The sequence below is a fragment of the Nocardia sp. NPDC058519 genome, assembly GCF_042719755.1.
Classification (GTDB): domain Bacteria; phylum Actinomycetota; class Actinomycetes; order Mycobacteriales; family Mycobacteriaceae; genus Nocardia.
On the sequence record NZ_JBHXNK010000034.1, the window covers coordinates 1 to 57,671 of the forward strand.

At 66.1% G+C, this 57,671-nt stretch carries 46 protein-coding genes (1 of these 46 running past the window's edge); 23 read left to right on the plus strand and 23 right to left on the minus strand.

Annotated features, from left to right (window positions below; translation table 11 throughout):
• Nucleotides 1-140: 140 nt before the first annotated feature.
• On the minus strand, nucleotides 141-1,238 hold the full coding sequence (locus tag ACFWPK_RS28735; RefSeq protein ID WP_378921000.1) for a branched-chain amino acid aminotransferase: 1,098 nt from the start codon (nucleotides 1,236-1,238) through the stop codon (nucleotides 141-143).
• A 54-nt stretch (nucleotides 1,239-1,292) separates the two neighbouring features.
• A complete protein-coding gene (gcvT, locus tag ACFWPK_RS28740; RefSeq protein WP_378921002.1) occupies nucleotides 1,293-2,393 on the minus strand; it encodes a glycine cleavage system aminomethyltransferase GcvT in 1,101 nt (366 codons plus the stop codon).
• 115 nt (nucleotides 2,394-2,508) lie between these two features.
• Here gcvT and ACFWPK_RS28745 point away from each other — a divergent pair, with 115 nt between their 5' ends.
• Both ACFWPK_RS28745 and ACFWPK_RS28750 read left to right on the plus strand, forming a co-directional pair.
• Nucleotides 2,509-4,134 (plus strand): phosphatase PAP2 family protein, encoded by a 1,626-nt coding sequence (locus ACFWPK_RS28745; protein WP_378921004.1) that lies wholly within the window; start codon nucleotides 2,509-2,511, stop codon nucleotides 4,132-4,134.
• An 83-nt stretch (nucleotides 4,135-4,217) separates the two neighbouring features.
• Complete coding sequence (locus tag ACFWPK_RS28750; RefSeq protein ID WP_378921006.1) at nucleotides 4,218-4,874, plus strand: nucleotidyltransferase domain-containing protein; 657 nt, start codon at nucleotides 4,218-4,220, stop codon at nucleotides 4,872-4,874.
• Between the two features lie 21 nt (nucleotides 4,875-4,895).
• Here ACFWPK_RS28750 and ACFWPK_RS28755 read toward each other — a convergent pair whose 3' ends face one another.
• Nucleotides 4,896-5,933: a hypothetical protein gene (locus ACFWPK_RS28755; RefSeq protein ID WP_378921008.1), complete on the minus strand. Its 1,038-nt coding sequence runs from the start codon at nucleotides 5,931-5,933 to the stop codon at nucleotides 4,896-4,898.
• 112 nt (nucleotides 5,934-6,045) lie between these two features.
• Here ACFWPK_RS28755 and ACFWPK_RS28760 point away from each other — a divergent pair, with 112 nt between their 5' ends.
• Nucleotides 6,046-6,294 carry a hypothetical protein gene (locus ACFWPK_RS28760; RefSeq protein WP_378921010.1) on the plus strand — a complete coding sequence of 83 codons (249 nt, stop codon included), beginning with the start codon at nucleotides 6,046-6,048 and terminating at the stop codon, nucleotides 6,292-6,294.
• 55 nt (nucleotides 6,295-6,349) lie between these two features.
• Here ACFWPK_RS28760 and ACFWPK_RS28765 read toward each other — a convergent pair whose 3' ends face one another.
• Both ACFWPK_RS28765 and msrA read right to left on the minus strand, forming a co-directional pair.
• Nucleotides 6,350-7,372 (minus strand): hypothetical protein, encoded by a 1,023-nt coding sequence (locus tag ACFWPK_RS28765; RefSeq protein WP_378921012.1) that lies wholly within the window; start codon nucleotides 7,370-7,372, stop codon nucleotides 6,350-6,352.
• Between the two features lie 108 nt (nucleotides 7,373-7,480).
• The gene (gene msrA / locus ACFWPK_RS28770; RefSeq protein WP_378921014.1) at nucleotides 7,481-7,996 is read right to left on the minus strand and encodes a peptide-methionine (S)-S-oxide reductase MsrA; all 516 of its coding nucleotides are present in this window, start codon (nucleotides 7,994-7,996) and stop codon (nucleotides 7,481-7,483) included.
• A 209-nt stretch (nucleotides 7,997-8,205) separates the two neighbouring features.
• Here msrA and ACFWPK_RS28775 point away from each other — a divergent pair, with 209 nt between their 5' ends.
• The 4 genes from ACFWPK_RS28775 to ACFWPK_RS28790 all read left to right on the plus strand — a co-directional run bounded on the left by ACFWPK_RS28775 (nucleotide 8,206) and on the right by ACFWPK_RS28790 (nucleotide 12,853).
• Entirely contained in the window at nucleotides 8,206-8,631 is a 426-nt protein-coding gene (locus tag ACFWPK_RS28775; protein WP_378921015.1) for a hypothetical protein, read from the plus strand.
• A 112-nt stretch (nucleotides 8,632-8,743) separates the two neighbouring features.
• A complete protein-coding gene (locus ACFWPK_RS28780; RefSeq protein WP_378921017.1) occupies nucleotides 8,744-10,699 on the plus strand; it encodes a GMC family oxidoreductase in 1,956 nt (651 codons plus the stop codon).
• A gap of 89 nt (nucleotides 10,700-10,788) precedes the next feature.
• Nucleotides 10,789-11,256 (plus strand): MarR family winged helix-turn-helix transcriptional regulator, encoded by a 468-nt coding sequence (locus ACFWPK_RS28785; protein ID WP_378921019.1) that lies wholly within the window; start codon nucleotides 10,789-10,791, stop codon nucleotides 11,254-11,256.
• 133 nt (nucleotides 11,257-11,389) lie between these two features.
• Nucleotides 11,390-12,853: an MFS transporter gene (locus ACFWPK_RS28790; RefSeq protein ID WP_378921021.1), complete on the plus strand. Its 1,464-nt coding sequence runs from the start codon at nucleotides 11,390-11,392 to the stop codon at nucleotides 12,851-12,853.
• Nucleotides 12,854-12,869: 16 nt separating this feature from the next.
• On the opposite strand, the gene ACFWPK_RS28795 is transcribed toward ACFWPK_RS28790, so the two are convergent.
• From ACFWPK_RS28795 to ACFWPK_RS28820, 6 genes are all read right to left on the minus strand, one after another.
• On the minus strand, nucleotides 12,870-13,244 hold the full coding sequence (locus tag ACFWPK_RS28795; protein WP_378921023.1) for a DUF742 domain-containing protein: 375 nt from the start codon (nucleotides 13,242-13,244) through the stop codon (nucleotides 12,870-12,872).
• Nucleotides 13,241-15,220: a nitrate- and nitrite sensing domain-containing protein gene (locus ACFWPK_RS28800; protein ID WP_378921025.1), complete on the minus strand. Its 1,980-nt coding sequence runs from the start codon at nucleotides 15,218-15,220 to the stop codon at nucleotides 13,241-13,243. Before ACFWPK_RS28800 ends, ACFWPK_RS28795 begins: the two co-directional genes overlap by 4 nt.
• Before the next feature lie 194 nt (nucleotides 15,221-15,414).
• Nucleotides 15,415-16,719 (minus strand): AAA domain-containing protein, encoded by a 1,305-nt coding sequence (locus ACFWPK_RS28805; protein WP_378921027.1) that lies wholly within the window; start codon nucleotides 16,717-16,719, stop codon nucleotides 15,415-15,417.
• The gene (locus tag ACFWPK_RS28810; protein ID WP_378921028.1) at nucleotides 16,716-18,197 is read right to left on the minus strand and encodes a hypothetical protein; all 1,482 of its coding nucleotides are present in this window, start codon (nucleotides 18,195-18,197) and stop codon (nucleotides 16,716-16,718) included. Before ACFWPK_RS28810 ends, ACFWPK_RS28805 begins: the two co-directional genes overlap by 4 nt.
• Nucleotides 18,194-19,279, minus strand: a complete 1,086-nt coding sequence (locus ACFWPK_RS28815; RefSeq protein WP_378921030.1) for a hypothetical protein — start codon at nucleotides 19,277-19,279, stop codon at nucleotides 18,194-18,196. The genes ACFWPK_RS28810 and ACFWPK_RS28815 overlap by 4 nt, the downstream gene beginning before the upstream one ends.
• Nucleotides 19,276-20,061 carry a hypothetical protein gene (locus tag ACFWPK_RS28820; protein ID WP_378921032.1) on the minus strand — a complete coding sequence of 262 codons (786 nt, stop codon included), beginning with the start codon at nucleotides 20,059-20,061 and terminating at the stop codon, nucleotides 19,276-19,278. The genes ACFWPK_RS28815 and ACFWPK_RS28820 overlap by 4 nt, the downstream gene beginning before the upstream one ends.
• Nucleotides 20,062-20,198: 137 nt before the next feature.
• Between ACFWPK_RS28820 and ACFWPK_RS28825 the strand changes: the two genes are divergently transcribed.
• Nucleotides 20,199-21,707 (plus strand): leucyl aminopeptidase, encoded by a 1,509-nt coding sequence (locus ACFWPK_RS28825; RefSeq protein ID WP_378921034.1) that lies wholly within the window; start codon nucleotides 20,199-20,201, stop codon nucleotides 21,705-21,707.
• On the opposite strand, the gene ACFWPK_RS28830 is transcribed toward ACFWPK_RS28825, so the two are convergent.
• Entirely contained in the window at nucleotides 21,708-22,058 is a 351-nt protein-coding gene (locus tag ACFWPK_RS28830; protein ID WP_378921036.1) for an oxidoreductase, read from the minus strand.
• 232 nt (nucleotides 22,059-22,290) lie between these two features.
• Here ACFWPK_RS28830 and sucB point away from each other — a divergent pair, with 232 nt between their 5' ends.
• From sucB to ACFWPK_RS28860, 6 genes are read left to right on the plus strand one after another with little or no spacing between them, the layout of a single operon-like run.
• Entirely contained in the window at nucleotides 22,291-24,039 is a 1,749-nt protein-coding gene (gene sucB, locus ACFWPK_RS28835) for a 2-oxoglutarate dehydrogenase, E2 component, dihydrolipoamide succinyltransferase (protein WP_378921038.1), read from the plus strand.
• Nucleotides 24,040-24,051: 12 nt separating this feature from the next.
• Nucleotides 24,052-24,945: a TIGR01777 family oxidoreductase gene (locus ACFWPK_RS28840; RefSeq protein ID WP_378921039.1), complete on the plus strand. Its 894-nt coding sequence runs from the start codon at nucleotides 24,052-24,054 to the stop codon at nucleotides 24,943-24,945.
• A 4-nt stretch (nucleotides 24,946-24,949) separates the two neighbouring features.
• A complete protein-coding gene (locus ACFWPK_RS28845; RefSeq protein WP_378921041.1) occupies nucleotides 24,950-25,453 on the plus strand; it encodes a GNAT family N-acetyltransferase in 504 nt (167 codons plus the stop codon).
• A 42-nt stretch (nucleotides 25,454-25,495) separates the two neighbouring features.
• Nucleotides 25,496-26,248 (plus strand): lipoyl(octanoyl) transferase LipB, encoded by a 753-nt coding sequence (gene lipB, locus ACFWPK_RS28850; RefSeq protein ID WP_378921043.1) that lies wholly within the window; start codon nucleotides 25,496-25,498, stop codon nucleotides 26,246-26,248.
• On the plus strand, nucleotides 26,245-27,267 hold the full coding sequence (gene lipA, locus ACFWPK_RS28855; protein WP_378921045.1) for a lipoyl synthase: 1,023 nt from the start codon (nucleotides 26,245-26,247) through the stop codon (nucleotides 27,265-27,267). Before lipB ends, lipA begins: the two co-directional genes overlap by 4 nt.
• A 38-nt stretch (nucleotides 27,268-27,305) precedes the next feature.
• Nucleotides 27,306-27,617, plus strand: a complete 312-nt coding sequence (locus ACFWPK_RS28860) for a pyrimidine/purine nucleoside phosphorylase (RefSeq protein WP_378921047.1) — start codon at nucleotides 27,306-27,308, stop codon at nucleotides 27,615-27,617.
• Between the two features lie 46 nt (nucleotides 27,618-27,663).
• On the opposite strand, the gene ACFWPK_RS28865 is transcribed toward ACFWPK_RS28860, so the two are convergent.
• The 3 genes from ACFWPK_RS28865 to ACFWPK_RS28875 form a co-directional block, all read right to left on the minus strand.
• A complete protein-coding gene (locus ACFWPK_RS28865; protein WP_378921048.1) occupies nucleotides 27,664-28,197 on the minus strand; it encodes a hypothetical protein in 534 nt (177 codons plus the stop codon).
• Nucleotides 28,198-28,276: 79 nt separating this feature from the next.
• Nucleotides 28,277-29,017: a glucose 1-dehydrogenase gene (locus ACFWPK_RS28870; protein WP_378921050.1), complete on the minus strand. Its 741-nt coding sequence runs from the start codon at nucleotides 29,015-29,017 to the stop codon at nucleotides 28,277-28,279.
• A gap of 129 nt (nucleotides 29,018-29,146) precedes the next feature.
• Nucleotides 29,147-29,680 (minus strand): hypothetical protein, encoded by a 534-nt coding sequence (locus tag ACFWPK_RS28875; protein ID WP_378921108.1) that lies wholly within the window; start codon nucleotides 29,678-29,680, stop codon nucleotides 29,147-29,149.
• Between the two features lie 422 nt (nucleotides 29,681-30,102).
• Here ACFWPK_RS28875 and ACFWPK_RS28880 point away from each other — a divergent pair, with 422 nt between their 5' ends.
• Nucleotides 30,103-31,521: a WGR domain-containing protein gene (locus ACFWPK_RS28880; RefSeq protein ID WP_378921052.1), complete on the plus strand. Its 1,419-nt coding sequence runs from the start codon at nucleotides 30,103-30,105 to the stop codon at nucleotides 31,519-31,521.
• A 59-nt stretch (nucleotides 31,522-31,580) separates the two neighbouring features.
• Here the strand turns inward: ACFWPK_RS28880 and ACFWPK_RS28885 are convergent, their stop codons facing one another.
• Complete coding sequence (locus tag ACFWPK_RS28885; RefSeq protein WP_378921054.1) at nucleotides 31,581-32,222, minus strand: TetR/AcrR family transcriptional regulator; 642 nt, start codon at nucleotides 32,220-32,222, stop codon at nucleotides 31,581-31,583.
• 180 nt (nucleotides 32,223-32,402) lie between these two features.
• Between ACFWPK_RS28885 and ACFWPK_RS28890 the strand changes: the two genes are divergently transcribed.
• Together ACFWPK_RS28890 and ACFWPK_RS28895 are read left to right on the plus strand one after the other, a co-directional pair.
• Nucleotides 32,403-32,618, plus strand: a complete 216-nt coding sequence (locus ACFWPK_RS28890; RefSeq protein ID WP_378921055.1) for a hypothetical protein — start codon at nucleotides 32,403-32,405, stop codon at nucleotides 32,616-32,618.
• Nucleotides 32,615-34,126, plus strand: coding sequence for a hypothetical protein (locus ACFWPK_RS28895; RefSeq protein WP_378921057.1), 1,512 nt, complete (start codon nucleotides 32,615-32,617; stop codon nucleotides 34,124-34,126). Before ACFWPK_RS28890 ends, ACFWPK_RS28895 begins: the two co-directional genes overlap by 4 nt.
• Before the next feature lie 262 nt (nucleotides 34,127-34,388).
• Here the strand turns inward: ACFWPK_RS28895 and ACFWPK_RS28900 are convergent, their stop codons facing one another.
• Genes ACFWPK_RS28900 through ACFWPK_RS28910 form a run of 3 tightly spaced genes read right to left on the minus strand, consistent with a single transcriptional unit; the run spans nucleotide 34,389 to nucleotide 37,770 of the window.
• Nucleotides 34,389-35,570: an LppA family lipoprotein gene (locus ACFWPK_RS28900; protein ID WP_378921059.1), complete on the minus strand. Its 1,182-nt coding sequence runs from the start codon at nucleotides 35,568-35,570 to the stop codon at nucleotides 34,389-34,391.
• A 17-nt stretch (nucleotides 35,571-35,587) separates the two neighbouring features.
• Nucleotides 35,588-37,453, minus strand: coding sequence for an alpha/beta hydrolase (locus ACFWPK_RS28905; protein ID WP_378921061.1), 1,866 nt, complete (start codon nucleotides 37,451-37,453; stop codon nucleotides 35,588-35,590).
• Nucleotides 37,450-37,770, minus strand: a complete 321-nt coding sequence (locus ACFWPK_RS28910) for a hypothetical protein (RefSeq protein ID WP_378921063.1) — start codon at nucleotides 37,768-37,770, stop codon at nucleotides 37,450-37,452. The genes ACFWPK_RS28905 and ACFWPK_RS28910 overlap by 4 nt, the downstream gene beginning before the upstream one ends.
• Nucleotides 37,771-37,880: 110 nt before the next feature.
• Between ACFWPK_RS28910 and ACFWPK_RS28915 the strand changes: the two genes are divergently transcribed.
• Nucleotides 37,881-38,426, plus strand: a complete 546-nt coding sequence (locus tag ACFWPK_RS28915; RefSeq protein ID WP_378921065.1) for a hypothetical protein — start codon at nucleotides 37,881-37,883, stop codon at nucleotides 38,424-38,426.
• 57 nt (nucleotides 38,427-38,483) lie between these two features.
• Here ACFWPK_RS28915 and ACFWPK_RS28920 read toward each other — a convergent pair whose 3' ends face one another.
• The 4 genes from ACFWPK_RS28920 to ACFWPK_RS28935 all read right to left on the minus strand — a co-directional run bounded on the left by ACFWPK_RS28920 (nucleotide 38,484) and on the right by ACFWPK_RS28935 (nucleotide 42,313).
• Nucleotides 38,484-38,912 carry a hypothetical protein gene (locus tag ACFWPK_RS28920; RefSeq protein WP_378921066.1) on the minus strand — a complete coding sequence of 143 codons (429 nt, stop codon included), beginning with the start codon at nucleotides 38,910-38,912 and terminating at the stop codon, nucleotides 38,484-38,486.
• Nucleotides 38,909-39,559 (minus strand): hypothetical protein, encoded by a 651-nt coding sequence (locus ACFWPK_RS28925; protein ID WP_378921068.1) that lies wholly within the window; start codon nucleotides 39,557-39,559, stop codon nucleotides 38,909-38,911. The genes ACFWPK_RS28920 and ACFWPK_RS28925 overlap by 4 nt, the downstream gene beginning before the upstream one ends.
• Complete coding sequence (locus ACFWPK_RS28930; protein ID WP_378921069.1) at nucleotides 39,543-40,658, minus strand: hypothetical protein; 1,116 nt, start codon at nucleotides 40,656-40,658, stop codon at nucleotides 39,543-39,545. Before ACFWPK_RS28930 ends, ACFWPK_RS28925 begins: the two co-directional genes overlap by 17 nt.
• A gap of 251 nt (nucleotides 40,659-40,909) precedes the next feature.
• Nucleotides 40,910-42,313: a protein kinase gene (locus ACFWPK_RS28935; protein WP_378921070.1), complete on the minus strand. Its 1,404-nt coding sequence runs from the start codon at nucleotides 42,311-42,313 to the stop codon at nucleotides 40,910-40,912.
• Between the two features lie 275 nt (nucleotides 42,314-42,588).
• On the opposite strand from ACFWPK_RS28935, the gene ACFWPK_RS28940 reads away from it, so the two are divergent.
• The 5 genes from ACFWPK_RS28940 to pglZ form a co-directional block, all read left to right on the plus strand.
• Nucleotides 42,589-42,960: a DUF732 domain-containing protein gene (locus tag ACFWPK_RS28940; protein WP_378921072.1), complete on the plus strand. Its 372-nt coding sequence runs from the start codon at nucleotides 42,589-42,591 to the stop codon at nucleotides 42,958-42,960.
• A 139-nt stretch (nucleotides 42,961-43,099) separates the two neighbouring features.
• The gene (gene pglW, locus ACFWPK_RS28945) at nucleotides 43,100-47,572 is read left to right on the plus strand and encodes a BREX system serine/threonine kinase PglW (protein WP_378921074.1); all 4,473 of its coding nucleotides are present in this window, start codon (nucleotides 43,100-43,102) and stop codon (nucleotides 47,570-47,572) included.
• Complete coding sequence (gene pglX, locus ACFWPK_RS28950) at nucleotides 47,569-51,198, plus strand: BREX-2 system adenine-specific DNA-methyltransferase PglX (protein ID WP_378921076.1); 3,630 nt, start codon at nucleotides 47,569-47,571, stop codon at nucleotides 51,196-51,198. The genes pglW and pglX overlap by 4 nt, the downstream gene beginning before the upstream one ends.
• The gene (locus tag ACFWPK_RS28955; protein WP_378921078.1) at nucleotides 51,198-55,082 is read left to right on the plus strand and encodes a phage resistance protein; all 3,885 of its coding nucleotides are present in this window, start codon (nucleotides 51,198-51,200) and stop codon (nucleotides 55,080-55,082) included. The genes pglX and ACFWPK_RS28955 overlap by 1 nt, the downstream gene beginning before the upstream one ends.
• A gap of 20 nt (nucleotides 55,083-55,102) precedes the next feature.
• Nucleotides 55,103-57,671: the 5' portion of a BREX-2 system phosphatase PglZ gene (pglZ, locus tag ACFWPK_RS28960; protein ID WP_378921080.1), read on the plus strand. The gene runs 224 nt beyond the window's last position; only the first 2,569 of its 2,793 coding nucleotides appear in the window; the start codon lies at nucleotides 55,103-55,105; its stop codon lies beyond the right edge, outside the window.

The following is a 57,671-nucleotide window of genomic DNA, read 5'->3' on the forward strand; positions in this document are numbered from 1 at the left end:
CGAAAGCGCTGAGCCTAAGGCTCTAGTCTCGAGCGCTAACCGGCGGCCCTTTGGGGCCGCGGACACGCGCGCGCCAGCGCGCCGATAAACACAGCGTCAAACCTGCCTGGGACTACCAGACCCCGACCACCCGAGAAGGCCTACAGAGTCCGCATCCAGCCGTGGTTGTCGGCGAAAGTACCCCGCTGAATTCCGGTCAACGTGTCACGCAGCGCCATCGTCACCTCACCGGGCTCCCCACCGCCGATGGCGAATTCGCCCTCAGCTGACTTCACCCAGCCGACCGGCGTGATCACCGCGGCCGTCCCGCACGCGAAAACCTCACTGATCTCGCCGGATTCGGCGCCCTTGCGCCATTCCTCCACCGAGATCTTGCGCTCCTCCACCTGGTAGCCGGAGTCGGCGGCCAGGGTGAGCAGCGAGTCGCGGGTGATACCGGGCAGCAGCGAACCGGACAGTTCGGGGGTCACCAGTCGTGCCTCGGAGCCGGTGCCGAACACGAAGAACAGGTTGTTGGTGCCCATCTCCTCGACGTAGCGACGCTCGCAGGCATCCAGCCAGACCACCTGGTCACAGCCCTCGTCGGTGGCCTGCGCCTGCGCGAGCAGCGACGCGGCGTAGTTGCCCGCCACCTTCGCCTCACCGGTACCGCCGGGGGCCGCGCGCACGTATTCGGTCGACAGCCACACCCGCACCGGCTTCACACCGCGCGGGAAGTAGGCACCGGCGGGCGAGGCGAGCAGCAGGTACTTGTACGCCGAAGCGGGCTTCACGCCGAGGCCCGCCTCGGTGGAGAACATGAACGGCCGCAGGTACAGCGAATCCTCGCCACCGGCGGCGGGCACCCAGTCGGCGTCGACGTCGAGGAGCTGGCGCACGGATTCGACGAACAGCTCCTCTGGCAGCTCCGCCATCGCCATGCGCGCGGCCGAGCGGCGGAACCGCGCGGCGTTGGCATCGATGCGGAACGTCGCGATCTCACCGCCGGGCTGGCGGTAGGCCTTGAGCCCTTCGAAGATCGCCTGCCCGTAGTGGAACACCATCGTCGCCGGGTCCATCGAGAGCGGGCCGTACGGCCCGACGCGCGCATTGCCCCACTGACCGTCGACGTAGTCGATCGACACCATGTGATCGGTGAAGAACCGTCCGAAACCGGGAGCCGCCAGTACCTCGTCCCGCTGCTGCGCCGGAGTGGGCGCGGGGTGCGGAATACGGGTGAACTGTGCGGCGACTGTCATGATGCGATCCTATCCGGGCCGATTCTGTGCTGTCTCGCCCCCACTACGGAGGAGTTACTTCGTCTTGGTGTCGACGAACGGCGGCTTGACGACCGTCGCGCGCAGCTTGCGTCCGCGCACGTCGACCTCCACCTCGTCGCCGGGTTCCAGCTTCGCGCCGGTGTCGAGCAGTGCCAGCGCGATGCCGACCTTCAGCGACGGTGAGAACGTCCCCGAGGTGGTCTCGCCCACCGGCTCACCATCGCGCAGCACGGTCTGGCCCTGCCGCAGCACGCCGCGATCGAGCGCTTTGAGCCCCATCAGCGTGCGGCGCGGGCCGTCGGCCTTCTCCTGCTCGAGCGCGGCCTTGCCCCAGAACTCCGGCTTCTTCCAGCCGACGGCCCAGCCGGTGCGGGCCTGGTTCGGGGTGATGTCGAGGGACAGTTCGTGCCCGTGCAGCGGGTAGCCCATCTCGGTGCGCAGGGTGTCGCGCGCGCCGAGCCCGGCCGCCTGGCCACCGGCCGCCTCGACCTCGGCGATCAGCGCGCGGAACACCGGCTCCGCGTCAGCCCACTTCGGCAGCAGCTCGTAGCCGTGCTCGCCGGTGTAGCCGGTCCGGCACACGCGCACCGGGCGCCCCTCCCACTCGGCGTCGGCATAGGCCATGTACTCCATCTCGGTGGGCAGGCCGAGCGCGGCCAGCACCTCGGTGGCCTTGGGTCCCTGCACCGCGAACACCGCGTAGTCGCGATGCTGGTCGGTCACGGTGATCCCCGCGGGCGCCACCTTCCGCAGCTGCGCGACCACCGCTGCCGTATTCGCCGCGTTCGGCACGAGGAACACCTCGTCGTCGCTGACGTAGTAGGCGATCAGGTCGTCGATCACGCCGCCGTCTTCGGCACAGCACAGCGTGTACTGCGCCTTTCCCGGCCGGATCCGGCCCAGGTCGTTGGTCAGCGCCGAGTTCACGAACGCCGCGGCACCGGGCCCCGCGACCGTCGCCTTGCCGAGGTGGCTCACATCGAACAGCCCGACCGTGGTGCGGACCGCGGTGTGCTCGCCGACCGTGCCGCCGTACTGCACGGGCATCTCCCACCCGCCGAACGGAGCGAAGGTGGCTCCGAGCTCGACATGAACAGCGTGGATGGGGCCCTCTAGCAGCGCGGTGTCGGTCATGGGCAGAGTTTATCGGGCGACCCCACCACCGTGTCCCGCCCCCGCGATCAGGGTGAACGGGTGCGGCTTTCCGGGTCGAAACATAGTGACGCCCAACGGCGGTAGGGTTCTGTCTGTGAGTGATTTGCCCCGCGCCCGGTTCGGCCATGTCGCCCGGATGGACGACACGATGAGCCGAGCGGTGTCCCGGATACCGGAATCGGCGGTCGATCGCGGCATGCTGCGGTTGACCAGGTCGGCCAACACCGGCGGGCTGTGGCTGGCGGTGGCGGCGGCGCTCGCCGTGAAGCAGGGTCCCCCACGACGGGCCGCGCTGCGCGGCGTCATCGCGCTCGGCGGCAGCAGCTTCGTCGTGAACCTCGTGCTCAAGACGCTGATCCCGCGACGGCGGCCACCGGCCGAACTGATGCCGCTCGGCCGCAGGCTGGTCGCCGCGCCGGTGTCGTCGTCCTTCCCGTCCGGCCACAGCGCCAATGCCGCGGCCTTCGCCACCGCCATCGCGCTGGAGAGCCCGCGCACCGCGCTCGCTATCGCGCCGGTGGCCGCCGCCGTCGCCTATTCCCGCATCCACACCGGCGCGCACTGGCCGTCCGACGTGCTCGTCGGCGCGAGCGTGGGCACCGCGGTGGCACTCACTACCCGCCGCTGGTGGCCGATCCGCGAATCCGACGAGGCCGACGCGCACGTCGTGCACGACGCCCCGATCATCGCCGACGGCAAAGGTCTGCTGCTGCTGGTGAATCCGCGCTCCGGTGACTCCAGCTACGACCCCACCGCCGACATCGCCGAGGCACTGCCCGCGGCGACGCTGGTGCGCACCGAGCCCGGCCGTGACGCCGTCGAACTGCTGCAAGAAGCCGTCGACGCCGTTGTCGGTGGGGCGGAAGGCAACGACACCGCGGACCGCCCGACCGATGATCGCGATATCGCGGGGGGCCTCACCTCGGTCCTCGCGGTCGGCGCCGCGGGCGGCGACGGCACCATCGCCGCGGCGGCCGCCGTCGCGGTCCGCAACGATCTGCCGCTGGTCGTCATCCCCGCGGGCACCCTGAATCACTTCGCCCGCGACCTCGGCGTCTACGACCTGCGCGAGGTAGCCGACGCCACCGGCACCGGCGAGGCGGTCGAAGTCGACATCGCCGCAGTCGAATTCGGCACCTCCGACGGCCCGTACACCCACCACCTGATCAACACCGCGAGCATCGGCGCCTACCCGGAGCTGGTGCGGCTGCGCGAGAAGTGGGAAGACCGCTGGGGCAAGTGGCCCGCCTTCGCCGCCGCCCTTGTCGTCACCCTGCGCCGCGCGGAACCGATCCACATCCGCCTCGACGACCGCTGGCACGACCTGTGGTTCCTGTTCATCGGCAACGGCCCCTACCACCCGCACGGCGCCGTCCCCGCCTTCCGCTCCCGCCTCGACGAGGGCTTGCTCGATGTCCGCTGGTTGCGCGCCGACGTCCGTTTCTCGCGTACCCGCGCCGTCATCGCCCTGATGCTCGCCGCCATCGGCCACAGCCGCGTCTACGGCGAACGCCAGATGCACGAACTCACTGTCGCCTCGAAGACCCCCGTCGCCGTGGCCGCCGACGGCGAAGTCGTCGGCATCGCAACCACTTTCCGCTTCTCGATAGCGGGCCGGATCCCGGTCTACCGTCGCAACGAGGACAATCCCCGCTGGGAAAACCGCCCACGCCCCCACCACCGCCGCCCCCTGGCCTGGCTCACCGACCGCAGGCGCTGACTTCCTCACAAACCCGTCTCGTCTCGATCACCATCGCCCACAACAACCTTGCGCCCCGCGCCACCGGTGCCGAGGATGGATAGATGAGCTCGCCGGACGGTGGACGTCCGATCACCGCAACCGAAGCCGACCGTCGCTGGGACCCGTGGACCCCGAGCGTGGTCGCGGCCCGCCTCGCGACCTGTCCCGCACCGTGGGCCGTCGCGGGCGGCTGGGCCCTGGACCTGTTCGCCGGCGCCATCTCCCGAGCCCATGACGACATCGAAATCACCGTCCCCCGAACAGATTTCCCCCTGATCGCCGCCGCGTTCCCCGAATACGAGTGGGACATCGTCGGTGACGGCAGGCTCTGGCCCTATTCCTCGGCCGCGACCCGCCCCGACCTCCACCAAACCTGGCTCCGCGACCCCTTCACCGGCGCGTTCCATCTCGACGTGTTCCGCGAGCCGCACGACGGCGATACCTGGATCTGCCGCCGCGACCCCACCATCACCCTCCCGTACACCGAACTCATCCGCACCACGACCAATGGGATTCCGTACCTGATTCCCGAGGTCGTGCTGCTGTTCAAGGCAAAAGCCAACCGCCCCAAGGACGACAGCGACTTCCACCGCGTCGTCCCACTGCTCCCGGAGCACCGGCTCGCCCGCCTGAACTCCTGGCTGACCCAGCTCTACCCGGACCACCCGTGGTCGACCGAGATCCACACACCCGCCATCAGCTCGTCACCCACCGAATAGTTCGGCAGGCCCGATCCGAATTCAGCCGGCCATCCGACACCAATCTCGTCGATAGTCGGCCCAATCCTGTGGTGTGGCAGCGAAATCCACGTACAGAGCCACACCGAAGTTCGCTCGGTCCACGTCGGTCCGGGTCAGGCCGAGGCGAATTCCCCGCACCGCCGCGGCGACAGTCTCGGCGGCTCCGTGATGACCTGGATCGTCGGCCCAGAACGCGGGGGCACCCATCAGCAGGTCGACGCCATCGGGTGTCACCTCGGCGGCCAGTTCGGTCTGCTGCGCCACATACCCGCTGTACAGCGCCCGCGTAGGCATCGCCGTGTCGTAGGACATCACCGCCACCTGATCGGATCGCCGCGCCACCTCGGCGAAATAAGCCTGGCTCCACCACTTTCCGTGATCGGCGACCGCCAGCCCCACCGAATGCAAACCCGGCAGCGGATCGATCACCGGTGCCGACACCGACAGCGGAACGTGCGCCGCGGAGGTCACGGCCCGCGTCGCGTCGAGCAGCGCGAGAAACCCCGGCGACCCCGACCGAACGGGTTCGAGGTCGTAGTGCACGCCGTCGAATCCGTAGGCGAGCACCCGCCGTGCCGATGCCACAACACGCTCACGCGAGGCCGCCGATTCCACATCCAGCCCATCGAATTCGGGCTGCACGATGTCGCCCAGCCACGACTGCACCCGAATCCCCGGTAATCGCGCGTGCACCGCGTCGACGAACCATTGCGCCCGCGGCGCCAAATCGTCGCGCAGACTCCCGTCGTGCTCCAACGGCCCCGTGTGCACGTACAGATCCCGGACTCCGGTACCTGCCAGCAACTTCACGAGCCCGTCGATATCGGCATCGGTCTTACGCCCGTCCACCCAGGCATGTCCCAGCCAGACCGCGTCTTTCCCCCGGGTCCGCGCCTGTTCGGACTGATCGCCGATGTTGTGCACCAGCAGGGCCGTCACCACCCCCGCCACCGGTAAGGACAGCACGACAACCAGCACGAGCGCGATCACCGCACCACGCACCCACCACGACCACGCCCGCCATTTCCCCCGCATCATTCCCCCTCGTTCGAGATCCCCCGATACTACCGACAGGTACCGACAAGCAAATTTCCGACAAATCACCCAACCGTGAAACACTGTGCGCCGCTATAAAATTGAATGGAGCACAATGAAATTCGCCGTAACCCTGGGTTCCGCCGCCATCGCGGCCTTCGCGTTCGCGATCGCCACACCGACCGTGGCAGGAGCGCAGCCCACGAACTGCCACGACTCCTACACCCCGTGCCTGCCCATCGTCAGTGATGTCGACTGCGAGGGTGGCAGCGGCAACGGCCCCGTCTACACCGGCCGGGTGAAGGTGATCGGCCCCGACGACTACGGCCTCGACCGCGACGGGGACGGCATCGGCTGCGAGTGAACAGCACGAGGGGCGTGCGATGAACGACATCGCACGCCCCTCGCCGATCAACTCCTCAGCGGTTGCCTTCGGGTCCCCAGCCCTGATCGCCGGGCTTGCCCAGATCAGGACCGTCGGGGTACCCGGGACCACCGGAACCCGGACCACCCGCGCCCGGACCGCCGTAACCGGGCCCACCAGCGGGTCCACCGTAGCCCGGCCCGCCGTAACCCTGTCCGCCTTGGGGACCGCCGTACCCGGGGCCGTAACCCTGTCCGCCTTCCGGACCGCCGTACCCGGGGCCGTAACCCTGTCCGCCTTCCGGACCGCCGTACCCCGGCTGCCCACCGAATCCACCTGCGGGCCCGCCGTACTGCTGCGGGTAGCCCGGCTCCGGAGTGGTCGGCGCACCGGCGACCGGCCCACCGGTGACAACCCGGTACGCATAGGTCGAGGCGATGATCGTCAACGGGACAGTGACGAGCAGGCCGAGACCGCAGAGCAGCGCACCGACGATATTGATACCGAACAGCGCCAGTGCCAGCAGCAGCAGCGTGCCCGCGTTACTCGAGATCGCCGAGAAGCTCGACTTGATCGCGGTGACACCGTCCTGGTCGCGGTCGATCACGAACTGCATCGTCCACCAGGTGAAGAACGCGACGACCAGGCCCGGAATAATGCACAGCAGCAGGCCGATACCGGTCGCCAGACCGACCAGCAGGCCGGCCACGATCACCGCACCCACATTGGTGAACTTGAAGAACGACCCGAATCCGGGCTTGTTCCCATCGGTTTCGTGCAGCGCGCCACGCACGAATGCCGCCGAGATCAGATATCCGATCACGGTGCTCACGATGGTGCCGAGAATCTGCAAGAGCCCGAACCCGAAACTGACACCGCCGTCGGAATCGGTGTCGCCGGTGTTTCCGAGCCCGAACAGGAAGCTGATCAACGCCTGGATCAGGAAGGCGATGACCACCATCCCGATCCACACGAGCGCGTTGTCTTTGAATTTCGTCCACCCGTATCCGATGGCGTCACCGACACTGAGCGTCGGTCCCGCCGGGGGGTAACCGGGTTGCTGCTGTCCATATGTCATCCGAATCGCTTCCCCTCATCGTTCGAGACGGCCGCTGCCGCTCATATGAGTACTCCGATCCGACGTCACGGTCACGCCGACACAGCCGATCATGACATATGGAAAACGCTACTTGTCGGTGTTCTCGCGCTTCGGGAGTTTCCAGCCGGGGCGCGGAAAATGGCAGGTGTAGCCGTCGGGGTAGCGAATCAGGTAGTCCTGGTGCTCGGGCTCGGCGTCCCAGAACGCGCCGGCCGGGGTCACCTCGGTGACGACCTTGCCCGGCCACAGCCCCGAGGCATCGACATCGGCGATGGTATCGAGGGCGATACGGCGCTGATCGTCGTCGAGATAGAAGATCGCGGAACGGTAACTGTCACCCAGATCGTTGCCCTGGCGATCCTTGGTGGTCGGATCGTGGATCTGGAACAGGAACTCGAGCAACGCGCGGTAATCGGTCTGCGCCGGGTCGTATTCGATCTCGACGGCCTCGGCATGGCCCGGATGATTGCGGTAGGTGGGATTGTCGTTGGTCCCGCCGGTGTAGCCGACCCTGGTGGCCAGCACGCCGGGCCTGCGACGGATCAGATCCTGCATGCCCCAGAAGCATCCACCGGCCAGAATCGCCTTACGAGTGTCGCTCACACATCCTCCTTCATGAGGGCTCAACGGTCGCACAAATCGGCCACAACCGCCTCTATGGAACACCGGTTTCAGCGACGGAATTCCCGTCAGTATTGTTGCCGCCCGAGCGTTACCTCAGCAATGTCGAGTGCACTTTCATGTCCGGCGAGAAGCAGGAGGAAGACGGCGCTATGCCACGGTTTGTCATTTCCCAGTGTTTGGCGATCGGCTTGGCAACAACAGCTCTGATGGGGTCGGCGGTGGGCATCGCGGTGGCGCACCCCGGCGCCGACGACTCGATCGCGCAGGACGCGGCGCCCTGCGAACAGGTACGGCAGGCGCGTCAGAACGAGCGGGGAGTCCGCGCGGCTACCCCGGCGGCGGCGGGCCAGATCGACGCGGTGCTGATCACCGCGACCGGCCGGAAGCCGATCGCGGGCGGAAAGATCGTCCTCACCGGCTTCGACGCGTGTGGCGACACCATCCACCGGCACATGTCCACCGGCGCCAACGGCCAGGTGAGTTTCCGCGGACTGCAACCCGGCCGCTATCAGCTCACCGCATACCGCAACGACTCGGCGGCGCGGTCGATCACCAAGGCCGATGTCGACCTGGCGACTCCGTCGCTGAAAACGATCCAATTCATCGCCGACTGATCACCACGGTCGGGCCGGGAATACGCTGCCCAGCCCGAAACCCGTTGACTCCCAGCGCGGTCCCGTGTCCCGTGATAGAACTCACCCCAGAGTGAAAAGGGGTGGTTTCCGCATGGAACCAACAGCCGAACAGCGGGCCGCGCTGGGCACGATCTGCGATACGTTTCTCCCTGGCGACGGACTCGGATTGCCCGCCGCGACCGAGATCGGCGCGGTCGACACGATCTTTCGCATCCTGGCACGCAATCCCCGCGAAGCCGAGACGAAGCAGCTGGCAATGCTGTTGGGACTGTGGGACTCTCGCGTCTTCGGCCTGCTCAGCGGCAGCGGCCCGCGCCGGTTCTCCACGCTCTCGCAGCAGCAGCGCGAGGCAGCCCTGCTGCGCCTCGCCGATTCCGGTCTCGCCCCCGCCCGGGCGATCTTCCAGGCGCTCAAGCAGGCGTCGCTGCTCGCCTACAACGTGAGTCCCGGTCCCACCGGGGCGAATCCGCTGTGGAAGCAGATCGGCTACCCGGCGCCGGTCGGCCGCCTCGAGACCGCCCCGAAGCCCTCGCTCTCGCCACTGCGATTCACCGAATCCACCGCGCTCGACTGCGATGTCGTGGTGGTCGGCTCCGGCGCCGGTGGTGGTGCCGCGGCGGCGGTGCTGGCCGAAGCGGGCCTCGATGTGATCGTGCTCGAGCGCGGAAACTATTACGACGACCAGGATTTCGGCAACGGTGAGCTCGACGCGCTGACCACCCTGTACGCACCCGGCCCCGCCGCGTCGGCGGAAGGCCAGATCACCCTCGTCGCGGGCACCTGCCTCGGCGGCGGCACCGTGGTCAACTGGAGCACCTCGCTGCCGACCCCCGACTCGGTCCGCGCCGAGTGGGCCGAGTCCGGCGTCCCGCAGTTCGCCTCCGACGAATTCGGTGACGCGCTGGCCGCGGTGCAGAAACGGATCAGCGTCACCGACCGCAAATCCCCGCTCTCGGCGCGCGACGGCATTCTCGAACGCGGCGCGCGTGCGCTCGGCTGGGACGTGGATACGTTGCCGCGCAATGTCAGCGATGCCTGCGATGCCGGAATCGAATGTGGACGTTGTGGTTACGGCTGTCGCCTCGGCGCCAAGCAGTCGGCGACCAAGACCTGGCTCGCCGACGCGGCCGAGCACAGCGCGCGCCTGGTGGTCGATGCCGACGTCCGCGCGATCACCGTGAAAGCGGGTCGGGCCGAATCGGTTTCGGCCGTCACCGCCACGGGAGTCGAGATCACGGTCCGTGCCAAGGCGGTCGTGGTCGCCGCGGGCGCGATCCAGACGCCCGCACTGCTGCGACGATCCGGTCTGCGCAACAAGAACATCGGACAGCATCTGCGCCTGCATCCGGCCGCCGCGGTGTTCGGCGTGTTCGAGGAGGAGATCCGGCCGTGGGAGGGCGCGCTGCAGGCCCGGATCAGCAGGCACCACGCGAATCTCGACGGCAACGGGTACGGCGTCATCTACGAGACCGGGCCCAATCACCCCGGCCTGGCGACCGGGTTCATGAGCTGGCGCGGCGCGGCCGAATATCGCACCCGCCTGCTCGATTTCGCGCGGACGAGCTCGGTCGGCGTCATCACTCGCGACCGGGATCCCGGCACCGTGTCGATCGACGGCAGCGGTGAACCGGTGGTGAAGTACCGGCTGTCCGACTACGACGCCCACCATCTGCACACCGGCATCGTCGGCGCGGCCTCGGTGCTCGAAGCCGCGGGCGCGCAACGGATCTACTCCGGACACCAGGCGGGTGTCTCGTTCGAGCCGGGTACGCGCGGCTCGCTGGCGGAGTTCGACGCCGCCGCCGCGAAGGCGGGCTACGGACCCGGCCGGTGTTCGATGGGCGCCCTGCACATCATGGGCTCGGCCAGGATGGGCGGCACGCCGGAGCTGTCGGCGACCGACCCGGACGGCGCCACCTGGGATGTGCCGAACATCGTGGTGGCCGACGGGTCGAGCTTCCCCACCGCCCCCGGCGTGAACCCGATGGTCACCATCGAGGCGATCGGCTACATGAACGCGAAGCGGCTCGCGGCCCAGCTGAGCTAGTGATGTGTAGCGGACACGTAATATGGTTGGTACACATGTGGTAGATCCGCCCGTGGCCGGACAGGTACGATTTCGCGGAAAGGGCTGAGATGGACAAGGCGACGCAGTTGGTCGAGTTCGAGACCATGCTTCTCGGCCGCCACAGTCTGCGATCGCGCCGTGGTCCCGACGCCATGGACCGCAGCGTCTATATCCTGCTGAGCCGGCTGCGGATGGGTGGACTGATGTCCATCGGGCAGCTCAGCGACGCATTGGGCTTGGATGCCTCGACCCTCAATCGGCAGACCGCCGCCATGATGCGGACCGGAGTCATCGAGCGGATTCCGGACCCCGAGGGTGGGATGGCGCGGAAGTTCCGGGTCACCGTCAAGGGCGAGCGCCGGTTGAATGCCGAACGGTCCTTGATCGTCGACGCCCTGGATTCGATCCTCGAGGACTGGGCGGCCGAGGATGTCGCCGCCTTCGTCGGCTACCTGCGACGCTTCAACACCGATATCGAACGCCGGTCGGGTGAGTACTGGCCACGGCCACTCGCGACCACGCCCGCGGATCACTAGCGCCCGCTGCGACCAACGTCACGATTCCTCGATCGAGCCCGCGTGCCCGGCGATGTGTACGATACATATGAATTGCAGTATGCATATCTTGTGCTCTGTACATAACTTGCTGGTTTGTCGATAGGAGCGGTACGTGGGGATTTCGGAAAAGACGGCCCGGCCCGGAGTGGTCGTGGGCGTCCTCGCGTTCGGCGGCACCGTCGCCGCGATCACCCAGACGGCGGTGGTGCCGATCATCGGCGAACTGCCGCGCATACTCGGCACCAGCGCCGCCGATGCCTCCTGGGTGATCACGGTGACGCTGCTCGTGGGAGCGGTGTTCACCCCGGTCGCCGGCAAGCTCGGTGACCTGTACGGCAAACACCGCATGCTGCTGGTCTCCGGTGGATTCCTGATCGTGGGCGCCGCGATCGCCGCCATGTCCTCCTCGCTGGTGCCCATGCTGATCGGACGCGGAATCCAGGGCATGGGTGTCGGCTTGATTCCGTTGGGAATCAGCCTGATGCGCGATGTGCTGCCCGCGGAGCGGCTGGGTTCCTCGATCGCGCTCATGAGCGCCTCGCTCGGCGTCGGTGGTGCGCTGGGTCTGCCGGTGTCGGCCGCGGTCGCGCAATATGCGAGCTGGCGGGTCCTGTTCTGGGCCGCGGCGGCGCTCAGCGCGGTGGTGATCGTGCTGATCGCGATCCTGGTTCCGGCGGAGGCGAAGCGCGGTGACGCCGGTGGACGGTTCGATTTCGTCGGCGCGGTGGGACTCGGCGCGGGACTGGTATTCCTGCTCCTGCCGGTATCGAAGGGCTCCGGGTGGGGCTGGACCAGCGCTACGACGCTCGGGCTGTTCGCCGCCTCGGCGGTGACCCTGGCCGCGTGGGGATGGTGGGAACTGCGGACCTCCGACCCGCTCGTCGATCTGCGCACCACGGCCCGACCGCAGGTGCTGCTGACCAACGCCGCATCCGTACTGGTCGGCTTCGCCATGTACGGCCAGGCGCTGATCGTGCCGCAGCTGATGCAGTTGCCGACGGCCACCGGCCACGGCATGGGACAAACGATGCTGGGTATGGGCCTGTGGATGGCGCCGGGTGGCTTGATGATGATGGCGTTGTCACCGGCGGGCGCGAAACTGTCGGCCGCGCGCGGACCCAAGGTCACCCTCGCGGTCGGGGCGCTGATCATCGCCATCGGCTACGGCTCCTCCGCCGTGCTGATGGGTTCGACCTGGGGCCTGATGACGATGGTCTGCATCACCAATATCGGTGTCGGCCTGGCCTACGGCGCGATGCCCGCCCTGATCATGGGCGCGGTGCCGCTGTCGGAAACCGCCTCCGCCAACAGCATCAACACACTGATGCGCTCGCTCGGTACGTCGGTGTCGGCCGCCGTCGTCGGTGTGGTGCTGGCGAATATGACGACCGACTTCGCCGGGCATGCCGTGCCGTCGGAGACCGGTTTCCATGTCGGCCTGCTGATCGGCGCCGCCGTGGCGCTCGTGGCTGCCGGTATCGCCCTGACCATTCCGCGCCGAACGGCCGAGCCCACCGATCTCGATGCCGAACTCGCGACACTGTCGCCGCAGCCGGTGTCGGTGGCGAAGGCCTGACGAATCCCTGGCCGGCCTAGGACCGTTTGATCCCGGCGAGCACCGCCCGCAGGACGTTCACGTCCGGGGCGGTGCTCAGCTCGTTCCGGGGTGCGCGGGCATGGAGCCGACCCTCGTCGATCAGGTCGCCGATGAGGACCTTCGTCGAGGTCAGGGGCAGGTGGAGATGGGCGGAGACCTCCGCGACCGACAGTGGGGTGCGGCACAACTCGACGATCGCGTCGTATTCGGGCGCCAGCAGCCGTGAGTGGGCGCCGGAGCGCGCGTCGACGAGCAGGGTGGTGAGGTCGAGGTCGCGGCGCTGCGGCTTGGCGCGCCCGCCGGTGACGGCGTAGAGGCGGACCAGCGGGCCCGCCTCGTCCTCGTACCAGTGTTCGCGCTCGTCGCTCATGGTCGCGGCGAGACGGCGGGGAACTGGCCCGAGATCGCCGACTCGGGATCGCTCGCCTCGGCCAGCGCCGTCGGGATCAGCACCACGACCCGCACGCCGCCGTACACCGATTCCGCCATCCGCACCGAGATCCCGTGTCTGCCCGCCAGCGTGGCGACGACGAACAAGCCGAGCCTGGAGGTTCCGGCCAGCGTGCCGACGCTGAAGGCGGGCGGGTCGGCCAGCATCGCGTTGCGTTGCGCCAGGTCGGTCTCCGACATACCGAGACCCTGGTCGGTGATCTCCACCGCGACACCACGACCGACCACTCCCCCCGACACCACGACCTGAGTCTCGGGTGGGGAGAAGGCGGTCGCGTTGTCCATCAGTTCGGCGAGCAGGTGGATCACGTCGGCGACGGCATGCCCGGAGATCCGCACCTCGGGCAGCTGCTTGGCCGCGATCCTGGTGTAGTCCAGGCTTTCCGCGATCGCGCCGCGCACCAGTTCGAGCAGCGGAACCGGGTTGCGCCACCGGCGGCCGGGCTGTTCGCCACCGAGGATGATGAGGTTCTCGGCGTTGCGCCGGGCGCGGGTGGCGAGATGATCGAGCTGGAACAGCAGATCGAGCTGATCGGCGTTGCTCTCGTCGCGCTCGGCGCGATCGAGCAGGGCTAGCTGGCGGTGCACCACCACCTGGCTGCGGTGCGCGATGTCGAGGAAGACCGTGCTGATCCCCGCCTTGGTCTGTGCTTCGGCGACGGCGGCCGACATCGCCGCGACGTGTGCCCGGTTGAACGCCGCGGCGACCTGACCGAGCTCGTCGGTACCGAAGTCCAGCTGCGATGCCTCCGTGGTGGTATCGACGCTCTCCCCTGAGGCGACCCGGCGCATCACCTCTGGCAGACGCTCATCGGCGAGTTCGAGGGTGTCGTGGCGCAGCCGGTGCATCCGCGCGATGAACCGATTCGCCATCACCAACGCGGTGAGGAATGCGGCCACCGCGGCGAACGCGATCAGCGCACCGCCGAGCAGCGCGCTGTCGGTGTCGCGTTCGCCCTGCTTCCGGGCGATCACGTGGGCGTCCCCGCTCTGGTCTTCCCACAGTTTCTGCAACGCAAGGCCGACGTACCTCGACGCGTCCTGCCAGGCCGCCAGCTCGATCGGAAGTTCTGTCTCCCTGTCCTTTTCGGATACCGGTCCGCGCAGGAGCAACGCGTCCTGCATCGCGATCACCTGCTGCCACTGCGGACTCGCGGTGATCTCCGAAAGCTGGGCAAGGCGGCGGCCTTTCAGCACGGTCGCGGAATAGGCGGCCTCACCCCGGAATTCGCCGACGCGACGGCCGAATTCGATCACCTCGGCGCTGCTCATCTTTCCGGCGGTCAACGCGACGGAACCGAGAGTGTCGGCTTGCGAGAGTGCCTCGGCCGCACGCAATTGGTCCACGGCATAGCCCAATTCGATACCGACCTTCGCCTCGGGCGCGACCCGGGCGGCCAGCATCGACGCGGCGATGATCGTGCCGATCACCCCGGTGTAGAACGCGAACACTTCGTCGGCGGAAATCTGCGTGGTTTCGACGCCGTTGCGCACGACCGGCACCATGGCGAAGAGTTTGTTATAGCCCTCGATATCTTCGCGGGAACCGTCGGGATTCAGCGCGCGGGCGGCGTCACCTTTCGCGATCACCGCGGCGAGCGCCTCATCGGAGCGCTGTTTGGCGGTGACCAGCGCTGGTGCCGACGGCAGGTCACCGGCCAGGCGCAACAGCGACAATCTGCGCTCTTCCTGGAACGCCGACACCATGAGAATCGCGGGCGTGGTGGTGCTGCTCGCCAATTCGGCCCATTCGGTGGAATCCCTGGCCGAATTCACCAGATAGACCGCGCCGCCACCACCGACCACCAACAGCATGACGCTCGAGATGAGCACCATCGACAGCAACCGGATACGCACACTGACCCGGCCACGAACACCGGTACGCCTGATTTTCAATTCTGATTCTTTCCACTCCCCGGAACGCCCCCGGCGCCCCGCTGCGTGCAGGCGTCGCTAATGGGCCCACCACCACGCGTGTCTCGCCGTGAGACTAACCGACTACCCGACCCTGCGTGTGATGTCGCCGAATGTCGAAACATACGGTGTATCAGGCAAACTCGCAGCGTCCGAAATCGCGCCGACCAACGTCGCTATTGCGCCGCCGCGCGGACGCGATGGCTCGACAGGTGACTCAGCACAGCCTGATTCGCCTCCCAGCCGTCGGGGAACTTCACCGGGACCCCGAGATGGACCGGGTCGGCGGAGGGGTGCGCGTCGAGGAGTTCCGGAATTCCCGCGCGGCCCACCAGGATGCAGGCGTGGCGGTGCCGGGAAGCCAGCACGCAGAGCCGGCCTGCCTCCAGGTGGAACGCGCTGGCGTCGCGCCGTCCCGAGAGTGGGTGCAGCACCAGGGTGACGTCGTATTCGCGACCCTGGAGTCGGTTGGCGGTGTCGACGGTGACGGGTTCGGCGCAGGTACCGCGCAGGGCGGTGCGGATGGCGTCGGCCTGGTCGCGGTGCGCGGTGCCGATCGCGACCCGGTCGGTGGTCACCGGATGGCTGCCGGATTCGGAGTGCGCGTTCGCGCCGCGTTCGATCAGCCGGGCCGCGATCGCGGCGATCGCGGCAACGGCTTCCCGGTCGGTGCGCAGGGTGTGCCGGGCGGGCAATTCGTACCAGCCCCAGCCCGATTCGGCCGCCTCCTCCAGCACCGCGTCGATCGGTCCACCCATGCCGCGGGTGGTGAAATCCATGCGCCGGTCACCGAAACCGGTGCCCGACTGGAATTCGGTGAAGGGATAGAACGCTTTCGACACCACCGGCGCCGCGGTGGCGGGCAGGCGCCAGGACACCGGCAGCCGGTGGGTGGGAATGTGGTCGTTGTTGGCCAGCATCACGCTGACGGCGCTCATGGTCGGATCCCAGGTGAGACCGGCCCAGCGCGCGGTCTCGACGGTCGCGAACGGATCGAGCTGCCCGGGATCACCCACGAACAACCCACGATCGAACCGATTCGCGATGCGCAACAACATGTCCGAGCGCATCTGGTACGCCTCGTCGATGATCGCGTGCGACCAGCTGCCCTCGGTGATGGTGGCCCACTTGGCCGCGGTGCCGATGACGATGGTGCGATCCTCGAGGTCGCCCGGCTGCTTGGCGACCCGGACATTGCCGTGCCGGTCGACACGGTCGCTCACCACATAGGCGGCACTGGACAACCGGCCGATCCGCAGCTCGGGGTCGGCGACGGCCAAGCGGTCGATGAGGTCGTCGACCTGCTCGTTGGTCTGGGCGACGATCATCCGCTGATCGCCGTCCTCGGCGAGCTGGCGGGCCGCGCGCACGACCAGCGTGGATTTGCCCGCTCCCGGTGGGGAGTCGACCACGATCGCGCGATGGCTCTCGTCGCGCAGGTCGGTGAGAATTCCCGCGACGGCCTCGTCCGGTGTGGTCACTGGAGTTCTTCCCCCTCGTCGTCGGCAGGCGGCGTCCATTCCGGCGGCGGACCGCCGTGCGTCCACGGCGTCTCCTCGCGCGCGGGCAGATTCAGCATCCCGTTGAACGGCGTCGGTTTGAAGCGGGCGAAACCGAGGTCATCGCCTTCCTCTGGAACACTGCCCGGTTCGGCGACGAGTTTGCGTCCCATCCCGCCGGACAGTTCGAGAACCATGCTGTCGCCGTCGATTTCGACAACCAGCCCGGTCTGCTTCGGCCGTTCGACGCACGTCAGTTCCTCACCGACCACAGCGATGAACGGATCGGTGGTGCGAACGTGGATATGCGGGCGCAGCTTCGGACGCGACCCCGACCGGTCGAGGCGCTCCGGCTCGCTGTGCACGACGGTGCCACGGAAAGCGGCCCCACTCACACGATGTTCGAGCATGCGCAGCGGATCATCGAAAGCGCACTGCCCCTGCAAGGCTTCCAATGCCCGTTCACGCTCGAGCAGCCTGCGCACCGCGGGAACGGCGGAATCGCGGCGGGCCTGCGGAATCCCCTCCGCGACATCGGCGGCGAAGCGGGAGAACGCACCGCGATCGTCGGTCCACCGGTTCTCCACGCTGGCGCCTTCCGGCAGCGCGCTCAACAGCTCGATCGAGCGCCACATCAGCTGCCAGGTGGGTTCGAGCTGGCCACGCAGGGAGCGCTCGAGCCGTTCGGCAGCGACAGATCTGGCCGAGTCGTCGAGTGCGGCGTTGTAGGCGGCGATCAACGGCGCGAGTTCTTCGTTGTCGAATCCGGGATCGGTGGCCGGACCCGCGGGCGGCGACAGCAGCGGATCCTCCGCCAGAGCAGCGGCCTGCGCGCCGGTGAACCCGGGTGGCGGATCGATCCAGCCGAGCAGCGCCGCGAGATTGCCGTCCTCTAGCGTGGATTGGCCCGATGCCCAGTGCGCCGACAGCGCCGCCGTCATCGCGGGCAGCACCGCCGAACCGGGATGTTCGGCCCGATCACCGAACCAGGTGAGCCAGCGCCCGAGCAGCGGAATCGACTCCGGCACCGGGTTGTCCCCGTCGACACGGTGAAACCGCACCGAACGCCCGAGCAGCTTCAGGAAATTCACGCCGCCGGGATTGGGTGTCCACATCTGCGGTGCGTCCAGGCACCGGGTGTAGGTCTCGCCCGCCTTGCTGGTGAGCTCCTCGGTGTCGACGAGAAACGTCGAAAGATAGGGCAGCACAACATCGGCCAGCTGCTCGATGAACCGCAACCGCAGTACCCGGTCGCGAGGCTGCGGCACCGTCAAAACGTTCTGATCTCCGGGCGAGGTGCCGATCATGATCGCCACCGGCGCCGCCGCCTCCCCCGCCAGCCGCAACGGCACGGCGACCAGCGGCCGCTCGGCGAGATGGAGGTGTCGCACCGCCGCGGTCGCCTGCGCACGGCCCGCCCGCACGGCCTCGGCCTTGGCCAACGCCGCCAGCACGCTCATCCGGCGATCTCCCACCGCAGCCGGTGCGCGGTCCGCAGCATCGCGGTGATGTCGGCGTGCTCGGGGCCCGGTTCCAGGGTCCCGTCGGCCAGACCGAGGACCGTGTGGATGTTCTCGATGCCACCCACCACATCGCACACCCCGCGGCCGAGCGCGTCCACCGAACCACAGGTGCGGGCCTCGTCGCGGCAGGCGAACGCGAGCTCACAACTCGACATGCACTCGGGCGCGTAGCGAGCCGGAATGGCGGCGATCGTCTTCTCGAGGTTCTCCCCCGGCGCGAAGGTGGCCTCGGGCGGCAGCAGGTCGAGCAATTCGGGAATCGCGGTGAGCCGGGTCAATTGACGCGAGACCACGGCGAGCTGCTTGCGGAGATCGACGAGTTCGGCGGTGGGCCGATTCGAGAAGTCCTTCGCGCAGACCAGAATCACATTGTGCGACACGATCTCCGGTGACTCGCCGATCTCGGCCATCAACTCGCGCAAGGCGATCACATACACCGCCGACTGCCGCGCGGCGGCCGCCACCTGTGCCGGATCGGCCTGCCCGTCGATCACCGGGAAGGCCTTGACCTCCACCACATGGAACTTGCCGTCCAACTGCACGGCCACCACATCGGGTTCGAGATAGGCGGTGGCACCGGCGATATCGAGCCGCAGCATGGGGTGATCGAACAGGGTGCCGTCACCCGCCGCGATCGTGGCATTCAGCAATTGCCTGGTGCGTTGATAGCGCACCGCGTTGCCGGTGTTCTCACCCACCGAATTCAGGTCGTGGTAGGCGACTTCGGGAATCGTGAAGCCCAGTTTTTCGCGCAACAAGGCGAGCAATTCCGCGCAACCGTTCGCCTTGACCATCGACTCGAAAGCATTACCGCGCGTGATGGCGAACTGGGACTGACCGAATTGTGGTGGGAATCCCAGCGATTGGGCGATCACCGTCTTGTCCACCGCGGCCGCGTCGAGCAGAGCGCGGCGGGCACATCCGGGATTGGCCGTCAGCGCGGCGATGGTGCGGGCATTGTGCCTGGTCGCGGGGGCTTCACCGCGCAACTGGTCCAACTGTGCTGCGAGAGTGCTCATTCCACCTCGATTCGTCGCCGATCGGCTACGCCGAGCCGAACACCGAATAGTTGTGCGGCCGGATCCGCCAGCTGATCCGCCGCCCGTCGCGCGGCCGCGCGGCGCTGCCGCGCGTCCTCGTCCTCGTGCACCGCCAGCTCACGCCGCGCGGCCTCGATCACCTGCACCGGGTCGAGCGAATCCGGGGCGGTGGAGATGCCAGGAATCGACACGGCGAGCCGCCACAGTACGCGCAATCCAGACGTTTTCCCCGCAGGCTGCGCCGAAAGATGTTCGGCCAAACGAATAGCCGAAACCAGCAGCCCCACCCGTGGACTCAGCGGACCGACCATCCGCCTTTCCAGTGGCCACGAACTCACCGCCATCAACCCACGGGCCGGCGCGAGCAGATCGGTGGTGAGTGCGGCGCACAGGTAGTACGGGCGCGCGTACGGCGCCGACCGGAAGGAACGTTCCTCGTCACGACGCAGACTTGTCAGCCGGGCGGGCAGCAGCTCGCCGGAAAAGAACGCGTCATGGGTGGCGAGCACCAATTTCGGCGAGGACGGCACCGACAGCAAGGTCAACGCGCGATGCACGTGTTCGCGCACCGGCACCCCGGGCGCCTCCGCGGCCTCGTCCGGAATCGATCCGAGAACCGCCGCGTCCCACGCTGATTCGGCTCGCCGCAATTCCGCGCGCAATTGCCGAGCCCCCGCCCGATCCCCACCGGCAGCGGCCCGGCGCACCTCGGCCCGCAAACCGGAGATGCGCACCTCCAGCTCCTCAGCCGAGTCCGTCACGAGTCGGAGCGTATCCACAGCTACCAGTATTGTCCAGTAATTCCCAGTATTCCCGCGACAGCCGACCACGCGCACCGCACACCCACACACCCGGACTCGTGATGCGAGCACCGATAGCGACCGAATAACCTGGGGCAATGACAGCTGTTGCAGATCGTTCACTCGGACCGGAATTGGCGCGCACCGAAACCATCGCCCCGGACACCGACGTGCTGGTGATCGGGTTGACCTCCTCGGAGAACGGTCCGGCCATCGTCCCCGCCGACCTGTTCGGCGATGTGCTCACCGCCGAGGTTCGCGCGGAACTGCTGGACGCTCTCGGCTCGGTCGGCGCCAAGGGCAAGCCCGAGGAACTGACCAGGGTGCCCGCGCCGTCGGCGCTGGCCGACGTCACCAGCGTGCTCGCCGTCGGGCTCGGCGCGGCCGACAAGATCGACGCCGAACAGGTGCGGCGCAGCGCCGGTGTCGCCGGGCGCGCGCTCAGCGGTACCGAACTCGTCGCCACCACCCTGTCCGGCATCGATCTGGGTGCCGCGGCCGAAGGTTTCTACCTCGGCGCGTACACCTTCTCCTCCTTCAAGTCCAAGAGCGCGCCCAAGCCGGACGAGCGGCCGGTGGTCCGCCTCGAATTGCTGGTACCCGAACCGGGATTCGGCACCCTCGACCTGCTGCGCGCACAGCTGGTCGCCGAAGCCATCGCCACCGCGCGCGATTTCGTGAACACCCCGCCGAGCGCGCTCTACCCCGCCGAGTTCGCCGAGCGGGCCCGGGTGCTCGCCGAGGCGGCGGGCCTCGAGGTCGAGGTCATCGAGGAAGAGGCGCTCGCCGCAGCCGGTTACGGCGGGATCATCGGCGTCGGCCAGGGCTCCTCGCGGCCGCCGCGGCTGGTGCGGATCACCTACGCGGGCGGTCCGAAGAAGATCGCGCTCGTCGGCAAGGGCATCACCTTCGACACCGGCGGCATCTCGATCAAGCCCGCCGCCAACATGGAGAACATGACCTCCGACATGGCGGGCGCCGCGGCGGTCATCGCGACCGTGCTGCTGGCCGGGCGCCTCGGCCTGCCGGTCACCGTCACCGCGACCGTCCCGATGGCCGAGAACATGCCTTCGGCTACCGCGCAGCGCCCCGGCGATGTGCTCACCCAGTACGGCGGCACCACCGTCGAGGTCATCAACACCGACGCCGAGGGCCGCCTCATCCTGGCCGACGCGATCGTGCGCGCGGTCGAGGACGAGCCCGACTACCTGATCGACGTCGCCACCCTCACCGGTGCGCAGATGGTCGCGCTCGGCACCCGCACGCCGGGCGTGATGGGCACCGAGGAGTTCCGCGACCGCGTCGCCGCGATCTCGCGTTCGGTCGGCGAGAACGGCTGGGCGATGCCACTTCCCGCGGAGCTGCGCGCCGACATCAACTCCAAGGTCGCCGACCTGGCGAATGTCGCACCGCACCGCTGGGGCGGCATGCTCTCGGCCGCACTGTTCCTCAAGGAATTCGTGCCGGAGGGCTTGCCGTGGGCGCACCTGGATGTCGCAGGTCCGGCCTACAACACCGGTGGCCCGTTCGGCTATATCGGCAAGGGCGGCACCGGGGTCCCGGTGCGCACGCTGATCACCGTGATCGAGGAGATCGGCGCGGAGTAGTCACTCCCCCAGATCGGCTTCGCGAGCCCGCCGCTCCTGGATGCGGCGGCGGGCATCGAAGTCGCGCATGCGTTGCGGGTAGCCGGTGCGGTTGACGTCGTAGACCGGAATCTTCAACGCACCGGCCAACCGGCGCGCGCCCTTCTCACCCACGATGCGGCGGGTCCATTCACCGTCGGCGGCCACCAGCACCGCTGTGACATCAGTCACAGTAGTTTTGGGTTCGATGAAAGCTTCGACTCCACGCCGCGTCCGAGCCCAGTCCGCCAGGGCACTCACCTCCGACGCGCTCTCGCGAGCGCCTGACCTGCTCGCACCGCGCCCACCACGGAAACGATCCAGCAAACCCATCAGGCTCGACCTCCTACATTCCGGCGGAATTCTGCTCACCGCCGTACATTCCATGGTGCCAGCTTCGCCCGGATCGCCGCCCTGCGCTACACCCGCGACGGACGAGTGCAAGGATGGTTGCCGGAACAAGAACCAACGTTTCCCGGGTGCTCCGCCGAGACCGGTGGGGTGGACGAAAGCCGCGACCCGCGACGGATGTCCGCCGGGTACACACTCAGAGGAGTCAGAGGACATGGCCTTCTCCGTCCAGATGCCAGCCCTTGGTGAGAGCGTCACCGAGGGCACGGTGACCAGGTGGCTGAAGCAGGAAGGAGACACGGTCGAGGTCGACGAACCGCTGCTCGAAGTCTCCACCGACAAGGTCGACACCGAGATCCCGTCGCCGACCGCGGGCGTGCTCTCCAAGATCGTCGCCCAGGAAGACGACATCGTCGAGGTCGGCGGTGAACTCGGCGTGATCAGCGATGCCGGCGAAACCCCCGCCACCGCACCTGCGCCCGCTTCCGCACCTGCCGCCCCCGAGCCGGCCCCCGAACCCGAACCCGCGCCTGCCGCGCAGGCCCCCGCCGCCGAGGCCCCCGCCCCGGCTGCCACGCCTGCCGCGTCCGCGGGATCCGGTACGCCCGTGAAGATGCCCGAACTGGGCGAGTCGGTCACCGAGGGCACCGTTACCCGCTGGCTCAAGGCCGTGGGCGACACCGTCGCCGTCGACGAGCCGCTGCTCGAGGTGTCCACCGACAAGGTCGACACCGAGATCCCTTCGCCGGTCGCGGGCACGCTGCTCGAGATCACGGCGCAGGAAGACGACGTCGTCGACGTGGGTGGTCAGCTGGGTGTGATCGGTAGCGGTCAGCCCGCGGCCGCCGCCCCTGCACCGGCTCCCGCGCCTGCGCCCGAGCCCGCTCCGGCGCCTGAGCCCGCACCGGCTCCCGCGCCTGCCGCGGCCGCTCCCGCACCGGCGCCCGCGCCGAAGCCCGCTCCGGCACCGGCTCCCAAGCCCGCTCCGGCGCCCGCCCCTGCCGCTGCTTCGGGCAACGGCAGCACTCCGTACGTGACGCCGCTGGTCCGCAAGCTGGCCGACGAGAACAACGTCGACCTGTCGACCCTCACAGGTTCCGGTGTCGGCGGACGCATCCGCAAGCAGGACGTGCTCGCCGCCGCCGAGGCCAAGAAGGCGCCCGCCGCCGCACCGGCTCCGGCCGCTGCCGCCGCACCCGCACCCGCGGCCAAGCAGTCCGTCGCCCCGAAGCTGGCCGCCCTCGTCGGCACCACGCAGAAGGCCAGCCGGATCCGCCAGATCACGGCGACCAAGACGCTCGAATCGCTGCAGAGCACCGCGCAGCTGACCCAGGTCCACGAGGCCGACGTCACCAAGATCGCGCATCTGCGTCAGCTCGCGAAGGCCTCGTTCAAGGCGCGCGAGGGCGTCAACCTGACGTACCTGCCGTTCTTCGCGAAGGCCGTCGTCGAGGCGCTCGGTGTGCACCCGAACGTGAACGCGTCCTACAACGAGGACACCAAGGAGATCACCTACCACGCGTCGGTGCACCTGGGTATCGCGGTCGACACCGAGCAGGGTCTGCTCTCGCCGGTCATCCACAACGCCAGCGACCTGTCGCTGGCCGGCCTGGCCCGCGCGATCGCCGACATCGCCAACCGCGCGCGCACCGGCGGGCTCAAGCCCGACGAGCTGTCCGGTGGCACCTTCACCATCACCAATATCGGTAGCGAGGGCGCGCTCTTCGACACCCCGATCCTGCTCCCGCCGCAGGCGGGCATGCTCGGCACCGGCGCGATCGTGAAGCGCCCGGTAGTGGTGACCGACGAGGCCGGTGGCGAGTCCATCGGCGTGCGCTCGATGGTATACCTGCCGCTCACCTACGATCACCGTCTCATCGACGGTGCCGACGCGGGCCGGTTCGTCTCCACCATCAAGCACCGGCTGGAAGATTCGGCGTTCGAGGCCGATCTCGGCCTGTAGCCGAGGAATTCCATGAAGGTGGTCATCGCCGGTTCGTCCGGCCTGATCGGGACGGCGCTCGTCGCGGCACTACGCCGCGACGGGCACCAGGTCTCCCGTCTGGTGCGGCGCACCCCCGCCGCACCGGACGAATTCGCGTGGGATCCCGCGCGCGCCCGGCTCGACGAGCGGGCGTTGCGCGGGGCCGACGCGGCCGTGAACCTCTGCGGTGCCGGCATCGGCGACAGTCGCTGGACCGGCACGTACAAGCAGTTGCTGCGCGACAGCCGCATCACCCCCACCGACGTACTGGCCACCGCGGTCGCCGCCGCCGGAGTGCCGACGCTGGTCAATGCCAGCGGCGCGCATTACTACGGCGTGGACACCGGTGACGCCATCGTCGACGAGACCTCCCCTGCCGGAACAGATTTCCTGGCCACGCTGTGCCGGGACTGGGAAGCCGCGACCGAACCGGCAGCAGAGGCGGGCGTGCGCACCGTGCTGATCCGCAGCGCCGTGGTGCTGGCCCGCAACGGCGGCCTGCTCAGCAAATTGCACCCCCTGTACTGGGCAGGCCTGGGCGGACGCCTCGGTAGCGGCCGCCAGTACTTCCCGTGGATCTCCCTCGACGACGAGGTCGGCGCCATCGTCTTCGCGCTCACCCACCCCGAGATCTCCGGCCCGATCAACGCCACGGGCCCCGCCCCCGTCACCAACGCGGAGTTCAACCGCGCCCTCGGTCGTGCGCTGCACCGGCCGACCCCGTTCATCATCCCCGGCTTCGCCCTGCAAGCCCTGGTCGGCGAGCTGGCCGACTCGATCCTGCACGGCCCACGCGCCATCCCGGCGGTGCTGGAAGACGCCGGGTACACCTACCAGCACCCGACCATCGGCGCCGCGCTGGCCGCCGCCATCGACCGAGGGTGAGCCGATGCTGATCCGCGATGCCGACAAGGCCGACCTCCCCGCCGTGCTGGCCATCCACAACACCAACATCGCCGAGTCGACCGCCATCTGGGACACCGACGAAGTCGACCTGGACGACCGCCTCACCTGGTTCGCCACCCGCACCGCCGCCGCCATGCCCATCCTCGTCGCCGAGATCGACGGCGAGGTCGCCGGCTACGCCTCCTACGGCCAATGGCGTCCCAAATCCGGCTACCGCTTCACCGTCGAGAACTCCGTCTACGTCGACAACCACTTCCAGCGCCGCGGCGTAGCCACCACCCTGCTCACCGAATTGATCGCACGCGCAACAGATTCCGGCCGGGTCCACGCCATGATCGCCGCCATCGAATCCAGCAACACCGCATCCATCACCCTCCACGAACGCTTCGGCTTCCACACCGTCGGCGAACTCCCCGAGGTAGGCCACAAATTCGGCCGCTGGATGGACCTCACCCTGATGCAGCGCACCTTCCCGGTCGAACCGTGACACCGTCCTTTGGCCTCGTCGGTCCCCCGGCGTAACGTCGCAATGGTGAACGACACGCGCCCCACCGCGTCCGCGCGATTCGATACGACCCCGATCGTGGTCGAGAATCTCGGACTCATCGAATACCACGCCGCCTGGGAGCTGCAACGGCAGATCGCCGATCAGCGCGCCGCAGGCGAAGGCTCCGATCGGCTGCTCCTGCTCGAGCACCCGTCGGTCTACACCGCGGGCCGCCGTACCGAGGCCGAGGATCTGCCGATCGACGGCAGTCCGGTGGTGCAGGTCGACCGCGGTGGCAAGATCACCTGGCACGGTCCCGGCCAGCTGGTCGGCTACCCGATCATCCGCCTCGCCGAGCCCGTCGACGTCGTCCACTACGTCCGGCGCCTGGAGGAAGCACTGATCCGGGTCGTCACCGGGTTCGGCATCACCTGCGGCCGCATCGAAGGCCGGTCCGGGGTGTGGCTGCCCGCCACCGAGCTGTTCGCCGAACGCAAGATCGCCGCGATCGGGGTGCGGGTGCAGCGCGGTGTCGCCCTGCACGGCATCTCCCTGAACTGCAATTCCGCCCTCGACGGCTTCCAGGCGATCGTGCCCTGCGGCATCAAGGACGCCGGCGTCACCACCCTGACCCGCGAACTCGGCCGCGAAGTCACCGTCGCCGAACTCGAGCCCCTCGTCGCGGCCGCGATTGTTGCCGCGCTCGACGGCGAAATTCCCGTCACGCCCCATGACATTGATCGCACCACCGCACCGGCGAACCCGCAGGCCCCGAGCGTAGAGTCGGTCCGGTGAGTTCCGTAGACGCCTCTGCCCCCGCCGGACGCAAGCTGCTGCGCATCGAAGCGCGCAACGCGGAGACCCCGATCGAGCGCAAACCCAAGTGGATTCGCACCCGCGCCACGATGGGCCCCGAATACACCGAGCTCAAGAGCCTGGTGAAATCCGAAGGCCTGCACACCGTCTGCGAAGAAGCGGGCTGCCCCAACATCTTCGAATGCTGGGAAGACCGCGAAGCCACCTTCCTCATCGGCGGTGAACAGTGCACCCGCCGCTGCGACTTCTGCCAGATCGACACCGGCAAGCCCGCCGCCCTCGACCGCGACGAGCCCCGCCGCGTCGCCGAGAGCGTCCAGTCGATGGGCCTGCGCTACTCCACGATCACCGGCGTCGCCCGCGATGACCTCGACGACGGCGGCGCCTGGCTCTACGCCGAGACCGTGCGCGCCATCAAGGCGATCAACCCCGCCACCGGCGTCGAACTGCTCATCCCCGACTTCAACGCCGACCCCGACCAGCTGGCCGAGGTCTTCTCCAGCCGCCCCGAGGTCCTCGCGCACAACCTGGAAACGGTGCCGCGCATCTTCAAGCGCATCCGCCCCGCCTTCCGCTACGAGCGCTCCCTCGCCGTGATCACCGCCGCGCGCGAGGCGGGCCTGGTCACCAAGTCCAACCTCATCCTCGGCATGGGCGAAACCCCCGAAGAGGTCACCGAAGCGATGCGCGACCTCCACGAAGCGGGCTGCGACATCCTCACCATCACCCAGTACCTGCGGCCTTCTCCTCGCCACCACCCCGTCGACCGCTGGGTGAAGCCGGAGGAATTCGTCGAACACTCCAAGGTCGCCGAAGAACTCGGCTTCGCCGGCGTCATGGCAGGCCCCCTGGTCCGCTCCTCCTACCGAGCGGGCCGCCTCTACGCCCAGGCCATGACCCACCACGGCCGCGAGATCCCCGAAGCCATGTCCCACCTCGCCAAGGAAGGCACCGCCTCCCAGGAAGCCAGCTCGGTCCTGGCCCGCTTCGGCAGCTGACCTAGACTAAGGGTCCCCTCACCCCCTCGGAAGGACCCATGTCGAAGTTCGAGAACGTCTCCGTCAGCAAGAAGGCCAACGTCTACTTCGACGGCAAGTGCGTCAGCTACAGCCTCGAGTTGCCCGATGGCGCCTCGGTGTCGGTCGGCGTGATCCAGCCGTCGTCGCTCACCTTCACCACCAGCGCTCCCGAGATCATGGAGCTGGTCGCGGGCCAGGCCAATGTGACATTGGCCGGTACGACCGAGGCCGTCACCTACCGCGCGGGCGAGTCGTTCAAGATCCCCGGTGACAGCGCCTTCGACATCGAGGTCGTCGACACCATGCACTACGTCTGCTACTACGGCTGACGAACCGGAGCCGGGGCGACCAGCTCGGTCGCCCCGGTTCGCCGGTCTACTTCACGAGGAACTCGTCCTTGTACAACCGGTTGGGCCGCGGGGCGGTGGCCTCGCTCAATTCCGCCTGAAAGTCGCTCTCACGCTTGGTCCTCGGCCGGTAGCTGCCACCGAAGGTGACCATCACCGACCCGCCGACACCGGTCGTGCCACGAGCCGAAATCGTCTCCCGGCCCGCGTTGAACACCGTCGCCACATCGCGCCCGTCATTGCCGACCGCGATCTGGCCGTCATGGAAGAACTGCACGAACGTTCCGTTATCCGCGCCGACGGTCGCGGCGACCGTGTGACCCTTCTCCGGGTCGAGCTCGAACTCCGCGTCGCACTGCTGACGCCGGTCCACAGGTCCGGCAGTTCCGAGGGTGCGCCCGATCCCGAGCAGCACGGTCTCGCCGAGGGCGTTGTGCCGCTCGCGACCTTCTTCGGTCCACAGGTGGGTGGTCGACCAAACCTTCACGCGCCCGTCATCGAAAAGCGACACCCGGTCGTCGGTGCCGTTGCTGATCAGATATTTCGCACTGTTGGGGGCCATCTCTCCATCTTCCTCGCTTTCGCGCGCCGAGATAACACGTTCGGGTGAGCTGATCGCCCAGCACGCTCTGCGCGCCAGGTCAGAAGCTTTTGTGCGGTACACCGACGGTGAGCCCACCGTCCACCACGAACTCCGCGCCGGTCGAGTACGAGGATTCGTCGGATGCCAGATACGCCACCAGCGCCGACACCTCATCCGCCTCGGCTGCCCGCGCGAGCGGGATCTGCAAGAAGTCCGCCGGAATTCCCTCGGTCATCGGCGTGGAGATCAGCCCCGGATGCACCGAGTTCACCCGAATCCCCTGCGGCGCCAGCTCGAGCGCCGCCGACTTGGTGAGCCCACGCACCGCGAACTTCGTCGCCGTGTACCCGTGCAGACCAGGGCTACCCCGCATCCCCTCCACCGAGGAGATGTTCACGATCGACCCGCCACCGGAATCCTTCATCGCCGGAATCGCCGCCCGCATACCGAGAAACGTGCCGGTCAGATTGATATCGAGGATCCGCTGCCACTCGTCCAGCGCGAAATCCGCCAGCAGATTTCCATTGACGATCCCCGCGTTGTTCACCAGCACATGCAGGCCACCGAACTCCTCGACCGCGGCCGCCACGATCGCCGTCCACTGCTCCGGCTCGCGAACATCGAGATGCCGGTACGCCACCGCGTCACCGAGCTCTTTTGCCACCGTGGCGCCTTCGTCATCGAGCACATCGCCGATCACCACCGAGGCCCCCTCGGCGACAAACCGCCGAGCGTGCGCCGCCCCCATCCCCCGAGCCCCACCACTGATCACCGCGACCTTGCCGGCCAAACGTCCCATGTCCGCGCGCTCCTTCGTAGAACCGAAACTCCTCACACCGTATGAGGACGGTCCCCTCGAAGGGGCAGTTTAGCTAGAACGCGTTCTAACTATTCTCGATGGGCGGCGACGCGCTCACGCGAGCTGGAATCAGCAGGCGATGTTGGCCGCGCCCGACGACTTGAACGAAATGTGCACGTGGTCGTAGTGATTCTGCGTCGGGCTGCCACGATCCTCCATGTAGGACCAGCCGCCGCCGTCGTTGTACCGCTGCTGCCAGATCACATAGGTGACACCGAAGCGCGCCTTGTTGGCCAGCACGAAATCGGCGATCGTATTACCCAACGCGGCGTTCGATGTCATGACGTCGAGCGCTTGCCCCGCACCGTGGTCACCGTCGTAGCGACCGTGCGCACCACCGATGTCGGCGACCCCGAACATCTTCTGCAGCAGATTGCCGACCTGAGCCACATGCGGCAGCGTCCCATTGAACTCCGTCCCGCACAGCACCTTGACCTTCAGCGCCGACAATGCCGCCAGCTCGTCATCGGCCCTGACGATCGGCCCAGGTTGCGGCTCATCGTGCGTCGGCGCGGCGGCGATCGGGTCGGGCTCGATGGCCGAGGTCGACAGCGGTTCGACCGAAGCCACCGCCTGGACCTCCGCACCCGGCCGCATCACCATCATCAACATGCCGGGAATAGTCGCCGCGAGACTGCATACGGCGAGCGGCATGCGGCTCTTGGGAGCCGACGGTTTGCGATGCGAAGCAGTCACGATGTAGATCACCAGTCGTTGTCGAGAACAGGTCACTGTAAGATTACGAAACGGTCGCGGAAATGTCACGTCCACACGCACACTACACAGTCGGACCAGCATCTATCACCCGACGCGATCCCGCAATCCTTTCGCCGCGTGTCGTTACACCGACGGCCTGTCGCATCGCCGGATCCGCCGCGATCCCGCGCAGGCGGCCCAGTGCGGTCGGGCCGCATTCCTCTACCTTCCGGCGGCCGGATACACCGCCTCTGACGAGCACCGCGCCGAATGTCGGTGCCCCTTGCTACTTTTCGTGCATTCGATCTCCACGAGCTCAGCGAGGACGCATGACCGCCGAAACCACTTATCTCGAACTGTCCGACGACGCGGGCTCCTCGCACAAGTTCTATGAGGTAGTCGTCACCGGAACGCACGTCAATATCCGTTACGGTCGCATCGGCGAGCAGGGTCAGTCCAAAGCGAGCTCGTTCACCACCGAGGACAAGGCGAAGTCGGCCGCGCAGAAAAAGATCGGCGAGAAGATGCGCAAGGGCTACGCCCCCGCCGTGATGGGCGCGCGCGAACGCCGCACCGTCACCCGCCGCAGCATCACCAGCCAGCGCTCCACCGCCAAGTCGGCCCCCGTCCTGTGGCGTTTCGACTCCGGTGCCGCCGCCTTCGGCATCTTCGTCGACGATCAGCGCTGCTGGGTCGGCAACGAAGAGGGCGAAGTCTTCACCCTCTCCCCCGCCGGCGTCGTCACCAACCGCTTCAAACTGCCCGACGCGGTGAAATGCATTGTCGCCGACGACTTCTGGATCTACGCGGGCTGCGACGACGGCCGCGTCTACGACCTGTCCGGCAAAGTCCCCCGCGCCGCCTACGACGTCTCCGCCGACGACGTCTATTGGCTCGACATCCACGACGGCATCCTCGCCGCCTCCGACGCCGCGGGCGGCCTGACCGTCATCGACCATGAAGAGGAATCCCTCTGGTCGGCCCGCAGCAAGGGCAATTCCGGCTGGATGGTCCGCGTCGACCCCACCGGCGTCTACCACGGCCACAGCGCCGGCGTCACCAAGTACCACCTGGAAACCGGTCGCTCACAGTGGAATTCGTCCACCCGTGGCGCGGTCCTGTTCGGCTGGCAGGAATCCGACACCGTCTACGCGGGCACCTCCCATAACCAGGTCGAGGAGATCACCAAGCAGGGCACCGCCACCCGCACCTACCAGTGCGACGCCGCCGTCTTCTCCTGCGCCGCCTCCCCCGACGGCCGCTACGTCTTCGCGGGCGACTCCCACTCCTCGGTCTACTGCTTCGACGCCACCGGCACCCGCCTGTGGAAACTCGCCACCGGCTGCGGCTCCGCCTACTCCATGCAGTACCACGACGAAAAGCTCTACCTGGTCACCACCTCCGGCGCCCTGGCCTGCCTCGACGTCAGCGAATCCGCCATCCGCGACGCCGACCAGGGCGTCCTGCCCACCACCCGCTCGGTGAAAGCCCCCGAATTCTCCGCCGTAGCCCCCAGCACCGCCCTCGAACTCACCACCGACGTCGGCACCGGCGTCATCGTCGAATGCCTCCAGCACGGCGACTCCCTGCGCGTCCACGTCATCTCCCCCGGCTACGACCCCGGCTGGAACGTCCAGTTCCCCCGCGACATCCGCCTGGCCGGCGCCCGCTACGTCGTCGACGCCGTCTCCGAATCCGCCCGCGGCGGCTTCTACCGAGTCCGCGGCGACATCCGCCGCCTGGGTTGAGGCCCGGTGACCCCGCCCGTCACCCATCGACGATGGCCTGGACCCCGATCACCGATGCCTCAGACTTCGCCCGCATCCGGGTTCAACGCCGCCAGGGTGACGAAGATCGGTACCCCTGGATCCGCCGCGATCCCCCGCCCGCGCAGAAACGCATCGATCATCCCCCACACCAATTCATGCACCCTGCTCACGAATTCACCGGAATCCGGCTCCGCGTCGCTCAGCCACAGATCGGTCAGCACGATCATCACACCGACGATCGCCCGCGCCAGATATTCGATTCCCTCGGCATCCAAGGGAATCGAATCCGCGACCGCCCGAGCTCTTTCCGCGAAGCGACCCGCCACCGTACCGGCGAGGTCGTACTGACCCGTCACTCCCTCACGGTTCGCACTCGTCTGCGTCAGGAACCGGAAAACGTTGGGGTGGGCCAGAATTCCGACGGCGTAGTCGGTGAGCGCACGATCGATAGCGGCGCTGGGCGGCTGCAACAGCAGGGTCAGGTCGGTCCCCGTCGCGGCGAACGCCGAGTCGGCGAATCGCGTACCGATGGCCGCGTATAGATCACCTTTGTCGGTGAACTGCCGATACAGCCGCGGCTTCGTGATCCCGGCCTCGACCGCGAAAGCATCCATGCTCGGATGCGGGCCATCCCGGTCGAGCACCCTGATCGCGGCCTCGACGATGGCATCCCGAGTCACCGGCGGAGGTCGTCGGCTGGCGCGGGTCACGGTCGGCAACGATACACGTACCAGCAGTACGCTCGAAGTATTCACGTATTGCCGGTGCAGGGGTCTTTACATGAGACACAACGTACCGGCAGTATCGTTGGTCGTACCGGCAGTACGAACTGCCGGACATCGCATCGAAGGAGACAGTCCGTGTCGGATGCCCTGCGCCAACTCACCGCAACACTCGGCGCCCCACCGCCACCCGACTTCGCCACCCTCACCCCCGACGAGCTGGCACTCCTCGACGACTACGTCCGCGCCGCCCTCGACCAGCGCAAGGCCGCCCTCGACGGCGCCCTCGACTCCGGCATGCGCCTGATCCCCCGCCTGGCCCGCCCCGCCGTGAAGAAGGTGCTCGGACTATGACCACAACCCACCACACCACCGTCGAACTGGTCAAACTGGCCCGCGTCCTCGACCGCACCCCCGCCGACCTGGAGTTCCTCGCCACCCTCCCACCTGCGGCCCTGCGCGAATTCCGCGACCAGATCACCGATCTCACCGCCAGCCGCGAGGCCCGCCGCATGCAGCGAGTCGGCGCCGCCGCCAAGCTCGTCCCCGCCCCCATCGCCGCCAAAATCACCGAAGCCGCCTTCGGCCCGGTTCTGGCCGCCGCACTCGCCGGCTCGGTCGACCCGTCCCGCGCCGTAGCGATCGCCAGCGCGCTCTCCCCCAGCTTCCTCGCCGACGCCACCCTCACCCTCGACCCCCGCCGAGCCGTCGAACTGATCGCCCAGGTCCCCGGCCCGATGGCAGCAGCGGTCGCCAGCGAATTGATCACCCGCGGCGACTATCTGACGATGGGCAACCTCGCAGGCTCGGTCCCCGACTCGGTCCTGCGCGCAGCCCTCCCCCACGCCTCCGACCTCGACATCCTCCAGGTCGGCTACTACCTCGAGGAAACCTCAGCAGCCGACCGCCTCCTCACCGTCGTCACCGACCGCGTCCCCGGTGTCATCCGAGCGACTCATGAAGCTGGCGAATGGCCCAAAGCAATCACCCTGCTCGCCCTCCTAGGCCCCACCGAACGCTCCCGCCTGGCCAACGTCGTAGCCGCCCAAGACGACGAGGTCATCGACGGCCTCCTCACCGCAGTAGAAGAACTCGATGCCTGGGACACCCTCCTCCCCGTAGCAGCTGGCATGGACCCGGAACCCCTACAACGCCTGGCCCAGCGCCCCACCATGCAAAACCCCACCCTCCTCACCAAAATCGCCGACCTGGCCCTAACCCAAAACCTCTGGCTCTCCCTACTCCCCCTAGCGACCCACCTCTCCCCTACCCAACTCCACACCGTCGCCGCCCGAGTAGCCGCGGAACCCGACGACTCCCTTACGACCCTCATAGAACAAGCCCACACCGAAAGTCACTGGCCCACCCTCCTCCCGGTAGCCCTCGCCCTCTCCACCCCCGACCGCAAACGCCTGGCCTCCCTCCCGGTAATGCACCGCCCCGCCTACTTGACCGCTGTCATCGAAGCCACCGCCAGCCACAACCTCTGGCCCGAAGCCCTCCCCCTCCTCAACGACCTCCCCACCACAACCCACGACACCCTCGCGACCACCATAAACACCCTCACCGACAACGAATTCCGAGCCGCGGTCCAAGCCGCCCCCGCAGCCGATTGCACCACAACCCTGATACAAATCCTTCTCCGCCAGGACTTCTCCGCTCGATCCCGCTCCCTCACCCTCCTCAACGAAGCCGACAACCTGGAAGCCCTTGTCGGCACCATCACCACGCGAGTTCCCGCCATCTGGCAAGGCTTGTCCGACATCCGCACAGAAATCCCCGAACGCCTCCGCAGCCTGCTTGCTACGCAAGCGACTCGATGCGATCAACCAGAACTCGCGGACAACCTGACTGCCGACTGATCGTCCGAGGCCCTATCAGCATCCTCGCGACTTGTCAGTCGTGAAGGCCGCTCATGCGGGACATGCATTGTGGGACAGCGTGTTCCGCAGCGAAGCAGGGCTGGATGCCTACTGTCGACAACAGGGATTGGGCTCGCGGCAGTCCATTGATGCCAACCCTGTCCGCGTCGACGATGCCTTCTGAGCACTCCTCGATGCGGCGACCTCTTTGGTCTGCCTCACTCTGAAGGCCTCGCTGCATGGGGATTGCGCGAAAGCCTGGTCATCGCGGTCGCGCAATCGGGGTGGTCGGCGTTGGAAAAGGAGTCGGATAGGGGACGTGCTCGCCTGGGCCCGGCAGCCCGGATCTACGCAGACGCGGGTTCTCGGCAAGACGACATCCGGTCTGAGCGGTGATCGTCACGGTGAGTTGGTTCTTCCGGACAGAGATGCGGGCACCGTCCTCGCTGTTGACGAAGTCCTGGTGGTAGTTGCCAGGCATCTCGCTGATCACCGGCAGCGTCGCGCCGAAACGGGCGGCGACTTCGCGGGCACGGTCAGCGAACTGCTGCCAGCCATTGTCAGGTATGGCTGAGAGCGAAATGACCTTGACCTCGTAGTCCTCCAGTGCGAGCGCCGTTCCCTGGGTTTGGTCGTAGGGACGTCCGCAAGGTTTCGGCTCATACGAAATCCCAGAGTCCCATTCGAACGTCTCGGACTGGAGGAAACCGTTAGCGGCCGTGCTGATTTCCTCGACAGCGGAACGCATCTCGGCGAGTTCGTCTTCGAGGCTGCGGCGTTGAAGTAGGCGTTGTTCGGCTGCGGCAGTTTCTTCAAGGGTGGTGGGAGTCGGCTGACTGGCATGGGTGAGCTGCGCTTCGTACAAGCGGCAGCCGACCTTGGTTTCGATGGAGATCCCCTGGTTCCGGCCCAGCCAGATCCTGGTCCCGTCCTCCGGGTTGTAGAACGCACCGCCACCTGCGAGCGGGTCCGGTCCAGAGGAGGGAACAGTCGCACCAACACGCTCCGCGATGCTCTTAACCCGCAGGGCGAACTGCTGCCACACTTCATCCGAAACGGCGACAGTCGGAGCAGAACTGTAACTCTCCAGACCGATCATCGCTCCGCCCGTCTGGTCATAGGGCTTGAAACATTGCTCGGTGCGGAGGTAGTCGCTCTTCGACCACTCGAAGGTGATGCCTGGGATCAACTCGGCAGCGACTGCCCCGATTTCCATCGTCATGGATCGCATCGCGGTGAATTCCGTCTCCGCACTGGGGCGTTTGCGCAGCTGCTGTGTCGCGGCGGCCGTCTCCTCCGCACCGGTAATGGTTGGGTGAGTGCGTGCCGCATCACATCCGATGACAAGACTCGAAGTGGCAAGACAGCACATCGCTACCACGAGCAGGTCGCGTACCTTCGCTATCTGTTGCCTGGTCCGGGTACGTCGTTTGCGTTGCGCCACCGTCGATCGTCGAGTCATCAGCCAGTCTTCGGGTTGGTGGCGTTCTCAGGCAATCCGGCGACGATCGCTGCGAGGTTGTAGCCCGAGCGGTGAAGGTTGCCGTTCGAACCCGTCCGACCGTATTCCGAGTGCGGGTTCTCGGCGCCGCTCTCGTAGTGCTGGTCACCGACGGTGATCGGGTCAGTGCTCAGATGGGTGACCCAGGGCATCTCGTCCGGGCTCCGGCCGAACGAATCGAGGTTGCCGACGATCTCGCCGTGTTCGGTCATCTCGTAAACGTGGCCGTTGCGAAGCCCGAGATCGCCCGCGTTCTCCACAGCGTCGTTGAACCCGAGGTTGGTGATGGGCGAACCCAATCCGTTCAGGCCCGGCAGACCCGGAATATCGGCACCCAAGCCCGGCGACCCGTAGAAGACGACGTCGTCGACAACGCCGGACTGCTGCTGCAAGGCGTGGCTGGTCGCCAACGATCCGTAGGAGTGGCCGAGCGCGGTGATATGGGGATCGTTCTTCTCGCTGGCAACATCGAGACCGGTGTAGAACGACGACAACGGTTGCGCCGCTTCCTGTGCGCGACCTTCGTTGGTGACGTTGATCATGTCGGGCTCGACTTCGGACAGACTCCCCATCCCACCCTGCGGCGGGTCGTAACCGAACCAGGACACCGCCGCGATTTCTTCACCCTCACGCCCCTCCGCTTTCAGTTGGGACTGGGAGGTTTCGATCATTTTCCCGGCCTCGCCCAGCATGCCGCCGTTCACATTTTTCGGCTCGCCGCCACCAAGAAGGGTCGAGTCCAAATCCGAGCCGAGTCCGGGGGTCGTGACTGAAATATGGTCAGCTGTATCGGGATTGCCGACCGACACCGCAGCGCGACCCTGTCGCCCGGACTGCATATCGAGCGCCATCAGATAGCGTGGCGGATTCGATGAGCCAGGGTTGTCCCCGACCGCGGTCTTGACCGCCGCGAGGTCCTTGAGTTTCTGCTCCGTGCGGTCCAGGCCGGTTTGCGCCTCCGCAACTCCGGCCATATCCCCCGTGGCGCCCGCGGCCACCACGGCAGCCTCGAACCTCGATTTGTCGTCCAGGAGTCGATCCTGTTCGGGCTGGATCATCGCCCGGTTCGCTTTGTCGCGCACCTCGACGGGCAGTCCATCAAGGTTGCCGACAACCCCGGGTGAGCTGGCCTGGACCTCGTTCTTCTGCGCAGTGGTGAGCGAGTCCCACCATGCCCGATTTGCTTGCGGTGTAGCACCTTTCGGTGGTTGCGGGGTGCCGGTCTTCGGTGTGCTCTCGTTGTTGAACGAGTCCGGTGTCGGCAGATTCTCGAACGCGGCTTCGATCGCCGCCTTCGCTGCGGTATCGGCATTGATCGCACCGGTCAGGGCGTCCTTGACCCACTTGGTGTGGTCCTTGGCCGACACGTCCAACGCGGCCATCCCGACGGTGTACTTGTCGGCGACCACCTTCGGATCGGTCGACGCGCTCGCGACTGCCGAGTACAGGCGTTGCTTAGCCGTTTCGCCGACCACGCACGTGCCGTCGTCGCGAACCTCGAAGCCCTTGCCGATCGCGTCGGCTTTCTTCGACACCAGCAGATCGCGCGCAGACCCGATCGCCGACTGTGCGGTGGTGGCAGCATCCCGGCCGCGTTCGAGAGCGTCGATGATGATCAACGCCTTCTTGTGGACCTCGTCGTAGCGGGCTCGCATGGCATCGCCGGTTTCGCGACGGAACGTGTCACGCGAGGCATCGACCGCACGATATTGGGTGTCGATCGCGGTGCGTAGCTCGCCCGCCTGCCGGGTGAACTCGACAGCCTGAGCGCCGAAGACGACCGGTTTCCACGATTCGACCAGCGGAACCGTCAGATGCTGACTCATCGCTCACCTGTACCGTTCAGCGCACCAGCAAACGCCTGATCCTGCTGCTGGAACGTGATCACTGCCGCTACGGTCCCGCCGCTCAGCTCCGCCAGCGCGGTCCCCACCGCGCCCATCGCCTTGTCCGCGCGCCGCGACGCGACCTGATACGCCGGTGGAGTGTCACCATTGGGCATGCACTCGTAGACGCCATCGGCGAGTGCACCGCCCTTGCCGATGACATGGATCTCTTGGCCTGCGGTACCCATCCCCGCGGCGAGTGCGCGCACGGCATCTGGGTCGAGATCGAACGATTCAGCACTCGGTGTCGGACTCACTGGATTTCCCTCCCCCAGGGTTACGCCGCGACGCTCCCCAACGCGATCGACTCCCGGCCACTATAGACTCCCGCGGGCACCGCCAGGATGATCGATAGGGGAACAACATCATGACCGGCGCACTCGATCCACTCCACGCCAACACCGACCGACTTCACGCCGGCGTCACTCGACCCGCATCAGCGGCGCTAGTCGGGGCCGTCGCATCGGTGCAGGTCAGCGCCGACGGAGCCCTGGAAGCGATCCATCTCACCGAGGCAGGCCGCCGCCTCGACCCTGACACTCTCGTCGACGCGATCATTCGCCTCCACGCCACGGCGCTCGCCCGGTCTCGCCAGGCTCTAAACGCGGCGATTGCCGAAATCGACAACGATCCACGCCTGCGAGCTCAGCGGGAACGCTATGCGGGCGCGCTCGACCAGCCACTGCCACAGCAGCCGTTGTTCCCGACGCAGCAACCAACGTCGCCGCCGCAGTATCAGCCGGTCCCACCGCAGCATCAGTCGCCGTATCCCCCGTCGGTTGCACCCGAGCAGCAGCATCCGGGCTGGGCACCTCCAGCGACAACACCAGCGGCCACTCGGCGCGAACCGACGCTAGAAGACGACGAAGCCGACGACGAGTACTTCCAACGGGAATCCTGGCTCGAGCGCTAGACCAGAGGACGCCCAAACCTGTTCAGGCCAGGACACCAGCCGCGAAAGTGACCGAAATCAACATGCAGCCCGGATAAAGATGATGTCGGTCGCACCTTCGCTCGAATGTGCGACCCATCGAGTCTGAGACACGCCCCCTTCATCGGCGTGCTCAGCACGTCCCGATTCAAGGGCAGGGAAATTCTTTGTGTTACGCCAGTAATCCTTCAAATACTCCGGGACGCCGGGACTGAATCGGTCAATATTTGACCCTACCTTGAATTCATTCAATTCACTGACAGGAACTTCGACGACCGCAACCATGGTCTCGTCCCCGAAGGAAGTCCGGACTTCGTACTCCGCCAGCTCGGCTCCCGCCGGGAACAGAAAGGAACCACATGATTCAAGAGCGCGGAGATCTGAACGTTGACTCGCACAGCCCACCATCACGAGTGCAGCCAGAGCGACCGCAGCAGCAAGAACTACCCCGCCGAACTTTCGGTTCACAGCTTCTGAACCCAAGTTTGGATGGCGTCGGACTGTCCGCGGGCGACATAACTTCGCGCCCATCCGAACTCTTCGAGCTCACGCATATGGGCTCCGATTTCGTTTGCCGTATTTCTCTTGACGTTGCCGAATGGGATCCAGTTCTTCGCTTCAAAATTGTAGTAGTCCCAAACATACACCTTGTAGCTCACTTCGGCGTGAAGACCATCTTCTGCAGAGCGTACAATTGTGTCGCTTCCGACTGAAACATCAAAATGGCCGATCCCGAATTCGACATCCTGATTCTCCGTCGGACCGGCACCTATCCAATTGGACGTGAGCTCACGAACAACCCCGACTTGCGGGTCCGCCCTCGCCTGGTCAATTATGCTGTCGAGACACCGCGACACGACGCCCTTGACATCTTCGGTATTCACCGTCTTCTGAAAGAACTCCGACTTGATCGTGAAGTCCGAATTCGGACCAGGGTTGGACAGGTAGAACTTGAGGAGGTCTGCCGAAAAGGGGTATCCACCCTTCTCGAAAAACTGCATAGCGATAAAGGCGTCAATAGTCTTGTAGGTTCTGGCCTCGACCTTGTCGGCAATACCCGTACGTGAGCCATAGGCAGCCTGGTTCTTCTTCGGCGGATCAGGCGGCGGATGCAATGCTGTTCTCCCACCATATATTGTTACTGTAACCGTAGCGTCGAACTCCCACATCCGCGACGGCGCGGGCCGGGGCGATGAAATCGCTGGACGAAAATACAGGAGCTTCACGACCTGGCGAATATTCCAACGCCTGGGAGACACGCCCGATCGCTGTCCGGATTTGGTCCTGGCGAGACTTAGCGGCCGCGAGGAGTGCATCTAGTTCGGATGAGATCTTCGAACGCAGCGACTCCTCGATCGGCTCAGCCAGTGCTTGAGCCCAAATCCCCAAGGGAAACGTAAAATCGAGCAGGGTGATCGATGTAGCCAGACCGCCGCTGAGTTCCGCGGCCTGGTTGTACACGAGACGCTCCAGCAGGGCAGCAGCTGCCTCGAGAATCTGACCGACGGCCTCCATGTCATCGCTGCGCTCGGTCAATGACTTCGAAGAGGTACTCGCACTCGACTCGAACGCCTGGGCAGCATCGCCCGACCAGTCAGTCCGGAGCCACCTCGTACCGCCGGATAGGTTCTCGGATGCGACAAAGTCGTTGATCCCGAGGAGCCGCACTTGCTTGCCGACAGCCTTCAACGACTCCCAGTCGGCTTCGAGCGGGGACAGGTAGTCCGCTGCCGGCTTGACGCCGACTGCAGCCATGATCGCAGCGTCATAGCACGAGATCGAATCAATAGCCGCAGTTACTATTTGACGGACCGAGTACTGAACAGGTTCGGTGTTGGTAAGCACCGGCAGCTGCAGCGAGGTATGTCGAACGGGTTCGACATTGGCCGACTGATCAGTGGGACGGGCTTGGCCTCCGATACCGGCCAGATCGTTTGCGTTTTCTTGGTCTGTCGTTTGGAATCCAGATGCCGCTGTCGACAGTCCGTCAGCAAGACCTTGAATCGCGGTTAGATCTGCACGCTGCCCAGCCTCGACCGAGGAATGAAATCTCGCCAGTGGCGGCGCTAGTTCAGCGAGAAGTCCTGATGATCCTTCTGGCAATCTGATCTCGGGCATCAGACGCGAGGTATTAGAGGAAAAGTTCGCTCCAACGTCCAGTAGATCCAACCTGAACCCGTGGAGCCGAGCCGCCTCGATCGAGAGTTCAGTCACGACCGACCCATCGAATTGATCGCTTGGAAGGCCTTACGCTGCCCCACAAATCGCAATATTCCCATTCGAAGTCGAATCCCCCTTGATAGAACAAGTGCCCGTTGGATGGTACATCACCCAACAGCACCGCGATGAGCTGTCACCGTGCGGCCTCGTGGTGGAGGACGTCGATCGCTCGCGCGATCGCCGAGGTCTTGAATGGCGGTACCAATCGCTCGAGATCGCCAATGAAATCACCCGCCCAACGAGAGCTACTCGGTCTCGACGCTTCTGATCTGAGCAGCCAGCGCGATCACGCGCCGGTCCTGTTCACCGTATCGAACCGCCATTCGAGTATGGAGGTGCTGCAAGCGCCGCACGGCACCGCGAGCGTCGCCGGTGTGGGCGTCGCAGCGGGCAAGCTGCTGCTGGCAATACAGCACCCGGTCGTCGTAGGGCCCCCGAATGTCAGTGAGCTCCGCGACCAGGGCGCGGTACAGATCGGTGGCGCCCGGGTGGTCACCGGTCGCGAGATGTAAGTCGGCGAGGCGGATTCGCGCTTCGACTACTTCAGGGTCTTGCGGTCCGAGTACCGGAGCAACTGCATCGACCACCGTGGTCAGTTCGTGGACAGCATCTGTGCCGGTGAGCACGCGTGTACGTTCTATCGCCTGCCGAAGGCCGTCCCTGCCATGGCTTGCCGCGACAGTAGCCAATGTGTCCTGCTGGTCCGGGCGTCCGGACTCTGCCATCGAATCTCGTTCAGCGCCCTCGGCCGCACCGACTGCTATCGCATACATGAGTGCGGGCTCGTTCAGTCCGTTCACTTCCGGCAGCGACCCGAGTCCGGCAGCGTGGCGGACAAGACCGCCGTGCACCACCGAGGCGTCCTGCGGTCGTTGATCGGGGGACTTGGCGAGCATGCGCATCAGCAGCTCTGCCATGTCGGGCGGAACGTTGTCGCAGAGAGTCTCGATCTCTGGCGCAGGCCGATGAATCTGGTTCTGCCAGACGACAAAGGGCGTGCCACCGGTCATCACGCGCTTCCCGGTGAGCAGTTCGTGGAGCACCAGCCCGAGCGAGTACAGGTCGGTCTGTGGGACAACAACTTTGCCCTCGACCTGCTCAGGTGCCATGTATGCGGGGGTGCCGAGCGTAGTCCCCGTGGTGGTGTAGCGCGTCACGTCGGTGTCGACGACGACCGCGAGGCCGAAATCCAGAACCTTCACCGTCCCGTCGGGGCACAGCATGAGGTTCGACGGCTTCAGATCCCGGTGGTAGATCCGGTGCCGGTGAGTCGCGGCCAGTACTGCGGACGTTTGCGCTCCGAGCGCGGCCACGACGCCAACCGGCAGCGATCCGTGGTTGGCGAGCAGAACGTCGAAGGTGATGCCCTCGACGAATTCCATCACCAGGTAGGGCTGTTCGGGGCTGCCGGGAACGACGCCTGCGTCGTGGATGGCAGGTAGTCCGGGATGACTCAGGCGCGCCATTACCTCGGCTTCGCGGAAGAAGCGCTTGGTCCAGCCAGGGTCGTTGTTCAGACTCGGTTGCGTGAACTTCACGGCGACACGACGTTTGAGTGTGCGGTCGAATCCTTCGTAGACCAGCCCCATCCCGCCGGACCCGATCTGCGCGAGGAGCTCATACCGATCCCCGACTACCTGCGGTTGCACGGCAACGCCCCCCGTCAGCCCGACCTCGATGCCGGCCGAGCAGCCAGCGCATCGACTTCATCTTCGCATCTCATGCGCCGAGCCGTCGGCCTGTACATAGCGACGGTCTCGTCATCGATGTTAAGCAAACCAACCAAATTTCGGTTGACACTGCTTTCAGCACTGTTTAATGTTGACATTGCTCGAGCGCGGAAGCGCCAGAACAATATTCTTCAAGCGTCGCAGGCTTAACTCCCTGATCACGCTTCCCTTCGCACCACCAACGAGGACCCCCCATGCGCACACTCCCCTCCTTCTCCGCCCTGCTCGTCATCGGTGCTGCCGCGGTCACACTCACCGCCATCGCCCCCATTGCAGTCGCAGCTCCCAGCACAGGTTCGGCCGGCGGGTCTTCGAGCAGCGGATGCGGCGCCCGCAGCAACGCCGATCGACTGTTCTTGCGCGAGTCGTACTTCGACCGCGAGGACTGCGACGTCCAGGACGCCGGCATCGGTCTTGCCCAGTCGGAATGCCGCTGGCTCGACGCCCACGGCAACTCGGCTGCCAACCGCATCGAACTCGCCGAGAGCACGAGCGACACTCTGGACTACCCCTATATTTTCCTGCACGCCGCGATCCAGGCGTACTGCCCGCAGTACATGGACTGACAACCCGCGCAGAGCCGCCCGGCGATCACGATCCAACGGTTCGTCGGCGATGCTTCGGCCCGCCACCCTGACGACTAGTGTGGTCTTCGCGGCGCCGGGGGCCGGGCGATATCGGACGACGAGAACAGGACGCGCACATATGGACGAGGGTCGGTGGACAACAGTCACCGAGTCGAGTTTCGAGCATGAGCGCCGGGGGCTGGAAGCGATCCGGACGCAGTTGCCGAATGTCGATCCGTGGTTTGCCTGGTCGAATTTCACGTTCACGGCCAACACCGGGCATGTACGTGAGGTCGATCTGCTGGTGATCGCCCCCAACGGGGTACACATGATCGAACTCAAGGATTTCAGTGGCCGACTCTCCGCGGAGAGCGGCGATTGGGTCCAGACGAACAAGCGTGGCGACCGCAGGATGTTCCGCAGTCCGCTGCATCTGGTGAACCAGAAGAGCAAGGAACTGGCCGGCCTGCTGGGCGACAGCGGTGCTCGAGTGTTCGTGAGCTCTGCTGTCTGCCTCACCAATCAGGGCCTGCGGTTCGACCTGCCCCCAGGTGACCGCGCCAACACGCACACCATCAAAGAACTGATGGACCGGCTCAATGCCCCGGCTCAGGATGCCCGGCGCATGGTCGACGCCCGCCTCGCCAAGAAGATCAAGAAAGCATTCGAAGACGCAGGCGTGCGGCGCAGCGATGCCGAGTTCAACGTCGGCCCCTATGTGCTGCAGCGCAAGCCGATTGACGCGGGCCAAACGTGGCAGGACTACCTCGCCGTTCACACCGAGCTGCGCGAGCCGGTCCGCGTGCGCATCTACCTGCGTGAACGCGGCGCCGACGAAGAGGCACGCAAATCAGTCGACGCCGCCGCGCGCCGGGAAGCGGCGGTGTTGCGCAGGTTCCGCCATCCGGGTGCGGTGCAACTGGAGCATTTCGACTCCTCCGGCCACTCCGCGGGACCAGCCCTCATCTTCCGATACCATCCCGACACCCTGCACTTGGACGAGTTCCTCGCCCAGCACGGCGAATCTCTGGATATCGGCGACCGCATCGGTTTGGTGCGGCAACTCGCGGAGACCTTGCGTTCGGCGCACTCCTCACGCTTGTACCACCGCGCGCTGGCCGCTCGCTCGATTCACGTGGTACCCCAACGCAGTTCGACCGAAACTCAACGGTGGCGCGCGCCACTTCTGCAGATCTCCGACTGGCAAGTGGCGACGCAACGCTCGGCCGGGTCAGCCCTGTCGATGACCCGCCACGCCCCGACTCTGTTGTCGGCACAACATCTTTCAGCCGGTTCCGATGCCTACCTCGCGCCCGAGGTCGCAGCGACGTCACCCGACCCCATCGCCATGGACGTCTATGGCCTTGGCATGCTCACGTACCTGCTGGTGACCGGCAAAGCTCCTGCCACCGCACAAGCAGAGCTGTTGGCCCGCTTCGAGGCCGGCGAGGACCTACGCCCCAGCGCCCTCGTCGATGATCTGCCACAGGACATCGACCTGTTGGTGGCGGCCGCGACCGACTACCGCCCCACGCGGCGGCTCACCTCGATCGCCGAGTTCATCGAGCTGCTCGAAGATGTCGAGAACGCGCTGACCACTCCCGAAGAGGAGGAGCCGAGCGCACCCGACAAGGACCCCCTGGAAGCGGTTCGCGACGACGTGTTGGCGGGCCGTTGGCAGGTACGCCGTCGCTTGGGCACCGGATCCACGAGCCGTGCGCTGCTTGTCCGCGACCTGGAAGCCGATCCCGACAACCGCAAACCGTACGCGGTACTCAAGGTCGCGCTCACCCACGACAGAAGCGATGTACTGAACCGCGAAGCCGGGGTGCTGCGCGGACTGCGCCGTCATTCGGGCATCATCGACCTGGTCGATCCCGGCGTTGTCACGCTCGCCGACCGCACGGCCCTCGTCCTCGAATATGTCGGCGACGAACAGGGATTGGAGCAGGAGTCCAAGCATCGCACCGAGGAAACGGTAGCCCGCGAACTCCGCGACAACGGCCGCCTGCAGGTGGGCCGCCTGGAAACCTACAGCGACTACTTGTTCGGTGCCCTCGACTTCCTCGAAGGCGAAGGTGTCTGGCATCGCGACCTGAAGCCGGACAACATCGCGATCCGCGTGCGCCCCAACAGAACTCGCGAACTGGTCCTCATCGACTTCTCGTTGGCGGGCTACCCGGTGCAGAACACCGACGCGGGCACCGACGGCTACCTCGACCCGTTCATCACCACCTTGACCCGTGGTGTCTACGACGCCCACGCCGAACGCTATGCGCTGGCGGTGACACTGCACGAGATGGCCTCGGGCGAGCTCCCGCGCTGGGGCGACGGCAGTGTGTTGCCCGGCCAGCTCGACGCCGCCGAATTCCCTTACCCCGAGGTCGCCGCGGACGCGTTCGACGCCTCGGTGCGCGACGGGTTGGTCGAGTTCTTCCGCAAAGCACTGCATCGTGATGTAGTCCAGCGCTTTTCGGACCTGAAGCCGATGCGCGACGCGTGGCGCAAGATCTTCCTGGATATGACGCGCGCAGTGCCGTCGCGGCCATTGAGCGTGCACCCGGTACCACCCGTCGATGTGGATGAGGTGGCACCGGAAGACCAGCGGCGCCAGATCGCCGAACAGGCGACCGCGGAAACCCACCTGTCGCAGGCCGGCATGACGGCGGCGACCGAACAGTTCCTCTACGGCCTCGGCGTGAACACCGTAGGCGAGTTCCTGGACTACGGCCGCGGCAAGCTGATCAATGCCCCTGGTCTAGGTGCCCGATCGCGGCGCGAAATCCAGGACCGCCTCAAAGAGTGGGGCAAACGGCTCGGCAAGGACGAGCCCGCACCGCTCACCTCCGAGGCCAGGAAGGAAGCGAAGGCCGAACTCGCCGCGGCGGGTGCCGACCTCGGCTCCGGACTGCTGCGTACTCTCAGCCTGGACACCCTCGCCGTCGGCTTCGTGCCCAACAAGACCGCCACGAACGCCAACAAGGTCGATGCGGTAGCCCGCCTGCTACGTATCCCCGGCGCGGGCGACCTGCCCGATCTCGATGCTTGGCCGACCCAATCGGCAGTGGCAGACACCCTTGGCCTGACTTCGGGCCGCGTCGCTCAGCTGCTGAAAGCCCAACGCACGCAGTGGAAGAAAGACCCTGCCGTCCAGGCGTTGCGCGAGCAGGTACTGGAACTGCTGGAGGAGTTCGGCCGAGTCGCGGCAGCGACCGAGCTCGCCGACGCACTGATCGCGCGGCGCGGTACCCGTCTGCACGAGCGCGCGCAGCGGCGGGCTTTGGGCTTGGCCGCGGTGCGAGTCGTCGTCGAGGTCGAACAACTCGCACCCGAGGATGCTGCGATTTATGTCGCCCTGAAACGAGATTCGGGCTCGAACCCGGTGGTAGTGCTGGCGCTCGAAGCAGCCGACACGGATCTCGACAAACCGGCCGGGCCAGCGATGGCCCATTTCGCGCTACGGCTGGGCAAGACTGCGGACGCGCTCGCGGATCAGGAAACTCTGCCGACCGCTGCGACAGTGCTCGACCGGCTCGGTGCGGTAGAGCCACCCGAGGGCACGTTCACCTTGGACGAGCGTCGCCTCGTGCAGGTGTCGGTCAATGCCTCACGAAACGCCGCAGTCACCCCGCGCCTGGAAATCTATCCGCGCGACCTGCCGTTGGTGCGAGCCGTCCGATTGACCCAAGCAGGCCTGGTCACCCTCACCCCTGGCATGCCGCTACCCCAGCAACCCGGGCTACTGGCACGCACAGTCTTCGACCGCATCCTGGCCCGATTCCCGGAACTGACGATCACTGGCAGCGATGACGAACTACCCACCACGGAGCTGACAAAAGCACTGAAAGACGCCGGTTTCGGCCTGATTGTCGCGACCCATCCCGTTTCTCGGGTCCAGCGCTACATTCCCGAACACGCCGACCAGAACTCCAGCTACACCGAACACGCTCCTCGCTGGACGACCGCAGTCAACTCCCATGCGGGCCGCTATTCCGACGATCCGAGTCTTGCCAAAGCCGCCCGCGCCGAGGAACTCCTCGTCGGCGCGGCACTGCGCGACGGATTCCGTGTGCTCACCGCACCGATCATGCGTAACGACGACAGAGACCGGCCCAACGCCGCCGCGGAATTGCGGGACCGCTTCTCCGCGCGTCCGATGTCGGCGACGGCGTTGTTCCTGGCAACCATGCACGACCTGGTTCCCCCCGACACGAAACCCACCTGGGAAACCATCCTGCGCGCCGATGTCGCACCGGCCGGTTCCCGTCCCGCACTGAAGTTCTCGGAGTACGCGCGCACCGCATGGAGCCGCATCGAAGCCGAGATCGCGGACAACATCGCAGGTAACGGCCCGCTACTGCTCACCGACACCCTGGTGTTCGCCCGCTACGACGCGATGGGTGTCCTCGGCCGCCTGGCCGAGCAGGCCCGCCGAGGAAAGGGCGGTCTGTGGTTGTTGTGCCCACAGTCCGACCCGATGCGCCCACCCCACCTCGGTGCCGTCACCGTGCCGTACCAGTCCGCTCTCAACGAGTGGATCCAATTGCCTGCCTCGTGGATCAACAATCTCCACCGCGCCAGCCCCTCGACCGACACAGGAGTCAACGCATGATCGACCGCGCCGCACTGCTCGCCGACCTGAAAAAGCAGGTCACCGCGGTCGAGGCCGACTTGAACCTACAGCTGCGCGCCCTCCCCGAGGTGAAAGCTCGCCTGCACGACGAGTGGGCCCACGCCCGCAAACTCAACCGCACGGCAGCCACCGAAACCTCCTGGCTCGACGAACGCATCACCCAGGTCGCCGTCGCCTGGGTCCTGGGCACCGTCTTCGTCCGCTTCTGCGAAGACAACCGCCTCATCCCCGAGCCCTACCTCACCGGCCCCACCGACGACCGCCGCGAACTGGCCCAAGCCCGCTACGACGCCTACGTCGAATCCGACGCCGACCCCACCTACCGAGGCTGGCTCGAACAGTCCTTCGCCGAACTCGGCGCAGGCCAAGCAGGCAAACTCCTCTTCGACCCCGCCCACAACGCCCTCTACCAAATCCCGGTCTCCCACGACGGCGCCCGCGACCTCATCGAATTCTGGCGCACCCGAGACGAACACGGCACCCTCGTCCACAACTTCACCGACCCCCTCGACGAAGACGGCATCAACGGCTGGGACACCCGTTTCCTCGGCGACCTCTACCAAGACCTCTCCGAAGACATCCGCAAAAATTACGCCCTCCTCCAGACACCCGAATTCGTCGAAGAATTCATCCTCGACCGCACCCTTGAGCCTGCCATCCGCGAATTCGGTTATGCGGAAATCAAACTCATCGATCCGACGTGCGGTTCGGGCCACTTCGTGCTGGGTGCGTTCAAGCGGTTGAACGCACGCTGGGCAGAAGATCAGCCGACCAAGGACCGACACGAACGAATCCAAGCCGCGCTGAACTCAGTCCACGGCGTAGACCTCAATCCCTTCGCCATCGCCATTGCCCGCTTCCGTCTCCTCGTCGCTGCGATGGCTGCCGCCAACGTCCGGAGCCTCGCTGAAGCCGCACGCTACGACTGGCCTATCAAGCTCGCCGTCGGCGACTCACTGATCAAGGCTCGACAGTTGGAACTTAGCCTCGACGGTGAGACTGGGGATCTGCTCGCCGAGTTCTCTTACACCACTGAGGACGTGCAGGATTACCCAGGGATCCTGCGGCCGGGCACCTACCACGTAGTGGTGGGAAATCCGCCATACATAACCGTCAAGGACAAGAACCTCAACGAAATCTACCGCGGGCTCTACGACGCTTGCGCTGGGACATATGCCCTGTCAGTACCGTTTGCTCAGCGCTTCTTCGAACTTGCAAAGACTGGGTCAATCGATGGCCACGGATTCGGCCATGTCGGACAGATTACTGCTAACTCATTTATGAAGCGTGAATTCGGATCAAAACTGATTGAGCACTTCTTCGCACACACAGTCGAGCTGACCGAGGTCATCGATACATCCGGAGCCTATATTCCCGGGCACGGGACACCGACGGTTATTCTTGTTGGCACCCGACGGTCGGGAAAGAGCAGGGGTCTTACGATTCGCACTGTGCGAAGCGTGCAGGGAGAACCAAAGGCCCCTGACGTTCCAGAAAACGGTTACGTTTGGCAAGCAATCGTTAACCAAATCGATAACCCAGGCTCATCGAGCCCTTGGGTCTCGGTCGGAGACCTGGATCGCAGTCGCTACTTCGCAAAAATGCCGTGGATACTAGTTGACGGCGGGCTGGAACTTGTCGAGCAGCTCGAGCCGTCCGGAGTAGTTCGGATGCGGCAGGTAATCGCGCCCCCAATCGGTCGAGCAATCCGTGCAGGTGCAGATGAAGCCTATGCAAGGCCGCTGCGGGAGTCTTTTCAGACAGTATCTGACAGCGCTGCCCTGCGTCCCTTGGTAACCGGGGATATCGTTCGAGACTGGATCGCACCAACCGCCGAGCGCATCTTCTTCCCGTATGGCAATGAATCGACAGGCATCGACCGAGATCTTTGGCATCTACGCCGAACACTTGAAGTCCGCCGAACATTCCAGGGAGACATGGCAGCTGCAGGCCTCGAATGGTGGCACTACATGCAGTACACCCCCTCCGCATATCGAACTCCCTTGTCAATCACCTTCGCATTCGTAGCAACACATAACCACTTCGTGCTGGACCGAGGCGGGAAAGTGTTCAACCGTTCTGCGCCGGTGATCAAGTTGCCGGAGGGGGCGAGCGAGGAGGAGCATCTGCGGCTGCTCGGGCTGCTCAACAGCTCCACCGCCTGCTTCTGGCTCCAAATGGTCAGTCACAATAAGGGTGAAGGCGGAGGCGCCAGAGTTGATGCGGGTTACGCCGCGATGGGCAGTGAAGCATGGAAGAATTCATTCGAGTTCACCGGAACCAAGCTGGAGAACTTCCCGCTGCCCAGCCGGTACCCGACCGAACTCGGCACTGAAATTGATTCGGTAGCCCGCGAGCTGTCCGATTCCACACCAGCCTCCCTCGTCCGCACAGTTGTACCAACGGCTGCCGCGCTACGCACCGCTCAGGCGAGATACCAGGCCCTTCGCGGCCGGATGATCGCCCTCCAGGAGGAGCTCGACTGGCAGGTCTACTCGATCTATGGCCTGTCCGCTGACGACCTGCGCGCCCCCGCCGAATGCATCCCAGAACTTGCTCTTGGTGAGCGCGCATTCGAGGTCGTCTTGGCGAGACGACTGGCCAAGAACGAAGTCTCCGGCGAGTGGTACACACGTCACCACTCCGTGCCGATCACCGAGGTTCCCAACCACTGGCCGACCGCGTATCGCGAGGTCGTCGAACGCCGAATTGCACTCATGCAGGCAAACCGCGCAATCGGCATGATCGAGCGGCCCGAATACAAGCGCCGCTGGAAGTCCGATGGCTGGAATGTTATGCAAGAGAACGCCCTTCGTAACTGGCTATCGGACCGCATGGAGTCTCGCGAAGTCTGGTTTGGGGAAAGTGAACAGCCGCAGATACTCACGCTGGCCAGGCTCACCGATCGTCTTGCCACCGACGACGACTTCGTTTCGGTTGCAGCCCTCTATGCGCCCCGCACTGACCTGGCAAAAGTAATCGCCGAGCTGATCACCGACCAGCACGTCCCCTTCGTATCCGCCCTTCGATACAAGCCTGCTGGCCTGAAGAAGCGCAGGGACTGGGAGCGTGTCTGGGATATGCAGCGTCAAGAAGATGCCATGCCAGATGGCCACGCCAAGAACGAATTCCGCAAGACCATCCCAGTCCCACCCAAGTACACCTCAACCGACTTCCTGCGCGTCCCCTACTGGCAGGCGCGAGGAAAGCTGGACGTCCCCAAGGAACGCTTCATCTCCTACGGCTCCACCAACTCCGCAACCCCAGAGCTGTATGGCTGGGCAGGCTGGGACCACCGCGAACAAGCCATGGCAATCGCGATCTACCTCGCAGACCACAGCCTCTCCACTGAGGAGATCACCCCGTTCCTGGCGGGTCTGCTCGAGCTGCAGCCTTGGCTTTACCAGTGGTACAACGAGATCGACCCGAATTTCGGCATCGCGCCTTCAACCTTCCTCGCAGGCGACCGCCACGACAGGCAGAGCGAACACGGCCTGACCGACGACGACCTGCGCAACTGGCGCCCACAACCCGCCACCCGCGGCCGTCGCGCTCCGGCCAAACGCACCACCAAGAAAACCGAAGCAGCACAAGGGGATAACTGATGGACCAGCGCCCACTTCTGCGCGACCTCATCGATATCAAGGAACACATCGCCGGTTCGGACTATGTGCTCACCCTTGCCGACGCGGTCACCGACGCAGGATCGACCAAAGCGGTCGAGGACTACGTTCTCACCGAGCGCCTGCTCGGCAACTTCGACGAAGCCCTCGCGCTGATCAAATCCGCGCTCGACGGCAACACCTCAAAGCCTGCCTTCCTGCACGGCTCGTTCGGTGCCGGTAAATCGCACTTCATGTCGGTGCTCTACGCCCTGCTCTCGGGGAACCCAGTTGCCCGCTCCCGCACCGAATTCGACCCGCTACTCACCAAGCACGAATGGCTCCTGTCGGACGGCAAGAAGTTCCTGATGGTGCCGTACCACATGATCGACGCCAAGGCGATGGAGCAGCGGGTGCTCGGCGGCTACGTCGACTTCGTCCGCAAGCTGCATCCCGACGCGATGATTCCGCCGGTGTACCGCACCGACGCGCTGTTCACCAACCTGCGCTCGCTGCGCGACACGATGGGCGAGGAACCGTTCCTCAATGCCCTCAACCGCGACCACGCTGCCGAAGGTGACGACGAATGGGGTGACCCGAAAGCCTTCTGGACCACGCAGAAACTCGACACCGCGCTGGCCGCGTCGGAGGTCCACGACGGCAGCGTCATCAACCTGGTGGACCCGACCACCCCGCAGGAGCTGCGCGCCAAGCTGGTCAGCGATGCGAGCAACACCCTGCTGCCCGGGTTCACCGAGCAGGCCGCCGAGGATGAGACCGGCTTCATCTCCCTCGACAAGGGTCTCAGTGTCGTTGCCTCGCACGCGAAGTCGCTCGGCTACGACGGCATCATCCTGTTCCTGGACGAGCTGATCCTGTGGCTGGCCAGCCTCATCCACGACGAGAAGCGCGTGGCCCGCGAAGCCAGCAAGATCACCAACTTCCGCGAGGGCGGCGATGCCCGTCGCGATATCCCGATCATTTCGTTCATCGCCCGCCAGCGCGACCTGCGCGAGCTCGTCGGTGAAGAGCTCGCCGGCGCAGCGGAATCCGCGATCCAGGACGCACTCAACCATGCGTCAGGCCGCTTCGACCTGATCAGTTTGGAAGACCGCAACCTCCCGCAGATCGCGCACGCCCGCCTGCTCAAACCACGTGACGAAGCCGCCATCGCCCAGTTCGACGCGGCCTTCGAGCGGACGAGGAAGCTCAGCCCCAAGGTGTGGGACACCTTGCTCGGCTCAGACGAATCCACCACTGGCGCAGACGAATCCTCGTTCCGATTGAGCTACCCGTTCTCCCCCGCCTTTCTCGACACCCTCGTCCACATCTCGGCCGCCCTGCAGCGTTCGCGCACCGGCCTGAAGCTGATGGGCCAGCTCCTCGCCGACCACCGCAACGAACTGCGCCTCGGCGACCTGGTCCCCCTTGGCGACCTCTACGAGCAGCTCACCCGCGGTGGCGACCGCCCGTTCGTCGCCGACAAGAAGGTCCTGTTCGACGCCGCCGACAAGCTGTACAAGACGCGACTGCGCCCGTACCTGCTCAGCACATGCGAGGTCACCGAGGACGACATCGACGCCTACATCAACCGGCGCGACACCATCACCGACGCCAAACTCCTCGGCAACTGCAAGAAGTTCGTCGGCCAGAACCGCCTCGCCTGCACGGTCCTGCTCGCGGCACTCGCACCGAGCGTTCCAGCCTTGCGGGACTTGACGATTCGCCGACTCGGCGCACTCAACTACGGCTCGATCACCACCATGATCCCGGGCCGGGAAGAGGGCGTGATCAAGGACATGATCGGCGAATGGGCCGGTCGCTTCCCCGAGATCAAGCTCACCGGCACCGACGTGAATCCCGGTGTGCAACTTGCCCTTTCCGGCGTCGACGTGGAGTCGGTGATCGCCAACGCGCAGGTCAACGACAACCCGTCCAACCGGCTCGCCCTTGCCCGTGACCTCCTGGCGGAGGAATTCGGCCTCGACCGCGCCAACGGCCGCTTCGACGCCGACGAACTGCGCTTCGTCTGGCGCGGGTCCAACCGCATCGCGGAAGTGGTATTCGGCAACGTCAGCGATGATGACGCCCTTCCCAACCACGACCTGCAGCCCGCCTACGAGGGACGCTGGCGCATCGTCATCGACCTCCCCTACGACGAAGGCGCCCACACCCCGATCGAAGACGCCGACCGGATTCGCCGACTCAAGGAAGAGCAGGGCGGCAACCACCCCAACACGGTCGCGTGGCTGCCCACCCACCTGACCAAGCCCCGCTGGGAAGACTTCCGGCGCCTGCTGGTCATCACGAAGGCGCTCGCCGACCCCTACCGCTTCGACACCCAGTACGCGCAACACCTCAACCCCGACAACCGCGCCAGCGCCAAACAGCTCCTGGAGTCGCAGCGCGAGGTCCTGCGTCAACGTGTGCTCGCCACCTTCAAACAGGCCTACGGCCTCGCCGAACGCAAACCCGACGACGTCACCAACGATCTGGGCGAACTGTTCCACCCGCTGCCCGACATCGACGGCCTGACCGTCTCGATCGGCCAGCCACTGCACGACGCCATCCGCAATCTCGCGGGCAAGCTCCTGGCCCACCAGTTCCCCGAGCACCCGAACCTCGACCAGGATGGCACCGGTGTAGCCGTCAAGCCGATCGACGCGAAAGCTGTTCTCGCACAGGTGAAGGGCGCCGCCGAAGCGCGCGACGGCCGGTTCGAAGTGCCGGCCAAGGAACGCGCGCTGATGCGCCGAATCGCCGAACCCCTCGGCCTCGGGCAGCAGAAAGAGGCCTACTTCGAACTGTCCAAGCGATGGGCCGACCACTTCCGCCGCGAAGCCCAGAACGCCGGCAGCACCGGCGATCTCTCGGTCATCTCACTCGGCGACTGGATCGACCGCCCCCAGCCTCGTGGCCTGGAAACTCACATCGCGAACCTGGTGATCGCCTCGTTCGCCGAGATGGACGACCGGATCTGGGTGCGCGGCGGCGTCCCGATCGACACCCCGGAACTCACCAAGATCCAAGCGGGCGATGCGCTGCGCACCCAGCCACTGCCGAGCGAAGCGGACTTCGAAGCCGCCCGCAATCGGTTCGAGGTGATCTTCGGCGACAAGGTGCCAACGCTGCTGCGCGGCGGTCCCGTGCAGCAGTTTGCTCGCCAGATCAACTCTGCCGCAACGAAATACCAAGACACGGCAGCACGTCTGGTCGAGCAACTCGAGAAGCACGCAGACTTCCTCCAGCTCGACGACAGCGTTCCCGGCGAAAGGCTCGCACTGGCCCGCCGCTCGCTCGAGCTGCTCTCCACCCTCGCCGCGGTCGGCACGGGTGGATCGGCCGGTGCGAAGAAGGCTGTCGAGGCTCTCGCGCTGTTCGACCTGGCCGAGGTCAATGCGGACCGGTACGCAACATCGATCAAGTCGGCCGATCAGGTGACCTCCGCCCTGGCCAACGCCGCCTGGCACAGCCTCGAAGATGCCAGGCTGCTCGGCCCCGAAGGCGACACGCTACTCGATTCCTTGCGGAACGCAGCCCGTGCCGACCAGCGTTCCGCCGACCTTGTCGCGGCATTGCGGACCGCGGCCTCGAATATCACCGCGCTGAACCGGAAGATTCTCGAACAGCGTCGACGCGAGCAGCCTGCGCCGGCACCACCGGTGGTCGAGCCCAGCCCTGTCGTGATCCCGCCCCGACCAGTGTCGGACGATATCAATCTGACCAACCCCACTATCGACCCCACCAAGCCGCGCACCAGGCGTCGCCAGGGCATGGAAACCACCACCGCCCGCGAAGCGGCCGCCCAATTCTCCGCACAGCTGGCCGAGCTGGCCGCGTTGGAGCCGTCCGCATCGATCGAGTTCACTTGGCGGGTTGTCGAATGACCACCCCCACCATCACGGCGATGCGACTCTCCAGAGCGACTATCGCTCAATATCTTTCGGCGCAGAAGAAATTCAAGACCGAACTCGCCACCCCAGGCGAGCCGGTCATCGTGCTCCTGCGTGGCGAACCGGAATGGGACGGCACACCCGTCCTTCCTCTGAGCGACGGCAAGAACGCCCGCGTATCGGTAGCCGCGTCCCCCCTTGCGGTGCACGAGATCGTCCTTGCGCACGCCCGCGAACTGAACCCGGACCCCCGAGTGCTCGTGGTACTCACCAACATCGAAGAACATGACCTCGACCCAGCGATCCTCGCCCGCACCCACCGTGGCCGCGTCTACGCGGTAGACCGCTGGGACATCGTCCGAGAGTCGTTCAGCGCCACGGCCATCGATCCTCGGCTCAAGCGTGATGGTTGGGCCTGCGAGGCACTGCTCGATGCCGCCGGCGCCCAGGGTTGGCCCACAGCAATGGCAGGCCGAGTGCTGTCTCGTGTCTCTGCGCTGGCCGCACTCGCCGGTCGTCGATTGCGAATCCAGTCTGCGTCGGACCGCGTCGACCCCGTGACCCTGCTCGAGTGGACGCAACGCCAAGGCGCGGCGCAACAGCTACTCGAATTACGTGGCCCGGAGCGCGACGGTCTCATCGAATTCCTCTGCGAGTCCGAACAATCCGGTGCCACGGGCACTGCGGTCACCGCCCTCACGATGTCCGGACACGGGCCGGAAGCACTCGCGTACGGCCTCGTCTGCGCCGCCCTGTGGCAGCACGCAGCACCCGGTAATGCCGTCTACCAGGCACGCGGACGCGTCGAACGCTGGCTGGGTGACCGTCCTCCAGTTCAGGGCGAAGCCCTCGACCGCCTGCTGGCGACCTACGGCCGCACCTGCGAGGACTACGTCCGCGATCTCTTGGTGAAGGCACGCATCGCCACCGACCTCCACGATGAAGCAGACGATGCCGCACTAGCCGCTCACAAAGCAGCGAAAACCGTTCTTGCCCAATCCGATCTGCTGGTACGACAGTTCGGTGCGGGCGAAGCAGCAGCCCACAGCCCACTGCTCGCCGCCGGTCTCGAAGCCAGGTTCACCGCCGTCGGCCAGGCACTGGGGCGCGGTAGGTCCGACGAGATCGACCGCGCAGTCACCGCACTGCGCGACCACGACCTCGCCGCAGACCATCGCGTACGCATCACCCGAGTTCGGATGGCACAACGCCTCACCCGGTGGCTGAACACCGAACCCGACCCCACTGTCGACAGCAGCGTCGCGGCGGCACTGAATCGTCAGATGCACAGCACCGCCTGGGCCGACCGCGCCCTCGACTATCTCGACGCGGGCGGCGACGACGACCCAGACCTGCGTGTCGCCTACAACACCATTGCCAGCCGCGCCCGCGCCGTCCGCCGCGAGTTCGACCGTGAGTTCGCGAAAAATCTTGCGGTATGGACTGAATCGGGCACCCCACCGGGAACCATGCTGACCGTGGAGAGCTTCCTCCACCGAGTAGTCCGCCCGCTGGCCTCGACCCACCGAGTGCTCCTGATCGTCGTCGACGGCATGAGCGCCTCCATCGCCACCGAGCTGGCCGGCGAACTGCGCGCCACCTTCGCCGAACACGACCCACTGCCAGACGGCGACGCCCACCGCCGCTGCATGGCCGCGGCACTCCCGAGCCTGACCGCGGTCTCGCGCACCTCACTGTTCGCCGGAAAGCTCATGAAGGGCGACCAGAAAACCGAGCAACGCCTCTTCCCCACCCACTCGTTCTGGGGTTCGAAACGCGCAGCCGTCTTCCACAAGGCCGACCTGCGCAGCAAGCCGGGCGAACGCTTCGGCGCCGACCTCGACGCCGCACTCAACGACCCCGATTGCCACGTCGCCGTCGTCCTCAACACCATCGACGACCGCCTTGCCAAAGAAGCCAAACTCGACGACTCAGGCTGGGAAGCCCGCGAGATCGGCGACCTGCGAGCGCTCGCCTCGGCAGCGACGGCCCAGGGCATGGTCGTGCTGATCACCAGCGACCACGGCCACGTTATCGACCGCCATGGCGAAACCGTACCCGCCGCCGGGATCGAATCAGCCCGACACCGTCTGCCCGCCAACGAGTTCGACCGCCGCGCCGAAAACGAGATCCTGCTCCACGGCCCCCGCGTTGTCTGGCCCGAGTCCGGCACCGCCATCGTCGCTTTGTGGGACAACGACTCTCGCTACACCGCTCAAAAGGCCGGCTACCACGGCGGCGCCGCACTCGCGGAGATCACCATCCCGGTGCTCGCGTTTCTCCCGTACGGCGCCGAGCGCCCCACCGGCTGGCGCGAACTGGGCGACCAGCGCCCGACCTGGTGGCGCGACGACACCGACACGCTGTCCGAACCTGAAACCCCGGCAGCCGTCAAGAAGGCGACCAAACGCATCACCAGCCGAATCGCCGAACAGGTCGCCGCTCAAATCACCCTGGATATCCCGCTGCCGAGCTCGGAGCCGCTCCTTCGGTCGCCGAATCCAGCCAGCGACCTCGTCACCAACCTGCTCTCCTCAGCGGTGTTCGCCGCACAGCTGGAACAACTAGCCCGCAAACCAACGC

Coding starts and splice junctions, on each gene's coding strand:
- ACFWPK_RS28810 (WP_378921028.1), bottom strand. CDS start 18,197: ATGAGCGTGCTGGCGGCGTTGGCCAAGGCCGAGGCCGTGCGGGCGGGC.
- ACFWPK_RS28915 (WP_378921065.1), top strand. CDS start 37,881: ATGACCGGCGCACTCGATCCACTCCACGCCAACACCGACCGACTTCAC.
- ACFWPK_RS28795 (WP_378921023.1), bottom strand. CDS start 13,244: ATGAGCGACGAGCGCGAACACTGGTACGAGGACGAGGCGGGCCCGCTG.
- ACFWPK_RS28875 (WP_378921108.1), bottom strand. CDS start 29,680: ATGGTGATGCGGCCGGGTGCGGAGGTCCAGGCGGTGGCTTCGGTCGAA.
- ACFWPK_RS28845 (WP_378921041.1), top strand. CDS start 24,950: ATGCTGATCCGCGATGCCGACAAGGCCGACCTCCCCGCCGTGCTGGCC.
- ACFWPK_RS28840 (WP_378921039.1), top strand. CDS start 24,052: ATGAAGGTGGTCATCGCCGGTTCGTCCGGCCTGATCGGGACGGCGCTC.
- sucB (WP_378921038.1), top strand. CDS start 22,291: ATGGCCTTCTCCGTCCAGATGCCAGCCCTTGGTGAGAGCGTCACCGAG.
- ACFWPK_RS28755 (WP_378921008.1), bottom strand. CDS start 5,933: ATGATGCGGGGGAAATGGCGGGCGTGGTCGTGGTGGGTGCGTGGTGCG.
- pglW (WP_378921074.1), top strand. CDS start 43,100: ATGGACGAGGGTCGGTGGACAACAGTCACCGAGTCGAGTTTCGAGCAT.
- ACFWPK_RS28750 (WP_378921006.1), top strand. CDS start 4,218: ATGAGCTCGCCGGACGGTGGACGTCCGATCACCGCAACCGAAGCCGAC.
- ACFWPK_RS28880 (WP_378921052.1), top strand. CDS start 30,103: ATGACCGCCGAAACCACTTATCTCGAACTGTCCGACGACGCGGGCTCC.
- lipB (WP_378921043.1), top strand. CDS start 25,496: ATGGTGAACGACACGCGCCCCACCGCGTCCGCGCGATTCGATACGACC.
- gcvT (WP_378921002.1), bottom strand. CDS start 2,393: ATGACCGACACCGCGCTGCTAGAGGGCCCCATCCACGCTGTTCATGTC.
- ACFWPK_RS28735 (WP_378921000.1), bottom strand. CDS start 1,238: ATGACAGTCGCCGCACAGTTCACCCGTATTCCGCACCCCGCGCCCACT.
- ACFWPK_RS28825 (WP_378921034.1), top strand. CDS start 20,199: ATGACAGCTGTTGCAGATCGTTCACTCGGACCGGAATTGGCGCGCACC.
- ACFWPK_RS28905 (WP_378921061.1), bottom strand. CDS start 37,453: ATGAGTCAGCATCTGACGGTTCCGCTGGTCGAATCGTGGAAACCGGTC.
- ACFWPK_RS28830 (WP_378921036.1), bottom strand. CDS start 22,058: ATGGGTTTGCTGGATCGTTTCCGTGGTGGGCGCGGTGCGAGCAGGTCA.
- pglX (WP_378921076.1), top strand. CDS start 47,569: ATGATCGACCGCGCCGCACTGCTCGCCGACCTGAAAAAGCAGGTCACC.
- ACFWPK_RS28780 (WP_378921017.1), top strand. CDS start 8,744: ATGGAACCAACAGCCGAACAGCGGGCCGCGCTGGGCACGATCTGCGAT.
- ACFWPK_RS28955 (WP_378921078.1), top strand. CDS start 51,198: ATGGACCAGCGCCCACTTCTGCGCGACCTCATCGATATCAAGGAACAC.
- ACFWPK_RS28870 (WP_378921050.1), bottom strand. CDS start 29,017: ATGGGACGTTTGGCCGGCAAGGTCGCGGTGATCAGTGGTGGGGCTCGG.
- ACFWPK_RS28865 (WP_378921048.1), bottom strand. CDS start 28,197: ATGGCCCCCAACAGTGCGAAATATCTGATCAGCAACGGCACCGACGAC.
- ACFWPK_RS28785 (WP_378921019.1), top strand. CDS start 10,789: ATGGACAAGGCGACGCAGTTGGTCGAGTTCGAGACCATGCTTCTCGGC.
- ACFWPK_RS28940 (WP_378921072.1), top strand. CDS start 42,589: ATGCGCACACTCCCCTCCTTCTCCGCCCTGCTCGTCATCGGTGCTGCC.
- ACFWPK_RS28860 (WP_378921047.1), top strand. CDS start 27,306: ATGTCGAAGTTCGAGAACGTCTCCGTCAGCAAGAAGGCCAACGTCTAC.
- ACFWPK_RS28815 (WP_378921030.1), bottom strand. CDS start 19,279: ATGAGCACTCTCGCAGCACAGTTGGACCAGTTGCGCGGTGAAGCCCCC.
- ACFWPK_RS28760 (WP_378921010.1), top strand. CDS start 6,046: ATGAAATTCGCCGTAACCCTGGGTTCCGCCGCCATCGCGGCCTTCGCG.
- ACFWPK_RS28765 (WP_378921012.1), bottom strand. CDS start 7,372: ATGACATATGGACAGCAGCAACCCGGTTACCCCCCGGCGGGACCGACG.
- ACFWPK_RS28895 (WP_378921057.1), top strand. CDS start 32,615: ATGACCACAACCCACCACACCACCGTCGAACTGGTCAAACTGGCCCGC.